Annotated in this window: 54 protein-coding genes (1 of these 54 running past the window's edge); 23 read left to right on the top strand and 31 right to left on the bottom strand. The window is 38.5% G+C overall.

Annotation, left to right across the window (positions count from 1 at the left end; translation table 11 throughout):
• A protein-coding gene (locus tag AACU98_RS00885; protein ID WP_161734682.1) for a fimbria/pilus outer membrane usher protein crosses the window boundary here: on the top strand, window positions 1-1,888 show its 3' portion. The gene continues 527 nt to the left of window position 1, outside the view; only the last 1,888 of its 2,415 coding nucleotides appear in the window; its start codon lies beyond the left edge, outside the window; its stop codon occupies window positions 1,886-1,888.
• Between the two features lie 41 nt (window positions 1,889-1,929).
• Window positions 1,930-2,514, top strand: a complete 585-nt coding sequence (locus AACU98_RS00880; RefSeq protein ID WP_161734679.1) for a fimbrial protein — start codon at window positions 1,930-1,932, stop codon at window positions 2,512-2,514.
• A gap of 78 nt (window positions 2,515-2,592) precedes the next feature.
• Here the strand turns inward: AACU98_RS00880 and AACU98_RS00875 are convergent, their stop codons facing one another.
• Genes AACU98_RS00875 through AACU98_RS00865 form a run of 3 tightly spaced genes read right to left on the bottom strand, consistent with a single transcriptional unit; the run spans window position 2,593 to window position 5,779 of the window.
• Window positions 2,593-2,925, bottom strand: a complete 333-nt coding sequence (locus tag AACU98_RS00875; RefSeq protein ID WP_004248000.1) for a YdbL family protein — start codon at window positions 2,923-2,925, stop codon at window positions 2,593-2,595.
• Between the two features lie 14 nt (window positions 2,926-2,939).
• A complete protein-coding gene (locus tag AACU98_RS00870; protein ID WP_004242803.1) occupies window positions 2,940-3,146 on the bottom strand; it encodes a YnbE family lipoprotein in 207 nt (68 codons plus the stop codon).
• Complete coding sequence (locus tag AACU98_RS00865; RefSeq protein WP_161734676.1) at window positions 3,143-5,779, bottom strand: YdbH family protein; 2,637 nt, start codon at window positions 5,777-5,779, stop codon at window positions 3,143-3,145. Before AACU98_RS00865 ends, AACU98_RS00870 begins: the two co-directional genes overlap by 4 nt.
• Before the next feature lie 158 nt (window positions 5,780-5,937).
• On the opposite strand from AACU98_RS00865, the gene AACU98_RS00860 reads away from it, so the two are divergent.
• Window positions 5,938-6,936, top strand: a complete 999-nt coding sequence (locus AACU98_RS00860; protein WP_012367888.1) for a 2-hydroxyacid dehydrogenase — start codon at window positions 5,938-5,940, stop codon at window positions 6,934-6,936.
• Window positions 6,937-7,064: 128 nt separating this feature from the next.
• Here AACU98_RS00860 and AACU98_RS00855 read toward each other — a convergent pair whose 3' ends face one another.
• Window positions 7,065-8,618 (bottom strand): methyl-accepting chemotaxis protein, encoded by a 1,554-nt coding sequence (locus tag AACU98_RS00855; RefSeq protein WP_012367887.1) that lies wholly within the window; start codon window positions 8,616-8,618, stop codon window positions 7,065-7,067.
• Window positions 8,619-9,297: 679 nt separating this feature from the next.
• Window positions 9,298-9,921: a TetR family transcriptional regulator gene (locus AACU98_RS00850; RefSeq protein WP_004247996.1), complete on the bottom strand. Its 624-nt coding sequence runs from the start codon at window positions 9,919-9,921 to the stop codon at window positions 9,298-9,300.
• Window positions 9,922-10,015: 94 nt separating this feature from the next.
• Between AACU98_RS00850 and AACU98_RS00845 the strand changes: the two genes are divergently transcribed.
• From AACU98_RS00845 to fetB, 4 genes are all read left to right on the top strand, one after another.
• The gene (locus AACU98_RS00845) at window positions 10,016-10,930 is read left to right on the top strand and encodes a helix-turn-helix domain-containing protein (protein WP_004242792.1); all 915 of its coding nucleotides are present in this window, start codon (window positions 10,016-10,018) and stop codon (window positions 10,928-10,930) included.
• A 118-nt stretch (window positions 10,931-11,048) separates the two neighbouring features.
• The gene (locus AACU98_RS00840; protein WP_161734673.1) at window positions 11,049-11,972 is read left to right on the top strand and encodes an alpha/beta hydrolase family protein; all 924 of its coding nucleotides are present in this window, start codon (window positions 11,049-11,051) and stop codon (window positions 11,970-11,972) included.
• Window positions 11,973-12,263: 291 nt separating this feature from the next.
• Complete coding sequence (gene fetA / locus AACU98_RS00835; protein ID WP_004242790.1) at window positions 12,264-12,914, top strand: iron efflux ABC transporter ATP-binding subunit FetA; 651 nt, start codon at window positions 12,264-12,266, stop codon at window positions 12,912-12,914.
• Window positions 12,915-12,979: 65 nt separating this feature from the next.
• Window positions 12,980-13,750, top strand: coding sequence for an iron efflux ABC transporter permease subunit FetB (fetB, locus tag AACU98_RS00830; protein WP_004242789.1), 771 nt, complete (start codon window positions 12,980-12,982; stop codon window positions 13,748-13,750).
• 44 nt (window positions 13,751-13,794) lie between these two features.
• On the opposite strand, the gene AACU98_RS00825 is transcribed toward fetB, so the two are convergent.
• From AACU98_RS00825 to AACU98_RS00810, 4 genes are read right to left on the bottom strand one after another with little or no spacing between them, the layout of a single operon-like run.
• Window positions 13,795-14,238 (bottom strand): YcgN family cysteine cluster protein, encoded by a 444-nt coding sequence (locus AACU98_RS00825; protein WP_004242788.1) that lies wholly within the window; start codon window positions 14,236-14,238, stop codon window positions 13,795-13,797.
• Window positions 14,239-14,271: 33 nt separating this feature from the next.
• Window positions 14,272-14,928 (bottom strand): fumarylacetoacetate hydrolase family protein, encoded by a 657-nt coding sequence (locus tag AACU98_RS00820; protein ID WP_004242786.1) that lies wholly within the window; start codon window positions 14,926-14,928, stop codon window positions 14,272-14,274.
• A gap of 53 nt (window positions 14,929-14,981) precedes the next feature.
• On the bottom strand, window positions 14,982-16,109 hold the full coding sequence (locus AACU98_RS00815) for a lytic murein transglycosylase (protein WP_004247994.1): 1,128 nt from the start codon (window positions 16,107-16,109) through the stop codon (window positions 14,982-14,984).
• A 24-nt stretch (window positions 16,110-16,133) separates the two neighbouring features.
• Window positions 16,134-16,421, bottom strand: a complete 288-nt coding sequence (locus AACU98_RS00810; protein ID WP_049199563.1) for a YcgL domain-containing protein — start codon at window positions 16,419-16,421, stop codon at window positions 16,134-16,136.
• Between the two features lie 133 nt (window positions 16,422-16,554).
• Between AACU98_RS00810 and minC the strand changes: the two genes are divergently transcribed.
• From minC to minE, 3 genes are read left to right on the top strand one after another with little or no spacing between them, the layout of a single operon-like run.
• The gene (minC, locus tag AACU98_RS00805) at window positions 16,555-17,256 is read left to right on the top strand and encodes a septum site-determining protein MinC (RefSeq protein WP_004242783.1); all 702 of its coding nucleotides are present in this window, start codon (window positions 16,555-16,557) and stop codon (window positions 17,254-17,256) included.
• Window positions 17,257-17,278: 22 nt separating this feature from the next.
• Window positions 17,279-18,091: a septum site-determining protein MinD gene (gene minD, locus AACU98_RS00800; protein ID WP_004242782.1), complete on the top strand. Its 813-nt coding sequence runs from the start codon at window positions 17,279-17,281 to the stop codon at window positions 18,089-18,091.
• A gap of 3 nt (window positions 18,092-18,094) precedes the next feature.
• The gene (gene minE / locus AACU98_RS00795) at window positions 18,095-18,364 is read left to right on the top strand and encodes a cell division topological specificity factor MinE (protein WP_004242781.1); all 270 of its coding nucleotides are present in this window, start codon (window positions 18,095-18,097) and stop codon (window positions 18,362-18,364) included.
• Window positions 18,365-18,637: 273 nt separating this feature from the next.
• Here the strand turns inward: minE and rnd are convergent, their stop codons facing one another.
• From rnd to AACU98_RS00770, 5 genes are all read right to left on the bottom strand, one after another.
• Window positions 18,638-19,756, bottom strand: a complete 1,119-nt coding sequence (gene rnd, locus AACU98_RS00790; protein WP_004247992.1) for a ribonuclease D — start codon at window positions 19,754-19,756, stop codon at window positions 18,638-18,640.
• Window positions 19,757-19,855: 99 nt separating this feature from the next.
• Complete coding sequence (fadD, locus tag AACU98_RS00785; RefSeq protein WP_004242778.1) at window positions 19,856-21,544, bottom strand: long-chain-fatty-acid--CoA ligase FadD; 1,689 nt, start codon at window positions 21,542-21,544, stop codon at window positions 19,856-19,858.
• Between the two features lie 302 nt (window positions 21,545-21,846).
• Window positions 21,847-22,440, bottom strand: a complete 594-nt coding sequence (locus AACU98_RS00780; RefSeq protein WP_004242776.1) for a Slp family lipoprotein — start codon at window positions 22,438-22,440, stop codon at window positions 21,847-21,849.
• A gap of 90 nt (window positions 22,441-22,530) precedes the next feature.
• Window positions 22,531-23,232 (bottom strand): tRNA (adenosine(37)-N6)-threonylcarbamoyltransferase complex dimerization subunit type 1 TsaB, encoded by a 702-nt coding sequence (gene tsaB / locus AACU98_RS00775; protein WP_017827470.1) that lies wholly within the window; start codon window positions 23,230-23,232, stop codon window positions 22,531-22,533.
• A 93-nt stretch (window positions 23,233-23,325) separates the two neighbouring features.
• Window positions 23,326-25,263, bottom strand: coding sequence for an ATP-dependent DNA helicase (locus AACU98_RS00770; protein WP_020945589.1), 1,938 nt, complete (start codon window positions 25,261-25,263; stop codon window positions 23,326-23,328).
• A gap of 85 nt (window positions 25,264-25,348) precedes the next feature.
• Here AACU98_RS00770 and AACU98_RS00765 point away from each other — a divergent pair, with 85 nt between their 5' ends.
• Complete coding sequence (locus AACU98_RS00765) at window positions 25,349-25,693, top strand: RidA family protein (protein ID WP_004242773.1); 345 nt, start codon at window positions 25,349-25,351, stop codon at window positions 25,691-25,693.
• A gap of 157 nt (window positions 25,694-25,850) precedes the next feature.
• Here the strand turns inward: AACU98_RS00765 and mdtI are convergent, their stop codons facing one another.
• The 3 genes from mdtI to zwf form a co-directional block, all read right to left on the bottom strand.
• The gene (mdtI, locus tag AACU98_RS00760; protein WP_004247986.1) at window positions 25,851-26,183 is read right to left on the bottom strand and encodes a multidrug/spermidine efflux SMR transporter subunit MdtI; all 333 of its coding nucleotides are present in this window, start codon (window positions 26,181-26,183) and stop codon (window positions 25,851-25,853) included.
• Window position 26,184: 1 nt separating this feature from the next.
• Complete coding sequence (gene mdtJ, locus AACU98_RS00755) at window positions 26,185-26,625, bottom strand: multidrug/spermidine efflux SMR transporter subunit MdtJ (RefSeq protein ID WP_036894852.1); 441 nt, start codon at window positions 26,623-26,625, stop codon at window positions 26,185-26,187.
• A 584-nt stretch (window positions 26,626-27,209) separates the two neighbouring features.
• Window positions 27,210-28,685 (bottom strand): glucose-6-phosphate dehydrogenase, encoded by a 1,476-nt coding sequence (gene zwf, locus AACU98_RS00750; protein WP_161734670.1) that lies wholly within the window; start codon window positions 28,683-28,685, stop codon window positions 27,210-27,212.
• 354 nt (window positions 28,686-29,039) lie between these two features.
• Here zwf and AACU98_RS00745 point away from each other — a divergent pair, with 354 nt between their 5' ends.
• Together AACU98_RS00745 and pyk are read left to right on the top strand one after the other, a co-directional pair.
• On the top strand, window positions 29,040-29,882 hold the full coding sequence (locus AACU98_RS00745; RefSeq protein ID WP_004242767.1) for a MurR/RpiR family transcriptional regulator: 843 nt from the start codon (window positions 29,040-29,042) through the stop codon (window positions 29,880-29,882).
• 230 nt (window positions 29,883-30,112) lie between these two features.
• Window positions 30,113-31,555 carry a pyruvate kinase gene (gene pyk, locus AACU98_RS00740; protein ID WP_004242765.1) on the top strand — a complete coding sequence of 481 codons (1,443 nt, stop codon included), beginning with the start codon at window positions 30,113-30,115 and terminating at the stop codon, window positions 31,553-31,555.
• Window positions 31,556-31,652: 97 nt separating this feature from the next.
• Here the strand turns inward: pyk and lpxM are convergent, their stop codons facing one another.
• From lpxM to znuA, 3 genes are all read right to left on the bottom strand, one after another.
• Window positions 31,653-32,627: a lauroyl-Kdo(2)-lipid IV(A) myristoyltransferase gene (lpxM, locus tag AACU98_RS00735; RefSeq protein ID WP_004242762.1), complete on the bottom strand. Its 975-nt coding sequence runs from the start codon at window positions 32,625-32,627 to the stop codon at window positions 31,653-31,655.
• A gap of 106 nt (window positions 32,628-32,733) precedes the next feature.
• A complete protein-coding gene (gene mepM / locus AACU98_RS00730) occupies window positions 32,734-34,062 on the bottom strand; it encodes a murein DD-endopeptidase MepM (protein ID WP_004242759.1) in 1,329 nt (442 codons plus the stop codon).
• Window positions 34,063-34,074: 12 nt separating this feature from the next.
• A complete protein-coding gene (gene znuA, locus AACU98_RS00725) occupies window positions 34,075-35,019 on the bottom strand; it encodes a zinc ABC transporter substrate-binding protein ZnuA (RefSeq protein ID WP_004251364.1) in 945 nt (314 codons plus the stop codon).
• Between the two features lie 74 nt (window positions 35,020-35,093).
• Between znuA and znuC the strand changes: the two genes are divergently transcribed.
• Complete coding sequence (gene znuC, locus AACU98_RS00720) at window positions 35,094-35,819, top strand: zinc ABC transporter ATP-binding protein ZnuC (protein ID WP_004242756.1); 726 nt, start codon at window positions 35,094-35,096, stop codon at window positions 35,817-35,819.
• Window positions 35,812-36,597, top strand: a complete 786-nt coding sequence (gene znuB, locus AACU98_RS00715; protein ID WP_004247983.1) for a zinc ABC transporter permease subunit ZnuB — start codon at window positions 35,812-35,814, stop codon at window positions 36,595-36,597. Before znuC ends, znuB begins: the two co-directional genes overlap by 8 nt.
• A gap of 92 nt (window positions 36,598-36,689) precedes the next feature.
• Here znuB and ruvB read toward each other — a convergent pair whose 3' ends face one another.
• The 6 genes from ruvB to aspS all read right to left on the bottom strand — a co-directional run bounded on the left by ruvB (window position 36,690) and on the right by aspS (window position 42,091).
• Window positions 36,690-37,700, bottom strand: coding sequence for a Holliday junction branch migration DNA helicase RuvB (gene ruvB, locus AACU98_RS00710; protein WP_004242732.1), 1,011 nt, complete (start codon window positions 37,698-37,700; stop codon window positions 36,690-36,692).
• A gap of 12 nt (window positions 37,701-37,712) precedes the next feature.
• The gene (gene ruvA, locus AACU98_RS00705; RefSeq protein ID WP_004242731.1) at window positions 37,713-38,336 is read right to left on the bottom strand and encodes a Holliday junction branch migration protein RuvA; all 624 of its coding nucleotides are present in this window, start codon (window positions 38,334-38,336) and stop codon (window positions 37,713-37,715) included.
• 102 nt (window positions 38,337-38,438) lie between these two features.
• Window positions 38,439-38,960, bottom strand: a complete 522-nt coding sequence (gene ruvC, locus AACU98_RS00700) for a crossover junction endodeoxyribonuclease RuvC (protein ID WP_004242730.1) — start codon at window positions 38,958-38,960, stop codon at window positions 38,439-38,441.
• Window positions 38,961-39,084: 124 nt separating this feature from the next.
• A complete protein-coding gene (locus tag AACU98_RS00695) occupies window positions 39,085-39,840 on the bottom strand; it encodes a YebC/PmpR family DNA-binding transcriptional regulator (RefSeq protein ID WP_004242729.1) in 756 nt (251 codons plus the stop codon).
• 28 nt (window positions 39,841-39,868) lie between these two features.
• Complete coding sequence (gene nudB / locus AACU98_RS00690; protein ID WP_004247981.1) at window positions 39,869-40,303, bottom strand: dihydroneopterin triphosphate diphosphatase; 435 nt, start codon at window positions 40,301-40,303, stop codon at window positions 39,869-39,871.
• Window positions 40,304-40,306: 3 nt separating this feature from the next.
• Complete coding sequence (gene aspS, locus AACU98_RS00685) at window positions 40,307-42,091, bottom strand: aspartate--tRNA ligase (protein ID WP_004247980.1); 1,785 nt, start codon at window positions 42,089-42,091, stop codon at window positions 40,307-40,309.
• A gap of 268 nt (window positions 42,092-42,359) precedes the next feature.
• Here aspS and AACU98_RS00680 point away from each other — a divergent pair, with 268 nt between their 5' ends.
• The 5 genes from AACU98_RS00680 to AACU98_RS00660 all read left to right on the top strand — a co-directional run bounded on the left by AACU98_RS00680 (window position 42,360) and on the right by AACU98_RS00660 (window position 48,513).
• Window positions 42,360-42,758 carry an MAPEG family protein gene (locus AACU98_RS00680; RefSeq protein WP_004242719.1) on the top strand — a complete coding sequence of 133 codons (399 nt, stop codon included), beginning with the start codon at window positions 42,360-42,362 and terminating at the stop codon, window positions 42,756-42,758.
• 184 nt (window positions 42,759-42,942) lie between these two features.
• Window positions 42,943-43,692 carry a carboxy-S-adenosyl-L-methionine synthase CmoA gene (gene cmoA / locus AACU98_RS00675; RefSeq protein ID WP_004242718.1) on the top strand — a complete coding sequence of 250 codons (750 nt, stop codon included), beginning with the start codon at window positions 42,943-42,945 and terminating at the stop codon, window positions 43,690-43,692.
• A gap of 2 nt (window positions 43,693-43,694) precedes the next feature.
• Window positions 43,695-44,669, top strand: a complete 975-nt coding sequence (gene cmoB, locus AACU98_RS00670; protein ID WP_049218777.1) for a tRNA 5-methoxyuridine(34)/uridine 5-oxyacetic acid(34) synthase CmoB — start codon at window positions 43,695-43,697, stop codon at window positions 44,667-44,669.
• A 337-nt stretch (window positions 44,670-45,006) separates the two neighbouring features.
• Window positions 45,007-46,569 (top strand): ATP-binding cassette domain-containing protein, encoded by a 1,563-nt coding sequence (locus AACU98_RS00665; RefSeq protein ID WP_161734667.1) that lies wholly within the window; start codon window positions 45,007-45,009, stop codon window positions 46,567-46,569.
• Window positions 46,570-46,923: 354 nt separating this feature from the next.
• Window positions 46,924-48,513: a phosphodiester glycosidase family protein gene (locus tag AACU98_RS00660; RefSeq protein ID WP_004242712.1), complete on the top strand. Its 1,590-nt coding sequence runs from the start codon at window positions 46,924-46,926 to the stop codon at window positions 48,511-48,513.
• A 55-nt stretch (window positions 48,514-48,568) separates the two neighbouring features.
• On the opposite strand, the gene cutC is transcribed toward AACU98_RS00660, so the two are convergent.
• Together cutC and AACU98_RS00650 are read right to left on the bottom strand one after the other, a co-directional pair.
• Window positions 48,569-49,321: a copper homeostasis protein CutC gene (gene cutC / locus AACU98_RS00655; RefSeq protein WP_004242710.1), complete on the bottom strand. Its 753-nt coding sequence runs from the start codon at window positions 49,319-49,321 to the stop codon at window positions 48,569-48,571.
• 166 nt (window positions 49,322-49,487) lie between these two features.
• Complete coding sequence (locus AACU98_RS00650; protein ID WP_004242708.1) at window positions 49,488-50,042, bottom strand: VOC family protein; 555 nt, start codon at window positions 50,040-50,042, stop codon at window positions 49,488-49,490.
• A 172-nt stretch (window positions 50,043-50,214) separates the two neighbouring features.
• On the opposite strand from AACU98_RS00650, the gene argS reads away from it, so the two are divergent.
• Complete coding sequence (gene argS, locus AACU98_RS00645; RefSeq protein ID WP_012367856.1) at window positions 50,215-51,945, top strand: arginine--tRNA ligase; 1,731 nt, start codon at window positions 50,215-50,217, stop codon at window positions 51,943-51,945.
• 148 nt (window positions 51,946-52,093) lie between these two features.
• Here the strand turns inward: argS and AACU98_RS00640 are convergent, their stop codons facing one another.
• The 3 genes from AACU98_RS00640 to rimJ all read right to left on the bottom strand — a co-directional run bounded on the left by AACU98_RS00640 (window position 52,094) and on the right by rimJ (window position 55,693).
• Entirely contained in the window at window positions 52,094-52,366 is a 273-nt protein-coding gene (locus tag AACU98_RS00640; protein ID WP_004247976.1) for a hypothetical protein, read from the bottom strand.
• 1,039 nt (window positions 52,367-53,405) lie between these two features.
• Window positions 53,406-54,941 (bottom strand): murein biosynthesis integral membrane protein MurJ, encoded by a 1,536-nt coding sequence (murJ, locus tag AACU98_RS00635; RefSeq protein WP_004242702.1) that lies wholly within the window; start codon window positions 54,939-54,941, stop codon window positions 53,406-53,408.
• Between the two features lie 170 nt (window positions 54,942-55,111).
• Window positions 55,112-55,693 (bottom strand): ribosomal protein S5-alanine N-acetyltransferase, encoded by a 582-nt coding sequence (gene rimJ / locus AACU98_RS00630; protein WP_004251376.1) that lies wholly within the window; start codon window positions 55,691-55,693, stop codon window positions 55,112-55,114.
• Between the two features lie 194 nt (window positions 55,694-55,887).
• On the opposite strand from rimJ, the gene mdtH reads away from it, so the two are divergent.
• Together mdtH and AACU98_RS00620 are read left to right on the top strand one after the other, a co-directional pair.
• Window positions 55,888-57,090, top strand: coding sequence for a multidrug efflux MFS transporter MdtH (gene mdtH, locus AACU98_RS00625; RefSeq protein WP_004242700.1), 1,203 nt, complete (start codon window positions 55,888-55,890; stop codon window positions 57,088-57,090).
• Between the two features lie 41 nt (window positions 57,091-57,131).
• Window positions 57,132-57,671 (top strand): lipoprotein (locus AACU98_RS00620; protein WP_161734664.1); only part of this gene is annotated, 540 nt, incomplete at its 3' end.

Genomic DNA, 57,671 nt, shown 5'->3' with positions numbered 1-57,671 from the left:
ACACAAAATCAGTTTTAATTCAGGTGCTAACTTAGGTGCTTGGCGAGTACGTAGTAAAAGTTATTATCATCATACGGATAAGCAACAGCAATTTAAGCTATACTCATTATATGCTTATCATCAATTAAATACGCTGTTGGCAACGCTTAATGTGGGGGAATTTCGACCAACCAGTAGAATGTTATCAACAGATAAATTAATTGGATTTCAACTTATATCTAGTGATTTGCTCTCTGGTAATGATCTCTATATGAATAGTCCTATTATAGAAGAGATTGCAGAATCTCATGCTGAAATTAAAGTGAAACAACAAGGAAGAACCATTTATGAAACTATTGTTCCTCCTGGGCCTTTTATTTTAAACGATCTACCTGTTATAGGTAGCAATGAATTGGTATTAGAAATAAAAGAAGCAGATGGACGTATAAGAAAAAGTACGCATTACTTTACTACAATGCCAAACCAATTAAAAAAAGGTCGTTATCAATATAATTTTATTTCTGGATATTCTTATGATAGATATAACCAGTTTAATAATCAAAATAATAACCCTATTTTTTTACTGGGTGAGTTCTCCTATGGTATTAATCAAAAAATAACCGCTTATGGTGCAATTAGAAAGAAGCTGAATAGCAATACTTTCTTTTCAGGATTATCATTAGATTTAGGACGCTGGGGGGGAGTAGCCAGTGATATTAGTTATTTTGAACACAATAATCTATTAAAATACCAATTGCGCTATAATAAACGATGGAGCAATATTGGTACTTCTTTAAATATATCTTCTAGCCATTATCAATCAATAAAATCTGATAGTGTTAGCATTAGAAAAAGTCAAACAGACAACATAAAAAATAGCTATACAATTTCTCTCTTTCAACCGATTAAATCTTTCGGGACATTTTCTATTGGTTATCATCAAAATTCTTATGCCAAAAGAAAAAATGACTTTACAATCAATACTTCTCTATCATCTTCTATAAAAAAAATGAATTATAGTATAAAATATCAATATAAAAATGAAAGATATTATAATGACAATCATTTTTCTTTAAATTTTAATATTCCACTAACAAATAGCTCTCAATCCTATCATTGGGTAAGCAATCAATTTGATTATCATCCAAACAATAAAGGTTATATAAATAGTACGACTATAGGTGGAAGTTTATTAGAACACTATCGCTTAGGCTATTCTATTAATTACCGACGGGATTTTAGCCACCCAAATGCTGGCTATCATACTTCAGTAAATACTCAGTATAAGGGGAGATATCAATCTTATTCTATTAATGCAAATAAATCATCTAATAATAAAACCAATTTAAGATTGGGGATTGATGGTGCGATAGTGTTACATCAAAGTGGAATAACTTTGGCACCTGATTTAGGTAATACTTTTGCTATTGTAAATACTAATGGCATTGCCGGAATTAAAACTAATCGTTCTTCACAAACCACTACAGACAATAACGGTAATTTAATATTACCGCACATCATGCCATATCGTAAAAATACTATTGGACTAAACATAAATTCGTTACCTGAATTTAGTAATACTAAAACTCAAAGTAAAATCATCGTACCCACTTTAGGTGCGGTAGCAAAAATCAATTTCCCTATAAATATCGGCTATAATGTTTTATTTACCTCAAATACACCAATTCCTTTTGCTGCCAATGTAATGGCATTTGATGATAATAATAATCTCATTTCTAGTGATTCTGTCTATGACCACAATAGAATATTCCTCTCCGGAATAAAAGAAAGCGGAACGGTACAAGTAAAATGGGGAGATACAGAGGAGCAACAATGTTTCTTCCATTATAACGTAAAAAATGAAAGTAAAAATAATTCAATTATTAAGAAACAAATTTATTGCCAATAATGAATAATTTTTATTCTTGAATATTTATGTAAGGTGTTTCTATGAAATCAATAAATATAACATTTTTAATTCCTCTATTATTACTATACTTCCCTTTTATTGCTTTATCTGATAATAGAAGAGGTAGTTTACCAGCGCCAATAAGTTGTAGCTTTGACATACCTAATAGCACTAAAGTTAGAAGTATACGTCCTGATTCTTTCCCTAGCAATTATGCAGGAACCTTAGCTAATGACAGATATTCTAAAAGAATTGCTATAGTTTTTAGTCTTTGTTCAGAAAAGAATACTAAAATAACTTTACGTATTGATAATACAAATATTGATTTTAATAATGATTACCTTATCAACGATGTAACAGGCTCTGAAGCAAGTGATAATGTGACATTCCAATTAATTGATGATGAAAATAATCCTATTGATTTAAATCAGAAAAATACATTCACTAAAATTATTGATGAAAGTGGTACTGCTTATTTTAATTTCTTTATAAATTATGTCAAAAAAGATAATCTTCGCGCAAAGCCAGGGTATATATCTTCTCGTATTACGTTCATTGTGGAAGCAAAAGATCAGATTGTTGAAAATGATAATGAATTTGCGGGTGTAGAAAACAGAGTACTGTAGTGATAATAAGTATTATCACTATATCAACGCTATGAGAATAATTTAGTCTCTCTTTTATCGCTACTTGGGTAGTGGATATTATTTCTTAACCCACTGCCCATTAATTCCTTTAACAAACTCACCTGAATTGGCTCTTGCCACTAATTTTTCACCCGCTAAACGGGCAACAGATTCAGGAGTCACTTGATTGGTTTTAGCAATTTCAGCATATTTGGCTTTTCTGGCTTGATTGATTTCATTCACCAATATTTGAGCTTGCTTATGGTTTGGTTGTACTAACTCAACATAACCACTAAAAGTTTCCCCTACTAAGCCTTGCGCGCGCGCCTCATCAAGTGTTAAAGCAACGGCATTTGAACTAATCAATGCTGTGATTAATGCAAAACTAAAGAGATATTTTTTATAATTCATTATTCACCCCAGCGTTAGAATATAGCACTATTGTTTTTCAGCAAGTCTTCAACTTGGCGATCTATTTTGACATTAATTTCATGTTCAATCTTAACGTTCATATTAATGTTTATCGGTTTTTCCGGGGTAGCAACCTCTAATCGAATACATCCAGTGAGTGCTGATATGCCGATAGTGAAAATAACAAATAAAAATAGTCTTTTTAAAAATAATAACATCATTCTGACTCACTCCCTAAATCGGATAGGCTCTTTTCTAACCACTCTTCCAATTGCGAACCAAATCGCAAGCTGCGCCATAACTGAAAAATATTTTCTTGATGGCGATAATTAAGATTTACTTGTCGCCGTTTGTCTTCCAATGGATTTTTCCCTTGGATTTCCGCTTCAAGCACTAATTCACCTAGGTTGCTTAAATTAACCCGCGTCCAAGAGCGGCTAATCTCTAAATATCGTAACCATGCCATAGCGACACCGGCTGTCATATTGCTATCATCAATAGAGTCAACAAAATCTTTATCAAGCCTGAGGGTTAAGTACGATGAATTAGCCAGCCACCCATCTTTCACTATCCACTGATTATTATTGATAAAGAAAGGCAATTCGCCACTGACTTTACCTGATGCGGCAAATTGGGTCACCTTCAATAAAGTGAAAAGCCGACTTAACTCTAGATTGTCTAATGAGATAATCGCCGCTTCATGCTGTGGTAATGCTAATTTAGCCATAGAAATAGTGCCATCAAGCATAGCAACCTTGACATTAGATAAGACTAAAGGTTTTGCTTCTGTAATAGGGTAAAATCCTTGCAGATCGGCGGTAATGTCTGTCATTTCAAATAAATTATTGACGCGCTTAATCCGTAATTGCACTGGCTGCTTCACACCTAGTTGCCATTCATCACCGTTTAAACGCCAAGGTAAAATAAAATCGAGTCCTTCTAATACGCCATCTTTTAGCCACATGCTGCCTTGCTTAACTACTAAATGTCCACCAGCAACTAAACCTTGTTGAGGGGCAATAGAAAAGTCAGCTTGTGTATAAAATTCGCCATTATCTAATGTGATGCCTAATTTTTCTGGCAATAAAGATTGAAAGGCATTGATTGGTTGTGCAGGCCAACGCATCTGCCCTCTTAGCCTTTCACCATCCCAACGTGTATTAATCGTTATCGGTCCAATAGTTGGCTTGGCATTGAGCTCGCCTTTCATATTAAAACGAAAAGGAGATTGGCCTTTTACACTAGCAATAAAGTGAGCTCTATCTAAGAATCCCCCCGCAGGAAAATCGATTCGTTGACTGGTTAACTTCAATTTTCCTTCAAATAATGGGTTTTTATCGTCTCTTAACCAACGAAATGGCGTTAAGAGCGTCAATCTGGGGGCTAACATACTGGTATGCTGGTAAGTTAAAACATCAAATCCGGTATTTAATGTCTCAAAACTCACCATGTTATCTACCCAAGAGCCAGTTCCAGCGATATCCCAACGCGCTTTTAATGGCAATAAATTGCCCTCTCCCCAATAACGCCATTGCCAATTGCCCTGATCAGGTAAGAAATCGGTCGAACGTCCAGCAAAATGGACCCGATAATCTCCCCAAATAGTATCTTCAGCTAACACAATCGCATTTAGGTGACCATTAAATCCTTTGGAAGATAATGTTGAGCCAGCCAGTGGTAAACGAGCATCTTTTACCGTCAGCGTTTCTGTTAGTTGCCCTTTAAAGCGTAATAGTGAACCGGGCTGAAATTCGATAGTAGGATCTGTCAACATACCAGTCACTTTAACGGGAAGTTGTGCACTGGCTTGCATGAGATCTTTATTTACAATGCCTGTCAATTGAATAGGTATATCAGCATCTAACCAGTTAATCGCCGTTTCAGGTATCGTCATCACTAAATTCCCTTTTCCTGCATGCCCTTGCGTCATAACATTTAAGCGCGCAGTTAAGCGTAATCCCGTTAATCCTTGCTGCCACTGGGCAATGTTGATATTCACACCACCACGTAAGGGTTGATCAAACCCAAACCATTCCCAACGCCCTTTTTCTATCGTGATATTTTCTGCAGTTACATTCCAAGGCAACACAGCTAACGCTTGCCCTCCACCTTGTTCAGCAATAGAAATAGTACCGCTATTCCCTTGCCATTGAGCAATAAAGACTAATGGGTAAGCATAATAGGATGTTAACAATGTTGTGCTGATAGAACCATTTTCTGGTAATGAATCAACATTAAGGGGTAACGCTATTTCAGCCGCCAGCTCTATCTGATTATCGTCAGGTAAATTAATCTTTAATTGTTTAATATCTAACCATTGATTATCACGGATCAGCGCTTGTATCTGCGTATTATCTCCCTGATAGCTGATTAATCGCCCATTTGTATCACTTTTAAGCTGAAAATGGCCGTTATAGCGCTGATTATCCATTAAAGAAACATGATTAATATCAACCGATAAGCGAGGAATAGTAGCTAATAACGCATGAATATCGAGAGGAACTGTTGCGGTCTCTTTTTTATCTGCAAAAGATAATTGTGAAAAACACCCTTCGTTAATAGCAAGTTGTTGACTATTAAATGATAGGCTATCAATTTGCTGTTTTTGATAGTTAAACGTAAATTGCTGCACATTAGCCAAGGTACAGCTATCACTTTTTAATGCGATATCATCAATAAAAACACCCCATTGTTGTAACCTAGGTTGTGTTAAAGAGAGTGAAACACCTTCAGGTAAATAGCTTTTAGCCACAACAGGTAACCAACGTGGAATGGTGAGCCACAAGGTCGTGCTAACTGCGCCGACACCCAGTAGTATCATCCCTGTCCATTTGATTGTTTTCTTTAACAACACCTCATTTTCCTTTTGATCACATTAACCACATTCCGAACATCCACTTTACCCATTAAATTGTTTATAATAATAGTATTAAATGTTTCTCTATTGGGGTTAGATAATTCTTGTTTTCTCACTCTCAAAATAAATTTTAATCGATAATAAGCGAGTACAGGATGAAAATTGTTTCCTATAGTACTAAACATTATGACCGCAAACACATGGAATGGGTCAATCAGCATAATGGATATCATTATGATATCGAATATTTTGACTTTAATTTGACTGAACAAACAGCAAAAAATGCCGTCGGCGCAGATGCAGTCTGTATCTTTGTTAATGATGATGCTAATCGTGCGGTATTACAAGAGCTTGCCAGTCTCAACATCCGTATCCTTGCACTGCGTTGTGCGGGGTTTAATAATGTTGACCTTAAGGCAGCAGCCGAATTAGGGATCACCGTAGTGCGTGTGCCGGCTTATTCCCCAGAAGCGATTGCTGAGCATACTGTTGGGATGATGCTCTCGTTAAATCGTCGTATTCACAGAGCCTACCAGCGTACCCGTGATGCAAACTTTTCCTTAGAAGGCTTAACTGGCTTTAATATGCATAATCGCACTGCAGGGATTATCGGTACGGGGAAAATTGGTCTAGCGACTTTACGCATACTAAAAGGCTTTGGTATGAAGCTATTGGCCTATGATCCTTATCCAAACCAAGCTGTATTAGATTTGGGTGCGGAATATGTTGACTTAGCGACTCTTTACGCAAATTCACATGTTATTTCGTTGCATTGCCCATTAACCGCAGAAAATCATCATTTATTAAATGAAAGTGCTTTTTCGCAAATGAAAGATGGCGTAATGATCATCAACACTAGCCGTGGGGCCTTAATTGATTCTGCAGCTGCCATTAATGCCTTAAAACAAGGTAAAATTGGCGCATTAGGCATGGATGTCTACGAAAATGAGCGCGATTTATTTTTTGAAGATAAATCAAATGATGTTATTCAAGATGACGTGTTCCGTCGCCTTTCCTCTTGCCATAACGTATTGTTTACCGGGCACCAAGCATTCTTAACTGAAGAAGCATTAATTAGTATTAGTGAAACGACATTGCACAATATTAAAGAGGTTGCTGCAGGTATAACATCACCTAACGAAGTGAAAGCCTAAGTCTCTAAAAAACCCCTGTTAGTCACCTTTGAGTGGCTAAAGGGGTTTTATCTTATTCGTCTTGGTTAATGAATTAACAACATATTTATCTTCTTAGGTACATTTTTATCAAGCGTAAACTATCCCTTTTATGCATGCCTAGTATTTTCTTTCTCATCCACTTTAAATTGAGAGACTAAGTTGGCAAGCTGATGAGCTTCGTCATCCATATTGGCAGTAATAGTGGCAGACTCTTCCACAAGTGCCGCATTTTGTTGAGTCACGGTATCCATCTCACTTACGGCCATAGCAATTTGATTAATCCCCATACTTTGTTCATTAGAGGCTAAGGCAATCTGTTGCATAAAATCATTAACTTGACTAATGGTGGTCACAATTTCCGACATGGAGCGCCCTGCTTCGCTCACTTGTTGTGATCCAACCTGTACTTTATTTACCGAATGGGTAATAAGTTCATTGATCTCTTTGGCTGCCTCTGCACTACGACTAGCTAAGTTACGCACTTCGGCTGCAACAACGGTAAATCCGCGACCTTGTTCACCCGCTCTAGCCGCTTCAACCGCTGCATTCAATGAGAGAATATTGGTTTGATTGGCAATACTGTTAATGATGTCATTAATATCTGAGATCTTTTTTGCACTTTCAGAAATCGATGACATGGTTTCGATAACATTATCCATCACCTTTTCGCCGTTTTGTGCTGACGTTGTCGCTCTTAATGCCAACTGGCTAGCTTGGCGTGAGTTATCGGCATTTTTTTCAACCGTCGTTTTGATTTGCTCCATGCTTGCAACAGTTTGTTGTAGCGCACTAGCCTGCTCTTCAGTACGTGAGGAGAGGTCAGTATTACCTGTTGCTATTTCACTTGCACTGACGCTAATGGTGTTTACTGCATTTTTTACCGAAGCAATCATTTGACTTAATGAAACTTTCATTTTATTCATTTCATTAAATAGCTTACCAAATTCATTGTTACCGTGATTTTCTACTCGCATACTTAAATCGCCTTGGCTCATTTTACTAAAAATATTAATAAGCACTTTAATATTGCCGATAAAGCTATGGGAGAACCAACGTAAGATAATGATAAAGAGCATAATGACAATAATCGCTGTGACTAACGCCATTAGCATAATGCGCTGTTGTGAGGTTTTCGCAATATCAATATAATTATTCTCAATACCATTGGCGACGGCATAATATGTCATGGTGATCTCGTTGAGTTCATCCATTTTTTGACTAGCAGAGTGCGTAGTCAATTGTCCTTTACGTAATTTAGCTAAGGCATCGGTAAATATATCTAAAAGCTCATCAAAGCGTTTCGTCATATCATCAGCAACCTGACGCCCTTCCATGGTTAACTTTTCAGCATCCGCCCAACGGTGTATCTCTTCACGGGTGATTTTTATATATTCTTGAGTTTGATGAAGGTATTTAGCAGAAGGTTTTTCATTCACTCTTAACTGCCCATCCAAGCCATTAATATTCGCTCTGATCACCGCCATTTGATAACGCGCTTTTCCCATCAGCAACATTTGCTGACTTAAGTTATTTGATGAAACAAAGTTATGATAAGAGCGTGTTGAAGCATCATAACTAAAGTAAATAATGCTCATAATAAGTACAAATAAAATAGCCAGCATAACTTTAACGGTTTTTTCTATACTGATGTTTTTAAACATAATCATATTCCAGCAAAATATACAGCTTTGATTTTTCTGTATATTTGTAAGATATCAGAATGCACTCTTTAGTAAAAAAGAGTGCATTCCCTAGTGTTAACAAAATAAATTAAAGATTATTTTTTAGATTATAGAGACAGGTAAGAGACTGCTCACATTGATAATGTCGGTCATTTTTATCAAAAACTTTAGAGCATAGTGAAATCTATTTTTTATTTTTGAAATAAACATTTCATTTCACTGTCCACTAAGCAATTCGTTACATAATATTCCATTAGCATTATGATTTGATTGATAAAAAATTAAATGATTAATTATCTTTTAGAATGAACAGGATAAATTTTAAAGCATGACCAATTTATCATACAATATCAGTATTTATTTTATAAATTAAACTAATCATACTTTTTTATTTAAACAGAAAGAATTGTTGTTACTTTCTTAAAAAATAATGCTATTGCTTAATACTGTGGACATTAGGTTATTTAACTCAAATAGATTAACGATATTAAGAAAGATTACTTATTCTATTTTTAATTATTTTTTAGTTAGTTCAATTAAACTTATCTCTTTATTGAATCGCTATGTTTTGCTATTCAATAATACAGTGATAATTGAACAGAATTATTTGTTGATTGTTAATCTTTTGCACAATGCTTAGAGGTATTTTAATACCTCTTTATACCCTATGTTGATGACGCTGTGGTGATGCTTGTTTTACCCCGATTAAAAAATCAGCAAAAATAGCTTTAAAATCACTACATGCCTCTTTCGGCAATGACGCTTCATTTTTTAGATTGATAGCAATATGAGTAATAAAACCATAAATTAAATTCACCACAATAGCCGGTGAATAAGCACAGATCTGTTTTTCAGCAAAGAGAATATCAACACAGTGTTGGATACGAGGAATAAGAATGTTGGCGTCAATCTCTTCCCACTCTTTCCAACCTAATACCGAGATAACTTCTTGTAAGGGAATTAACTCGTTTTTACACTGATAAATATGGTCAACACAAAGAGAGAAGAGCGCCGTTAGCTCTTGCCATTTATCATCATAAGTAGGCACTTCATCTAATTTTTGAACAGCATGCTTAACTTGCAGTAAATAACACTCTCTCAAAAGGGCTTTTTTATTACTGAAGTGATGATAAAACGCCCCTTTAGTGACCCTTGCATAACGTGATATTTCATCAATGGAAACATCATAATAGCATTGATTTACAAAGAGATATTGCCCGGCTTCAAGTAAAGCTAAGCGTGTTTGTTCTGAATTCTCTTGTTGCCGTGATTTTAATTTCATGATAAAAAACCCATAAAACATACCATAAGTATGTAATAATATATGGGTATCAGTTTTGTGTAAACTGAACAAAATATCTTTTCAGGAAATCATCATGTCATCTCAGTTCAATGGACTTATCCCTTCCAATTCTTTATCTTCGTTTAATATAGAAGTGATTAAAGAACTTCTGCTCTGGATCGAGGTAAATCTAGAAAAGCCGTTATTACTTGATGATGTTGCGATAAAATCAGGTTATACAAAATGGCATTTGCAACGGGTGTTTAAGCAAGCAACGGGCTTAACATTAGCCTCTTATATTCGTGGTAGACGACTGACCAAAGCCGCCACTGAATTGCGCTTAACTAAACTTCCGGTATTAACTATCGCACTACGCTATCAATTTGATTCGCAGCAATCTTTTACACGCCGCTTTAAAGCTGTTTTTGGCGTCACTCCTTCGGAATACCGTAAAGTTGATGTGTTGTGTAGCGACAATTTTCAGCCCCCCATCAATTTTGAAGTTACCGACCTCCCTATTCCAAATATTATCGAGCTACCTGAAAGTTTTCTTTATGTTATTCAATACCAATACTTTTGCTCTATCGAGGATATTGGCAAACTACATGAAGATATTCGTCATCAGTTTTGGAATGATTTTTTGTTGTACACAGATAAAAACTTTACGGAAAGTAGTGTGTTAATTTCTTATCAGCCAAATACATTACGTAAAGATAAGATCCAGATTGATTATGAAATTGGCCTAAACAATTTAGATCACTTTACCAGACCCCGTGGTTTTAGAAAAAAAGCGATTGCAGGCGGGCGTTATGTTCGTTTCCAATTTAAAGGCACGTTAGAAGAATATAAACAATTTGCCATCAAGATCTACTTTTATACTTTACCGGCTTTGGGGTTATGTCGTCGTTTAGGGCCAGATATTGAAAACTACATTTGTATAGAAACAGATAGCGACATTATGGAACTACCAAAAACACTGGAAATTGATTATTACGTTCCAATTCATTAATCAGTAATAAGTACTTAACGACTTGACTTTCAGTTTATTGATATGGCTAATTAACCGTCTTAATGGGTTATTTAGCCATTCTTCTCTCTCACCCTCCCTTGGTTAATAAGGTTGTTCTATGCGTATTTGTTCTTTGTTGCTATACACCACTTTCTTAGTATCATCAATAACATCAAGCTACGCAGAAATAAGCACACATAAACTGATTCGCCAAGATAATAGCGAACTGATTTATTATCTAGATAAACAAGCTGAACATAACAAAACACTGTTAGTTTTAATGCAAGGTTCTGACTGTAATAGCATAAAAAATAATACTTTTATTCAAGAAACCTTTGGTAGATGGCTACCGAGTAGTGATGTTTTAATGGTTGAAAAGTATGGTATTACAGCACAATTGACTTATTCCGACGATAATGGTGAAAGAGAAGATTGCCCTAAAAACTATAAACTACATGATAATCCTAACCAAAGACTTGCTGATTATTTAGCAGTGCTAGATAAATTATCCCCTAATTACACCAATATTGTATTACTTGGAGGAAGTGAAGGCGCAACAATGGTTCATTTAGTTGTTGCTGAACGTCATGATATTAGCGCTGCAATCGCATTAAATGGCGGTGGTCGTTTTTTCCTTGATGATGTACTGTACAATATACGCAATACAACACCTAAAGAGCATGTGGAAGAAGCAATAAATAGCTTTCAACAACTCGCTAATGCAATAATAACGAATCAAATTGGTGATGAGCAATTTGTTAGTGAACATAGCAAATTATGGTGGCAACAATATCTTGCTATTGATCTACTTGAGGTGGTTAAGCGCAACACGCAAACTCCGGTATTAATTGTTCAAACATTAGATGATATCAATGTAGATGTGGCTGCATTCCATCAATTATCTCAAGAGATAACGCAACCTAATGTGACATTTATTAAATATGATAAATTAAATCATGGTTTTTATAATCAACAAGGTGAGCGATTAACCGGAAAAGTCGTTCAAGATATACAGCAATGGTATGCGCAATATAATAAATAACATTCATCCTATCTTGACTTATTATATTAAGATAATTTTACGAGCTGATGATTAGGCCTATTTTATCATGCTTAATCTTTTATGCTGCGTTATCTTTCTGTTTCCCCTATTGGCTATTTAATATTGATTGACTGATAGTAGTGATAGAGAAAAGCAATTTATCATCACACCTTTATGCTCTTATACTTAAGTTAAATCTTGTTATCAGATCACTGATATGGAACAGGATCATTATACAATTAACCTTGTATAATAGTGATAACTTCTCTCTTCTAGATGTATAGGATCAGAATGAACAATAATCGCGCACTACTATGTCTGGAAAAAATTGGCTTTCAACTCGATAGCAAAATTATTCTAGATAATGTGACTTTCTCACTACAACCTTCTGAATTTAAATTGATTACAGGCCCTTCTGGCTGTGGAAAAAGTACGTTATTAAAAATCATTGCCTCTTTATTATCACCGACAAGTGGCACACTTTTCTTTGACGGAAAAGACTACTTAACCCTTTCTCCTGAACAATACCGACAACAAGTTTCGTATTGTACTCAAACCCCGATGTTATTTGGTGAAACGGTTTATGACAATCTTAAATTTCCTTATTTACTACGCAAAATCGCCGTTGATGAGAAGAAATTAGCGAAAGATTTAGATTACTTTAATTTGCCCAATGAGATTTTAAATAAAGGTATTAATGAACTTTCTGGTGGTGAAAAACAGCGTATCTCACTTATCCGTAACCTACAGTTTTTGCCTAAAGTGTTATTGCTTGATGAAATTACTAGTGCTCTTGATGAAGACAATAAAATAAAAGTCAATGAGCTTATCCATCATTATGTCAAAGAGCAAAAAATCGCTGCATTATGGGTAACTCACGATCAAAATGAAATCAAACATGCCGATGATGTGATCCACTTACCGAGTCATATGAACAATTAAGGTTAGGTTTACTTCCATTACCCCCTTAGTTTTAACTTTATTGAGCAGTGAGCAAATAAATTATTATGAACGAACATACAATCAGTAATGAATCTCTTATTTTTTCTCTATTACTGGTCTTAGTGGCTATATTTATTAGCCGAAAAGAGAAACTTTCATTAGAGAAAGATATTATTTGGAGTACCGCCCGAGCGATAATTCAACTCTTTATTGTTGGCTACGTATTAACTTATATTTTCGACGTCGACCATATTATCCTTACATTTCTAATGGTCTTATTTATCTGTTATAACGCTGCCTATAATGCTAAAAAACGCAGTAAATACGTTAAAGATATTTTTATTATCTCGTTTGTCGCTATTACCACAGGGGCATTGCTCACCTTAAGTATTTTACTTTTTACTCATGCTATTGCCTTTACCCCTATCCAAATTATTCCTATTACCGGTATGATCGCGGGGAATGCAATGATTGCGACCGGACTTTGTTATAATCAGCTTGGGCAACGTTTTGAAAATCATCAACAACAGATCCAAGAAATGTTAAGTTTAGGGGCAACCCCTAAAATTGCTTCAATGGCTATTATTCGAGATAGTATTAAATCGTCGTTAATTCCGACCGTTGACGCAGCCAAGACCGTGGGGATTGTAAGCTTACCTGGAATGATGTCTGGATTAATTTTTGCCGGTGTTGATCCACTACAAGCGGTTAAATACCAAATTATGGTCACCTTTATGTTGATGGCAACCGCCAGTATTTCAACAATTATTGCTTGCTATTTAACCTATAAGAAATTCTTTAATCAACGCCATCAATTAATGACGTTTAATCAATAAGATAATGACTCTCCCTCTGTGTAACACAAAGGGAGAGCGCAATATTAACCGCGTCCTTTGGGGCGATTAAGAATATGATCTTCCCAGTCCTCAACTTCCACTTCAGGAACAGCAATATATCTTACTGAAATATTACCTTGATGCATTTTTGCTTTATTACCTGCAATAAGGGGATGCCAATCCGCTAAAGGCTTCCCTTCTGCTAATAAGCGATAAGCACAAGTCATCGGTAACCATTCAAACGTCGGCAAATTATATCGCGTGAGTTTGATACAATCAGGTTCATAACGAAAACGATCTTCATAGTTACTGCATTGGCAGGTTTTAATATTTAACTGATTACAAGCGACGTTAGTAAAATAGATCTCATCAGTATCATCATCCATTAACTTGTGTAAACAGCACTGCCCACACCCGTCACATAACGATTCCCACTCATCATCACTCATTTCATCCAAAGTTTTTGTCTGCCAAAAAGCCTGTGTCATCTCTACGTTATTACCTTATTGCTCATCATATTATTAAATAACCCGTGTGGTCAGCTGATGTTCATTGACACTTAATACCAACATATCACCCGATGCTAAGGGACCGACACCTTCTGGTGTTCCCGTTAAAATGACATCACCTGGGCGAAGGGTAAAAAAGCGCGACATATAACTGATAAGGGGTAAAACAGGCGTTAGCATATCACGACTGTTCCCTTGCTGACGAATTTCACCATTAACTTTCAACATTAAGTCAACATTTTGGGGATCACCAAAAGAGTTCACCGGAATAAATCCCGACAAAGGCGCTGAACCATCAAACGCTTTACTTTTCTCCCAAGGTTGTCCCGCTTTTTTTAATTGACTTTGTAAATCACGTAAAGTGAGATCTAAACCAACACCAAAACCAGCAATAGCACGATCAACCCTATCTTCATTGGCTTGTTTCAGTGGCTGACCAATTAATACCGCTAACTCTATTTCATGATGCACTGCCCCCATTTCTTTGGGGATCGCAATAGGTTGGCGAATATCACACATCGCCGTTTCTGGTTTAATAAAGATAACCGGCTCTTCAGAGCGCACCGAGCCCATCTCTTTTATGTGGTTTGCATAATTACTGCCCACACAAATCACTTTATTGACAGGAAAATCAAGCAACGAACCTTCCCAATCTCTATGTTGATACATAATATTTTCCTTATTAGGTAAATCGCTGTGTTTTATGTCACTGCTAACGTGATTTAGTGTTGAGTTGGCAGTGTATTTATTTTATTGGCAACGCCATCAGCCATCGTCACAATACTCAAAGCAAAAAAGTAAGAGCTATTCCAATGCATGATAGTACGGAAATTTGGGGTGACTAAATAACTTCTATGCAAATCATCATCAGGAATTATCAGCCATACCTTCATATCATCACTTAATTGGCTATTAGCGGGTAATTTCACCCCTAGCGCCTTCCATTGTGCGACCGTTTTTTGTTGCTCTGTTTTTATACCTTCCAACTGTTGATTAAAATTAGCAGGTAAACTGACTTGTTCCCCCCAAGGGAGATCGCGTTGCCATCCCTCGGTTGCTAAATAATTAGCGGCTGAAGCAAACGCATCTTCACGGCTATTCCATATATCAATATTGCCATCACCATTGCCATCAGCAGCGTAAGTCAAAAATGAAGATGGCATAAACTGTGTCTGCCCCATTGCGCCTGCCCAAGAGCCTTTTAAACGCTGCCCTACAGGTAAATGTCCATTTTCGATTATCTCAAGTGCGGCCATTAATTGGCGACTAAACAAAGCCTCACGGCGACCTTCAAAAGCTAATGTGGCCAGTGCTGAGATAACATCTTCTTTCCCTTGTACTCGACCAAAACCACTTTCTAATCCCCATAAGGCAACAATATAATTTGCAGGCACACCATATTGATTGCTGATCTGCGCTAGGGTTTGTTGGTTAGCTTGATAAAGTTTCGCCCCTTCTGCGATACGTCCTTTCGTCACCACTCGAGGTAAATACACATCTAAAGTAATTTTCTTTTCTGGCTGATTACGGTCTGACTTCACCACTCTGTCAATAAAGTGAATTTCCGAAAAGGCAAAATTGATAGTTTCAGGTTTATAACCCAATTCAGCCGCTTTTTGTTTTAAAGCATCTACATAAGCAGGAAATTGTGCAGGTGTCCGTGACTGTTTTGGAAAAGCCTGTTCAAGTGAGGCAACATCAATCTGTTTCCAGCGAGCCGGTGCTGATGTCGCAATATTGGCAATTTCACTTGTTACAGGTTTTTTTTCTGCGCTCTTCTGATGGCTATCTGCACAAGCAGATAGCAAAACAGTAGAAACAATCACCGCGATGAACGAATATTTGAACATTTATGCTCCTTTTATCTCGATGATTTATTCAGTTTTTTCTGAATTTTTTAACTCATCTAAATAAGCATTTAACAGACTTTCGACGGGAGGTGGCACTTGTAGATAAAAACCTTGGTCAGTCAACGCTTGTTTGACTTTTTCTATGTCAGCATTCGCTAAACGCTGTCTTTGCGCCAGATCTAGCAACATTGCAAACTGTGGTTCACCAAAACTTTGTAATAATTCCTCAGGAATTCGAGAGAAATCATCTTTTTTTTCGATGTATAAATAAGTTTGATCACGCTTGGTACTACGGTAAATTGCACAAATCATTTTCATTAAACTCTAATTATTAAAATAAGCGACTTGCCTGAATATTTTAGTAAATATAACATGCTTATATAATTTCGTAATATCGTCTCTGGTTTTTTGTGCCAGATTATAGAAAATTTACTGAGTCAGATAGATGTCAAACACGCCCATTGAGTTAAAAGGCAGTAATTTTACCCTCTCGGTACTTCATTTAAATGATGGATCACCGAAGGTTATTCGTCAGGCTATTTCAGATAAAATTGCCCAAGCGCCTCAATTTCTGAAAAATGCGCCTGTTGTTATCAATGTCTCTGCTATCGCAGATCAAACGATTGATTTTAAAAAACTGAGGCGAATAGTAGAAGATGCTGGCTTACGTGTTGTGGGAATTAGTGGTAGTCATGACGCTCAACAAAAAGAAGCGATAATTGCCGCACAGTTACCTATTCTAAATGAAGGTAAAATAACTAAGCCAGCAGCTCAGGCAAATAACGATAAAACGAATGAAGTACCGATAAATGTACGACAAAAAACCAAAATCATTCATACACCAGTGCGTTCCGGGCAACGTATTTACGCACCAAATAGCGATTTAGTCGTGTTAAGCAATGTCAGTGCTGGCGCTGAATTAATCGCAGACGGTAATGTACATATTTATGGTGTATTGCGTGGACGGGTTCTTGCCGGAGCATCAGGCGACCAAGAGAGCCATATTTTTTGTACACATTTATCTGCAGAACTAGTTTCCATTGCTGGTCAATATTGGCTAAGCGACCAAATTCCTACAGATTTTGTTGGCAAATCAGTCCAACTTAGTTTGCAAGAGAATGAATTAACAATCGAGAACTTAATTTAGAGCATCGACAAGGAATCACTCCATGGCACGCATTATTGTTGTTACGTCAGGTAAAGGTGGGGTTGGTAAAACAACTTCCAGCGCGGCCATTTCTACCGGCCTCGCTCAAAAAGGGCATAAAACGGTTGTTATCGACTTTGATATCGGATTACGTAATCTTGACCTAATTATGGGTTGTGAGCGTAGAGTCGTTTATGACTTTGTTAATGTTATTCAAGGTGATGCTACTTTAAATCAAGCCCTGATTAAAGATAAACGTACAGAAAACCTTTATATCCTCCCTGCTTCACAAACAAGAGATAAAGACGCTTTAACCCGTGATGGTGTAGAGCAAGTGTTAGATGAACTGGATGAAATGGGTTTTGATTTTATTATTTGTGATTCACCTGCAGGGATTGAAAGTGGCGCACTTATGGCACTCTATTTTGCAGATGAAGCCATTATCACCACCAACCCAGAAGTCTCCTCTGTACGTGACTCAGACCGTATTTTAGGTATTTTAGCCTCTAAATCGCGTCGCGCTGAACGAGGCGAAGATCCTATTAAAGAACATCTTCTATTAACACGCTATAATCCAGGCCGAGTAAGCCGTGGTGATATGTTAAGTATGGAAGATGTGCTAGAAATTTTATGTATTCCACTGCTGGGTGTTATTCCAGAAGATCAATCCGTTTTACGTTCATCAAACCAAGGTGAGCCTGTTATTCTTGATAGTGAATCTGATGCAGGTAAAGCTTATTTAGATACTGTAAATCGTTTATTAGGTGAAGAACATCCATTCCGTTTTATTGAAGAAGAGAAAAAAGGCTTCCTAAAACGCCTTTTTGGGGGGTAAAAGATGGCTTTATTAGATTTTTTTCTGTCGCGTAAAAAGTCGACAGCAAATATTGCCAAGGAGCGCCTACAAATTATCGTAGCAGAGCGTCGACGTGGCGATACTGAGCCAGCTTATTTACCTGATATGAAAAGAGATTTATTAGGTGTTATCTGTAAGTATGTGCAGATAGATCCCGATATGCTATCTGTTCAGTTTGAGCAGAAAGGCGATGATATCTCCGTACTAGAATTAAATGTGACATTACCTGAAAATGAAGAATCACCTAAGTGATCATATTTAATTCGCTGATATAAGCTAATGATCCACAGAGCCAGCTATAAACTATCACATATTTGCTTGGCTCTGTGTTTTTAATTATATATAAACTGGCTGAATACAAATGTGCAAATAGCGCTATATATTGTTGCTATTTTAAACATTCATTAATAATAAGTTGGAGTTGCTATTTATTGGATGATAGAAGGATGATAGAAACTCATATTGGGTTTGAGAAAATTTCAGGCTAAATAATTACTCTTTAGCCTGAATTAATATAACGTGATATTAAGGATATTGCGCCAAAATTGCAGTAATTTTTTCTGCTAATAATGCTTTACGCCAGCGTGAAAGCAATTCAGGCTCCCCTGTTTTAATTTTCCAGTGAATATTAAGCAATTGGTTTATTTGTCTTCTTGAGGCTAATAACTCGGGGTTATAACGCTGTCCTTCACTTACCTCTTGGATCACCGTTTTTATTGCTTTAAAGGCTTTTTTATAGTTAGGTTGTTCAATTAAATTGCCAATAGGCTCAGGACAATCTTCATCTTTGATCTGTTTGGCTTTAGCAACAAAATCCAACAAGCGGCGGCCATGACAACGAATTTCTTGCCCCGATAGAGAAAGCGCATCTAATTCAGCAAGAGAGGTCGGTAAATAGCGTGCTACTGACCATAAATGCTCTTCCCTTACAACAAAGTTTAATGCCATATCACGGGCTCTAGCTTGATTTAAACGCCATTCTGCCAACATTTTTAAGCATGCTAATTGTTGACCTCGTAATTGCCATGCATTACCAATATCGCGATAGGCAAGCTCTGGTGATACGGTCTCTTGGCGACGCTCGGCTATCATTTCACACTCATCAACAATCGCGTCCATATAACCGGCTTCTTGTGCCTGTGCGATTAATTTCTTAGCTAGAGGTAACAAATAAAACACATCACCACTCGCATATTGGCACTGTTTTTCGGTTAATGGGCGCGCCAGCCAATCTGTCCGTGATTCACTTTTATCGAGAGCAATATGTTCATATTTCTCGACTAAGGTGGCAAAACCACAAGAAATGGGATAGCCCAGAAAAGCGGCCACGACTTGGGTGTCTATCATGGGTGTCGGAACACAACCAAATTGATGAGAAAACACTTCAAGATCTTCACTTCCAGCATGCAAATATTTAAGGACTGCGGGATTAGTTAATAATTCAACAAAAGGAGTCCACTCAGTAATGGTCAGGGGATCAATAAGAGAGATCTGTTTCCCATCGTACATTTGGATAAGCCCCAAATGTGGGTAATAGGTGCGTATACGGACAAACTCTGTATCTAATGCAATTTGTGATACCTCAGACGCTGCTTTACAGACATCTTCTAGTGCTGTGTTTGTCGTGATAAATTGATAATTCAAAACAGGTTTCTCTTGTGTTTTTATGTCTAATGACTTTTTCGTAAAGACAAAAACGCCGGTATAAACCGGCGAATTTATCAAAGGTTATACTTTGTTGTATCAAGATCCAGTTGATGTTTTCAACTGTTTTTCTTCATTTCTTAATTCTCTGCGTAAAATTTTACCAACATTTGACTTAGGCAACTCTTCTCGAAACTCAATAATCTTAGGTACTTTATAACCCGTTAAGTAACGGCGACAATGAGTTTTAAGTTCATCTTCTGTCAATGAGGGATCTTTTTTGACAACAAAGATTTTCACAGTCTCACCCGAGCTTTTACTCGGTACACCAATAGCTGCTGATTCTAAAACTTTCGGGTGCGCAGTAACCACTTCTTCAACTTCATTAGGATAGACATTAAATCCTGAAACCAAGATCATATCTTTTTTACGGTCAATGATGCGGATAAAGCCTTCATCATCCATTGTGGCAATATCACCTGTGGCAACCCATCCATCATGTAGTACTTCTGCTGTCGCATCAGGACGATTCCAGTAGCCTTTCATGACCTGAGGGCCACGAACCCACATTTCACCGCCTTCTGTGCGAGACACTTCATTACCTTCATCATCCATAAATTTTACTTCCGTTGAAGGTACAGGAAGCCCAATACTACCACTGTATTTTTTTAGGTTATAAGGGTTACCTGTTACTAAAGGCGAACACTCAGTTAAACCATAACCTTCTAATAGATGCTTACCGGTTAATTCTTCCCACTCTTTCGCAACACTACTTTGTACGGGCATTCCGCCACCAACAGAAAGGTTGAGCTTAGAAAAATCAAGTTGACGAAACTCAGGATTATGTAACCAAGCATTAAATAGTGTATTTACCCCGGTAATCGCCGTGACAGGATAACGCGATAACTCTTTAATAGTGCCTTTAACATCTCGTGGGTTCGTTATCAGTAGGTTTTTCCCGCCAACTTCAATAAATAACAAGCAGTTCACGGTTAATGCAAAGACGTGATACAAGGGTAAAGCGGTTACCACCAGCTCTTTCCCTACATTAAGTGCAGGAACATAAGCGGCTTTAGCTTGTTCTAGATTAGCCAACATATTACGATGAGTTAACATCGCGCCTTTCGCAATTCCTGTGGTACCACCAGTATATTGTAAGAAGGCTAAATCATCTCCAGTAATTTCTGGCTTAATATATTGCATTCGGTAGCCTAAATGCATCGCTCGACGAAATGATATCGCGTCAGGCAAATTATATTTTGGGACTAATCGCTTGATATATTTAACCACAAAATCAACCAGTGTCGCTTTAGGACGAGATAGCTGATCTCCCATACGTGTTAAAATAACGTGTTTAATGCTGGTGTTAAAGACGATTTTTTCCAGCGTATGGGCAAAGTTAGAAACAATGACAATAGCTGTGGCGCCACTATCATTAAGCTGATGTTCAAGCTCTCTTGGTGTGTAGAGTGGGTTTACATTGACCACTACCATACCGGCACGAAGAATGCCGAAAAGCGCTATAGGATATTGCAGTAAGTTAGGCATCATTAAGGCGACACGATCACCTTTTTTCAATCCTAAGCCATTTTGCAAATAAGCGGCAAAAGCACGGCTACGCTCTTCTAGTTTGCGGTAAGTCATGACCTCGCCCATATTGATAAAGGCGGGTTGATCTGCGTAATTTGCGACAGCGTTTTCAAGCATCTCTGCAAGAGATGCAAAACGGTCCGGGTCAATTTCAGCCGGAACATCTGCCGGATAACGTTTAAGCCAGACTTTTTCCAAAGTAGTACTCCTGATTAATCGCACTTCTTGGTTAATATTATGTTTCTTTTTAACAAAGTATTAACTCATCCTACCAGCACAAACAATTTTCTGTTGTGAAGATGCGAAGTGTATCACTAAATTTTTTCTTTTTATGTTTAACAAAAAAGAAGGCGGTCAAAACCGCCCTCTCTTTTGTTGTCTTCATCTTTAATAATTATATTAGATAATTGCCATCTAATATATTACAGGCATTGATTATACACCGTTTCAAACTCATAAAGGTAAAATATTATATCGTCATTAACAATTATTCTAGTTTATTACTCCAAGACGGGGACAACTTGGCCAGTGCCATATGGATATGCCCCATAGCCGCCATAGCCATAATTATACCAGTAAGGGGCATTACCATAGTATCCCCATGTCATAACAGGCGCAGGCATAATAACTTGTTGCGTTAATGTCCAGCGTTTCATTCCTGTAACATCGATACGTAAAAATGGATAAACGGCTTCACCCACTTTGCCTGTTTTTACACCTTTGATCGTACCCACTACCGTGACATACTGATTTTTATAATCTGTTGGATCTAAAAAATGGGTAACATTCGCATAAAGACGACCAACAGAAGGTTGCTGTAACTCAGGAGCCGCATCATAGTGAGAAAGTGGCATCACAGCAATTTCTAACTGGGTTGATGAAGGTAGATTCTTAACCTCAATCACTCGCCCACCAAAACGACCTTCTTGACCGACATAAAGCTCCGGTGCCGCTAGAACTACATTTAAGTCAGTAACAGGAGTTGCTGTTGTCCCTTTAATAGATTCAGGTATAGAGACGCAGCCCGTTAGTAATAGAGCGCCAGATAAAAATAGCGCTTTACTTACCAAACGGTAGTTTAATTGTCTGTTCATAAACCACCTCTTTGTACGTCATTAAGTACGTTACACTCTAAGATAAGTATAGCGTCACTCTGTCACTTCTAACAGAAAATCGCTAACAATCTATTCCCGTCCTGGTAATTTTTTCCAAGTGACTTCATTACGTAAATAAACAGGCTCGGCCTCTTCTACTTTAGTTGCTTTCCCTTCATGCCATGCTGTAACGGCAAGTGGCAACATATCTTGTGCCGCAGGCAAAGTAATTTGCGTTTCAACCACGGTAAAAGGCAATGATAAAGCTAAATCAGGATAAGCTTGCCACCCCGTACCCGCAATTGCCCAGCGACCGGTGATAGTTTGTAGCGTTTCGGCAAATTGTTCTGGTTTCATTACCGCTTCTGTTTCTTCACCAGACCAAATGCCAGCGTCATTACGCTGATATTGGGCACAGTAGATTTCCCCCATACGGGCATCAATGGCGACTAAAACTTGCTTAATGCCTGTTGTTCTAAAAACGCCTTCTGCCATGGTGGCAAGAGAAGAAATACCAATCAGTGGCAAATTAGCCCCTAGTGCGATACCTTGCGCAACACCGACACCAATGCGAACACCGGTAAAACTGCCCGGACCACGACCAAAAGCGAGGGCATCTAAGGATTGCAGTGATAAATTGGCTTCTTCTAAAGCACTTTTCACCATTGGTAAAATTTTTTGTGTATGTTCACGCGGTGAAATTTCAAAACGTGAAGCAACGACACCTTCATTCCAAACCGCAACAGTACAAGACTCAGTTGCGGTATCAATTGCTAAAATTCGCAGTGACACGCCATAACTCCGGCAGATTCAATAAGTAAAAAGAGAAAGAATAATATCATAATAGTATTCAACAGAATAAATACACATCATATGTAATCACTATTATGACTCCGACACTATTTTATTTCGTTGTGCCCGTTGGCTTAAAAAATAACTGGTTTTTTCTAATGAACGGGTTCGTGGTGATGGGGGCAAACTACTTAAAAACACTTCCCCATAAGGCCTTGAAACTAATCTATCATCACAAACAATAATGGCACCATAGTCATGTATATCGCGGATCAAACGCCCGACGCCTTGCTTTAGAGTGATCACCGCATCAGGGATTTGTACATCCCGAAATGCATCACCACCACGTAATTGACAATCTTCAATACGTGCTCTTAATAATGGATCGTCAGGTGCGGTAAAGGGTAATTTATCAATGATCACACAAGAAAGTGTATCTCCCCTAACATCCACCCCTTCCCAAAAACTTTGGGTCGCGACAAGTAACGCATTGCCTGAGGAAACAAATTTTTTCAATAATTGCGATTTCCCCATTTCGCCTTGCATTAACACGGGAAGTGGTAAGCTGGCTTTAAACTCTTCGGCTAATCCACGCATCATAGCGTGAGAGGTACAAAGAAAAAAACAACGCCCCTGATTTTTTAAGATCACAGGAGCCAACATAGCGGCTAAACGCTTCGCGGTATATGGTTGATTTAACGGAGGTAAATAACGTGGTACACAGAGCAACGTTTGATGTTGATAATCAAATGGACTATTTAAAATTAATGTCGTGGCATTTTCCAGTCCTAATCTATCTGTGTAATAAGACATTTTTTCATCTACAGAGAGTGTTGCAGAAGTAAATATCCAACTACTTTTATGGGATTTAATTAGCTCACGAAATTTATCAGCAACCGAAAGTGGCGTGATCGCCAGTAAAAAATGGCGACCATAGCTTTCAAACCAATAACTGTATCCGGCAATCGTCGTATCAATTAGGCGTTTTAAACGATTACGATAAAGTGTTGCCCGTTCAAACGCACTATCCAGTAATTGGCTACGCCCTAAAGAGAGCTTCATTACATCATAACTTAGCTCTAACGCATCATCTAATAAGGTTAAATAGCGTTTGGTTTCCTTATTTTGTAATAGTTCCCTTAAGTTACCCCGAAAACCCGTATCACCTAAGCTAAGACGAAAATCTTGTACCATTTGAGTTAAACGGTCAGCACTTTTTTGCAGTTGCACTTGATCACGCACCTCAGTGCGATACGCCACAATCATATCTCGCGCTAGATCGAATAATTGACGACTAGTGAGCTGTTGACCGAAATAGTGGCTTGCTATATCAGGAATTTGATGCGCCTCATCGAAGATCATTATCTCCGCATCGGGGATCAGCTCACCAAAGCCAGTATCTTTTACTACCGTATCTGCCATAAAAAGGTGATGATTAACAATCACCACATCAGCGGCTAACGCATTTTTACGGGCACTTAATACATAACACTCTTTGTAGCGAGGACAATCACTGCCCAGACAATTATCATTAGTGCTAGTCACCAGTGGCCATACTTTGCTATCTTCCGCCACACTATGACAGCGACTAATATCACCATCTTCTGTTTGCGTCGACCATTGGCGTACATGCATAACATCAGCAAGTACTTCTGCTTCTAAATCACCGCCACTGAGCATTTGCTGATCTAAACGTTCTAAACACAAATAATTAGAGCGACCTTTTAATAAAGCCGTTGTACCATCGTAGTCTAGCGCTTCTATTATGGTGGGGAGATCACGACTATACAGTTGATCTTGTAATGCCTTAGATCCGGTAGAGATGATAGTTTTTTTCCCAGAACGTAATGCAGGCACAAGATAGGCATAGGTTTTCCCTGTCCCGGTACCCGCTTCTGCAATAAGCACACCTTGTTTATCAATAACCTCTGTTACTGATATCGCCATTTGTCGTTGAGCTTCACGGGGATGAAATCCAGGAACGCGTCGGGTTAAAATCCCGTTTTCTGCAAAATCGTCTGACACAGGCATACTCTTTTTATAAAATAAGACGTAAATTATGCCAGTGGATAGCTAAAAGTACCACCCACGTTGTTAATACAAAGGAGAATTTATCGTGACTATAAAACGTATCGATCCAGAGGACCGTTGGTCTGAAGCGGTTATTTATAATGATACTGTCTATTACACTGCAGTTCCTGAAAACTTATCAGGGGATATAATCGAACAAACTGCAGATACATTAGCAGCTATTGATGTGTTATTACAAAGAGTGGGATCAGATAAAAGTAAGATCCTTGATGCAACACTATTTTTAGCAGATAAAGCCGATTTTGCAGGTATGAATCAAGCATGGGATGCATGGGTTGCTAAAGGGAGCGCGCCAGTACGTTGTACCGTTCAGGCTCAACTCATGCATCCTGAATATAAAGTAGAAATTAAAATCATCGCTGCTCTCTAATTTTTTATTAGCACCCGCACATGCGGGTACTATTTTTTGCATGGCTTAGTTTGAGCGCAAAAAAACTGAGTTCAACCGAACTCAGCCTTTTGTTTGAGTAAATATTCCGCTGTGAAACCTAATAGTTGTTATCCGTCTATTATTACATTAATTAGAGTTAAGCGAATTTAATCATTATCATACCGACTAATAATAATATAATTCCACTCCATCCTTTATAATTTAGGCGTTGATTAAATAAGATCCACCCAGCGGCGATAGTGGCAATAATACCAAAAGCTCCCCATAGTGCGTAAGCAACAGAAAGCTCTATCCCCTTTACGGCCATTGCCAATGAACTAAATGCGCCTAACACACAAAGCAATGACAATATTCCCAACCCCCAACGACTAAAACCGTTAGACATTTTTAAGAATATATTGGCCACGATTTCAAGCACAACAGCAAGAAGAAGAAAAGCACCATGCCACCATTCAAATTGAGCTAACATATTAGGCCTCTTTAACATTAGAAGAAATTGGCTTATTAGCTCCCTTTACCACAGTAGCAACTTGTTTGGCTTTTCCGGCAATATTTTTTACCGAATCGGTTGTTTTTTTAGCAACCGCCGATTTTTTAGTGCCTGACTTAATTAAAGTGATCCCCGCAATTAACATTGCTAAACCACCTAATTTTAATGCTGACAGTGATTCACCAAACCAAAGCACGCTAAATGTTGTAATAATGACAATTCCAATACCTTCCCACAGTGCATAAGCTACACCTAATGCCACTTTTTTTACGGCTATGGCTAAAAAGATATAGGAAGTGGCAATCATTAACCACATAACGATCATACCAGTGTAACCACCGCTGACACTGGCATACTTCATTGATAAAGTGCCGATCACTTCACAGATAATAGCTAAAACTAAAAATATCCAATAAATCATTTTTCATCTCTCATACACGTTTAAAGCACGCCCAAACGTTTCTTGCGCAGAGAAGATAGAGAATATGTAGATAGTCTTTCTGGCGGTATAAAACCGAACGTTAAGGCAACGTTATTTCCTGATATATCAGGAAGTAGGATGAGAAATTTCTATAATGCGCCACACCAGTAGTGTTCGCTGGATAAAATAGCAGAAAGGAATAACTTATAAGTAGAACGTTTAACTTTTACGCTTTTGGCGCTAGTCATGATTATTTATTCTTTCATCGCGCAGCCCATCCGCACGATATACTCCGAACCCTCATATAATATGGATAAATGTTACATGATATTTCTATCATGCCGAATTATTTAAAGCAAGGATCTTCTGCAAAAAATTTTTAGGTAATTGATTGGTTTTATTTAGGTTTTAAGTTGAAGATTGCAATACACTGCATAGTTAATCAATTCTTAGCTGAACTTGTTATTAATTTATTCATTTATATCGCAGTAATTATGCTTAATAAAAAAACACCGCAAAACTCGACCTCTTATTTTACGGTGTTATTTATATTAGTTAGGGACTATATCTGACGATGAAATTCCCTACTCAATTTCATTCCAAGAGCGGCCATCACGAGTGATCATTGCAACAGATGCAACCGGCCCCCATGTTCCTGCTTGGTATGGCTTAGGTAATTCATTATCGCATTCCCATGCATTAATAATTGAATCGACCCATTTCCATGCTTCTTCTACTTCATCACGACGGACAAATAGCGCTTGAATACCCCGCATTGCCTCAAGCAACAACCGCTCATAAGCATCAGCTAAATGAGTTTGATTAAAAGTTTCGGAGAAACTTAAGTCTAATTTAGTGGTTTGTAAGCGGTGTTTATGATCAAGACCTGGTGCTTTATTTAGCACTTCAATATCAATACCTTCATCAGGCTGTAAACGGATAGTGAGTTTATTTTGTGGTAACTCTTGATAGGTTTCACTGAAAATATTCAGAGCTGGTTTTTTAAAATAGACCACCACTTCCGAGCATTTACTTGGCATACGCTTACCGGTTCTTAAATAGAAGGGTACACCCGCCCAACGCCAGTTATCAATATCAGCACGAATTGCAACAAAGGTCTCTGTATTACTGGCTTTATTTGCACCCTCTTCGTCTAGATAGCCCGGTACTTTTTTACCTTGTACAAAACCTGCCGTATATTGCCCACGAACCGTTTTTTCACGGACATTAGTCATATCAATACGACGTAATGAGCGCAGTACTTTCACTTTCTCTTGGCGGATACTATCAGCCGTTAAATCAGCAGGTGGTGACATGGCGATCATCGTCAAAATTTGTAATAGGTGATTTTGCACCATATCACGCATTTGACCCGCTTGATCGAAATACCCCCAACGTCCTTCAATACCAACTTCTTCTGCCACCGTGATTTGGACATGATCTATCGTTTTGTTATCCCAATTATTAACAAATAAGGAGTTAGCAAAACGTAAGGCCAATAAGTTTAAAACGGTTTCTTTCCCCAAGTAGTGGTCGATACGATAAATTTGACTCTCTTTAAAGTATTTCGCCACACTATCATTAATAGAAACTGAAGACGCTAAATCTGTTCCTAGTGGTTTTTCCATAACCACACGGTTTGGCTCTTTATTTAATTTAGCATGTCCCAAACCTTTACACATCGCACTGAAAGTACTTGGTGGCATTGCAAAATAGTAAATCGCCGGTAATTTGTCTTGTTTTAGATGTTTTGCTAACTCAATAAAGTGGTCAGTTTCATTGACATCAAGATTACAAAAATCGAGACGAGCACTTAAACGTTGCCAAATTTCAGGGTTAATCTCTTCTTTTAAAAAAGTTTGTAATGCTTCATGGGCAACATTTGTATAAGCAGCTACATCCCAATCAGCACGACCAACACCGATGATACGTGTATCAGGGTGAATATATCCTGCCTTTTCCAGTTGATAAAGTGATGAAATTAACTTACGACGGGCAAGATCCCCTTTAGTACCGAAGATAACCAGATCACAGGCCTGAGCAGTCGATATCGCTGCCATAGTACGTCTCCTCATGATGAGATTTTGTAATTTTGTTACATAATTTCGTATTAATGTACTCTTTTGGGTGTACGCAGTAAATACGCTTGCGTGTTTTAGTCTTTAACGCCCCTTACATCTTATTAACCACCGGTTTTTTATGTCTAGCTTTTTCTATTTCTATGTAAATTTACAACAGTTTTGTTAATTGTTTTCAGCTTTGAAAGTTAGACACAGGTCATACTTTGATGAAAAAAGCCCTTTTAAGGGGCTGTCAGCGATGTAAGTGCTGTTATATGCGTAGTATATTTTCATAAAACCGTTATAGATTTCTCCTTTTATTGAAATTGGCAAAGCCAAGGATCTGTATATTTAATGAATATATTGGAAAGGGTTCAGTCTAGTCTGGACATCTTGAGTAAATCAGAAAAAAAAGTGGCTGAGGTTGTTTTAACAACACCACAAACCGTGATCCATTCAAGTATCGCTCTTATGGCGAAAACAGCTGATGTTAGTGAGCCCACTGTAAATCGTTTTTGTCGACGCATGGCAACAAAAGGATTTCCAGATTTTAAGTTACAATTAGCACAAAGCATTGCCAATGGTACACCTTATGTCAATCGTAACATTGATGACTCCGATTCTGTCTCTGCTTATACCAATAAAATATTTGAATCCGCGATGGCGGGTTTAGAGACTGTCAAAAATAATCTCGATATTGCGGTTATTAATCGAGCTGTCGATATTCTTACTCAAGCAAGAAAAATCTCGTTTTTTGGTCTAGGTGCTTCTGCCGCCGTCGCACATGATGCCATGAATAAATTCTCACGTTTCAACATTCCCGTGACCTATTTTGATGATGTTATCATGCAACGAATGAGCTGTATAAATAGTATCGACGGTGATGTTGTGGTGATTGTGTCTCACACAGGTCGTACTAAAAATTTAGTCGAAATTGCTAAAATTGCACGTGAAAATGATGCATCAGTAATAGCGATTACCACTTCTGGCTCTTTATTAGCCGCCGAAGCAACGTTACCCATCTTACTTGATGTACCGGAAGATACCGATATCTACATGCCGATGATTTCTCGCCTTGCACAACTTACAGTTATTGATGTTCTGGCTACAGGGTTTATTTTACGCCGAGGGCCAAAATTTAGAGATAACTTGAAGCGTGTCAAAGAAGCATTACGCGATTCGCGCTTTGATAAGTAACCGTTTTAAATGAATTTGTTAGTATAGTCACATTTAGCAGTGTGCCCTTGACTAGATAACTTTTTGAAAAATGGTAGCATAACTGCGAGCTAACTCTCACATATGATGAAAACACCTAAGTATGTTACAATTAGCTTGAAGCGTTTCACTTAACATATTGGATAGAATGTTACTTACCTCCGTTTTATCCAATAGCCAATACCTTTCGTTCAAGGTCAACGGAGTAATGCATGTCCAGACGGCTCAGAAGAACAAAAATTGTTACCACCTTAGGCCCAGCAACAGATCGTGATAATAACCTAGAAAAAATCATTACTGCTGGTGCAAATGTTGTTCGATTAAATTTCTCTCATGGCTCTGCAGAAGATCATCTTGCTCGTGCTAATCGCACCCGTGAAATAGCAGCTAGACTTGGTCGCCATGTTGCTATTTTAGGCGATTTGCAGGGTCCGAAAATCCGTGTTTCGACATTTAAAGAAGGCAAAGTATTTCTTAATGTGGGAGACAAATTTCTCCTTGATGCCAATTTAGAAAAAGGCGAAGGCGACCAAACTAAAGTCGGTATTGACTATAAAGGGTTACCTGCCGATGTTGTTCCTGGCGATATCTTGCTACTTGATGATGGACGTGTTCAATTAAAAGTCCTTAAAGTCGAAGGCCTGAAAGTTTTCACTGAAGTGACTGTCGGTGGCCCATTATCTAATAATAAAGGGATCAATAAACTCGGTGGTGGTCTTTCTGCTGAAGCATTAACTGAAAAAGATAAACAAGATATTATTACTGCTGCCAAAATTGGTGTTGATTATCTTGCTGTCTCCTTCCCAAGAACAGGCGAAGATCTTAATTATGCACGTCGCTTAGCACGTGATGCAGGCTGCGAGTGCCAAATTGTCGCGAAAGTTGAACGTGCCGAAGCCGTTGCCAATGATGAAATTATCGATGAGATCATTCTCGCTTCTGATGTTGTCATGGTTGCCCGTGGTGATTTAGGCGTAGAAATTGGTGATCCTGAATTAGTCGGGGTACAGAAAAAACTCATCCGTCGTGCTCGTCAGCTAAATCGTGTTGTTATCACAGCCACTCAAATGATGGAATCGATGATAACTAACCCAATGCCAACTCGTGCAGAAGTCATGGACGTCGCCAATGCGGTATTAGATGGTACAGATGCCGTTATGTTATCGGCTGAAACAGCAGCAGGACAATATCCCGCTGAAACTGTAGCCGCAATGGCACAAGTCTGTTTAGGCGCGGAAAAAATGCCTGCGGCCAATGTATCAAAACACCGTTTAGATATGGTATTTGATAATGCTGAAGAAGCGATAGCCATGTCAACCATGTATGCAGCTAACCATATGAAAGGCGTTAATGCGATTATCGCTATGACTGAGTCCGGTCGTACTGCCCGTATGATGTCACGAATTAGCACCGGTTTACCTATTTTCTCTATGTCACGCCATGAGAAAACATTAAACCAAACTGCACTTTATCGAGGTGTTACGCCTGTTTATTGCAGTACTCATACTGACGGTATTGCTGCCGCTAATGAAGCTATTATGCGTTTATGTGAAAAAGGCTTTTTAGTTTCAGGTGATTTAGTCTTAGTCACACAAGGTGACCAGATGGGCACGATCGGAAGTACCAATACTTGTCGTATCCTTACCGTAGAATAATCGTTCTTATTCTTTTATAGCAAAATAGCAAAATAGCAAACGGGCACTTTAAATAGTGCCCGTTTTTTTATCTTCCTATTCGTTCACCAGCAATGGACTAGTCTAGGATATTCTCACGCGCATAAGGTTCTATTTCCCCCTCTTTACGCGTTTTTAATAGTTTTAAGATCCAAGTATATTGCTCTGGTGTTGGTGAGACTAACGCTTCTAGCTCTTCATTCATCCGACGCGCAATATAACGATCATCTTGCCCTTCTATATCATCCATCGGCTCACGGATAATAATCTTTAGTTGATGCGTTTTATGACAGTAAACAGGAAACAGTGGCACAATGGCCGCTCTGCATACTTTCATTAATCGGCCAATCGCCGGTAATGTGGCTTTATAGGTACCAAAAAAATCCACAAATTGACTATGCTCGGCACCATGATCTTGGTCAGGTAAATAATACCCCCAAAACCCTTGGCGCACCGTTGAAATAAAAGGTTTTATCCCCGCTTCGCGCGAGTGTAAACGTCCGCCGAAATGGTAACGTGCTTTATTCCATAAATAATCAGTCACCGGATCTTTTTGGTGGTGAAACATTGCTGCCATTTTTTGCCCTTTAGCAGCCAATAACATGGCAGGTACATCAACAGCCCATCCATGCGGTACCATAAAAATAACATTACGCCCTTGTGCTTTTAAGCGCTCTATAATCTCTATCCCTTCCCAAGAGGTACGCTGTAATGTGTGTTTAGCCCCTCTTAAACAAAGATCTGCAAGCATCACGAAAGACTGTGGCGCTGTTTCAAACATTTTATCAAGCACATCTTCTCGTTGTGCTTTATCCCAGTGAGGAAAACAATATCTTAAATTGATATCTGCACGACGTCTGGCACTTTTCGCTTTACGCCCAACAAAACGACCTATAGAAGCAAGGAGCGGATCACGCCATTTTACCGGCATATACGCTAATGCACACAATACGCCTGCACCAAACCAGGTTCCCCAATGACGAGGATGCAAATAGGCGCGGTGAAAAGTCGGTACATAACCCGCTTTACTATCTGTATCTTTTTCTTTATTCATCAGATAACTCGCTGAACTGACACCTCTAAATAGGCGTAAAAATCATTAAAACAAAAACGGATGATATCAATCATCCGCTTTTATGTCTTTAACTTCTTGTTTAATGTCAATTATCTAACGTTAATTGAGGCATGATCTCTTTTACTTTAGCTAAGTATTCACGCTTCTCTTTGCCTGTTAGGCCATCTGCACGAGGTAATTTAGCTGTTAATGGATTAACCGCTTGTTGGTTGATCCATAATTCATAATGTAAGTGTGGCCCTGTGGAGCGCCCTGTATTTCCGGATAGTGCAATGCGATCACCTCGTTTTACACGTTGTCCCGGTTTGACTAACAGTTGGCGTAAGTGCATATAACGAGTGGTATATTGGCTACCATGACGGATAGCAATAAAATTACCTGCTGCACCACTGTATTTAGAGACAATGACTTCACCATCTCCTGTAGCTAAAACAGGCGTACCAACAGGCATAGCAAAATCAACCCCTTTATGCGGTGCAACACGGCCTGTGACAGGATTGATACGGCGAGGATTAAATTGAGAAGAGACTCTAAACTGTTTTACCGTTGGAAAACGCATAAAACCACGTTCTAAACCACCTGCTTGGCTATCATAGTAGCGGCCATCTTCAGCAAGAAAAGCATAGTAATCTTTACCACCACTTCGTAACCGCACACCAATAAGTTCGCTCTGTTCGGTACGACCATCTAAGACTTCACGAGAAAAAAGGGCTGAGAATTTATCACCACTTTGTAATTTTCTAAAGTCTAATTGCCATTGCAAAGCTTTAGTCACTGCGCGAGCTTCTGCGTTAGTTAAGCCAGCATTTGTTGCACTTGCAGAGAAACTACCACGGATAACCCCTGTGGTCACACTATTTTTCCATTCGCCTTTTTGGAACTCTTTCGCTTCAGTAAAACCTGTTTCCGTACGCGTATAAACACGAGTTTCTCGGCGAGAAACGCCCCAACTTAACTCTTGCAATAAACCATCATCATCAAGTTTCCAACTTATTGGTTGGCCTATTTTAAGGTTTCTGAGATCTTTATTTTGATTGGAGAGCGTTGCAATATCGGCTGAGTCGATACCAAATTGCGTTAATATCGAACTTAATGAATCTCCACTGGAGACAATATAAGTATGAGGAACCTGTGCCACTGCGGTGCTAGTATCGACACCATCATCAGCACCTACAAGTCCTTCATCTGTTAGCTGATCACTACTGTCGGTGATAATATCGTCGGTGTTTTCCCCTTGGGTTGTTAGGGGAGTCTGAATACTGATAGGAACTTCTCTGCTTTGTTCGGTGTGAAGCACAACTGGCCGCCATATTGCGACAGCCAGTGTTGCTGCAGTTAACGAACCAAGCATAATTTTATGTGGTAAGGGTAAATTTAAATATACCTGTGCAATGGATCTCGTCTTCTGCTGCACGTTCTTAATTCCTTATTGTGTTTCATTCAGGCAGCTCGCATATTGGTTAGCTAATTGGGTAAGGAATTTCACATAACTATCTTGAGTTAATGCAATCCCACTTCCTAGGGGATCTAATACCCCCATTTTAACTCCAGTGCCTTTCGCCACTGTCTCAATTACTGTCGGCCTAAATTGTGGCTCAGCAAAAATACATGTGGCTTTTTGCTCAACCAACTGTGTTCGTATTTGATGTAATTTCTGTGCACCTGGTTGTATTTCAGGGTTGATCGTAAAATGACCTAATGGCTTTAAATTATAATGTTTTTCGAAGTAGCCATAAGCATCATGAAAGACAAAATAACCCTTGTTTTTAACAGGCGACAGAATATTAACAAGATTTTTATCTGTTTGCTTGAGTTGTTCGCTGAATTTACTTAGGTTTACGTCCAGAAGTTCTTTTTTATCTGGATAGAGCATCACTAACCTATCGTGGATCTGTTTTGCAGACGACAACGCAATCTCTGGTGATAACCAGATGTGCATATTATAATCACCATGAGAATGATGTTCGTGATTTTCCTCATGTTTATGCACATTGTCATTATCATCTTTCAATAAAAGCGACTTTATTTTGTCAGTTTCCGCTAAAGCCAGCTTATTTTTGTCACTAAGTCTATTTAATGGTCTATCTAAAAAGACTTCCATATCCGGCCCAACCCATACCATTAAATCTGCTGAGGTGATTTTGCGTAAATCCGAAGGCTTTAATGCATAATCATGTGGCGATGCCCCATCAGGTAATAAAACTTCTGTTGGCGTTACACCATCAGCAATTGCTGCCGCAATAAACCCTATCGGCCTAATTGAAGCAACAACATCTGCCTGAACAGATGAACTAAATGAGGCTATCATAGCAGTCACTAAACATGATTTAATTAAAAAACCATGCGCAAATTTGTTGTTTTTATGTAACATAGGCAAAATTCTCGTGAAACGTCATTGGAAATGTTATATTATAACGTTTCAATGATTCTGCAAGTGCTAATTTTATGTCTGACTTAATTCGTTTAAAATCGGTTGGTGTCTCTTTTGGTGAAAGCGTTATTCTAAAAGATATCTCTTTTAATCTAAAAGCAGGCCGTATTCTTACCTTACTTGGCCCTAATGGTGCGGGTAAGTCAACGATTATTCGTTTGGTTTTAGGGTTGTTGGCTCCCTCTTCTGGAAAGATTGAACGTCAACATAGTTTACGTATTGGCTATGTACCTCAAAAACTCTATCTCGATCCAACTATGCCATTGACAGTCAAGCGGTTTATGACCTTAAAACCGGGTGTTAAAGATAAAGATATTTTACCTGCTTTAGAACGAGTCAATGCAGCAAAATTAATAAACGCCCCTATGCAAAAATTATCAGGGGGTGAATCACAACGTGTTTTACTCGCCCGAGCTTTACTTAATCAACCACAACTGTTAGTGCTAGATGAACCCACTCAAGGGGTTGATGTAAATGGTCAATTAGCCCTCTATGATTTAATTAATCAGCTTCGCAATGAATTAGGCTGCGCAATTTTAATGGTGTCACATGACTTACATCTGGTTATGGCTAAAACAGATGAAGTGCTCTGTTTAAATGGTCATATCTGCTGCTCAGGTACACCAGATGTGGTTTCTTCTCACCCTGAATTTATAGCTATGTTTGGTAGTCGTGGTGCTGAACAACTGGGTATTTATCGTCATCATCACCAACATAATAAGGAGTGTCATCATGATTGAGTTGCTGTTACCGGGCTGGATCGCCGGTATGCTCTTAGCGATGGCCGCAGGTCCATTAGGCTCCTTTGTTGTTTGGCGCAGAATGTCCTATTTTGGCGATACCCTCGCCCACGCCTCTTTATTGGGGGTCGCTTTTGGCCTGCTGTTTAATATAGAGCCTTTTTATGCCGTTATTGCCGTAACTTTGCTGTTAGCTATTTTATTAGTTTGGTTAGAACTAAAGCCTCAACTTTCTGTTGATACCTTGTTAGGTATCATGGCTCATAGCGCCCTTTCTTTAGGGCTTGTTGTCGTCAGTTTAATGGCCAATGTTCGTGTTGATTTAATGGCGTATCTCTTTGGTGATTTACTCTCCGTTAATTACCAAGATGTGATCAGTATTTTTATTGGTGTCGTTATTGTTTTATTAGTGATTATCCGTTCATGGCGTCCACTTCTTTCAATGACTATTAATCAAGATATGGCTTTTGTCGATGGTGTGAATATTCAACGCGAACGTTTAAAATTGATGATGATCACCGCATTAACAATTGGGTTGGCAATGAAATTTGTTGGTGCACTTATCATTACGTCACTATTGATTATTCCCGCAGCAACAGCGCGCCGTTTTTCACGTTCACCAGAACAGATGGCAGTGATTGCCGTCGCTGTAGGTATGTTTGCTATCACTGGGGGATTAACTTTCTCTGCATTCTATGACACCCCTGCAGGCCCATCAGTAGTATTAGCCGCCAGTAGTTTATTTGTATTGAGCTTGCTTGTACCAGCAAAGCAGTAGTTGTTTAGCGTTTATCTTATAAACAAAAAAATAGCCTTTGCTAATTTATAGCAAGGGCTATTTTTTTAATAGAAAATGCGCGAATATGTTTATTAAGGTGCTTCCATAATGCGATTAAAGTGACGATAAGCATGATTTGTGGCTACCCGACCACGGGGGGTGCGTTGAATAAAACCTTGCTGAATTAAATAAGGCTCTAATACATCTTCGATAGTTTCACGCTCTTCACCAATAGCTGCCGCAAGATTATCAAGCCCTACGGGGCCACCCATAAATTTATCAATAATGGCAAAGAGTAGTTTTCGGTCAAGATAGTCAAAACCGGCAGCATCAACATTAAGCATATCGAGTGCTTTAGACGCGATATCTTCATCAATTTCGCCATTACCTTTGACTTGAGCAAAGTCTCTTACTCGGCGTAATAAGCGGTTAGTAATACGCGGTGTACCTCGTGAACGCATAGCAATTTGTCGCGCCCCTTCTGCGGTTATTTCTAACCCCATAAAGCTGGCACTACGTGCAACAATATGCTGTAAGTCATCGACATTATAGAATTCAAGGCGTTGTACAATACCAAAACGATCACGTAATGGAGAGGTTAACGATCCCGCTCGGGTCGTCGCCCCAACTAAAGTAAATGGCGGTAAGTCGATTTTAATGGAGCGTGCTGCCGGCCCTTCACCAATCATAATATCAAGTTGATAATCTTCCATTGCCGGATAGAGTATTTCTTCAACAACGGGAGAAAGTCGATGAATTTCATCAATAAACAGTACATCATGAGGCTCAAGATTGGTTAGCATAGCGGCAAGATCGCCGGCTTTCTCTAATACAGGCCCTGAGGTTGTACGTAAATTAACACCCATCTCATTGGCAATAATATTAGCCAGCGTGGTTTTACCAAGCCCCGGCGGACCAAAGATAAGTAAGTGATCTAAGGCATCATGACGTAGTTTAGCCGCCTGAATAAAGATTTCCATCTGTTCACGAACTTGTGGTTGTCCCACATATTCAGCAAGCAGCTTAGGACGAATAGCCCTATCGATAATTTCTTCTTCAGGTTGTTGTATATCTGCTGAAATCAGGCGATCTGCTTCAATCACAATCAATTACTCCTAAATCGCTGCGCGTAATGCTTCTTTGATAAGTGTTTCACTATCAGCACCCGCCGTTGCTACCCGACTAATCATCTTGGCAGCTTCTTGTGGTTTATAACCTAAGGCAATTAAGGCAGCGGAAGCTTCTGCTTCAATATCTGCAGCAGATGGCGCTTTCGATGATGCACTGGCAGGTAGCTCAATATCGCCGTTTTGTTCAAATAGATCGCCATTAAGCCCTTTGAAGCGATCTTTCATTTCAACCACTAATCGTTCTGCGGTTTTTTTACCGACTCCCGGTAATTTAACTAATGAGGAGATGGATTCATTTTCAATTGCGGTGACAAATTGGCGTGCAGACATTCCTGATAAAATAGCCAGTGCTAGCTTAGGCCCTACACCATTGACTTTTATCAATTCACGAAACAATGCCCGTTCTTGTTTTTGATTAAAACCATATAGTAATTGCGCATCTTCACGAACAATAAATTGTGTGTAGATAATCGCCTCTTGACCAATATCAGGTAACTCATAAAAACAGGTCATAGGCATATTTATTTCATAACCCACCCCATTACCCGCTTCGATCAGCACCACTGGTGGCTGTTTTTCAAGAATAACGCCTCTAATACGTCCTATCACCCTAACGCCTCCGCAAAAATATTGACGCCAAATTTATAACATAAAAAAAGCTGGACGTATATCCAGCCTGCGAAAAACTAATCTGTTTTACCAACAGATAGCCTATCTTAACCTTCCTCGCGTTAAAACAAGACGCGGATCACCTACACGCAATAAATTTTGATTAAAGTGACAGTGTGTAATCGCAATCGCTAGCGCATCGGCAGCATCTGCCTGTGGCGCTGCAGATAGTTTTAAGATTGAGCGTACCATATGTTGTACTTGGCTTTTATCGGCTCCCCCTGTTCCTACCACACTCTGTTTTACTTGACGTGCCGCATATTCAAATACGGGAAGATCATTATTGACTGCTGCTAAAATCGCCACACCTCTTGCTTGGCCTAATTTTAATGCCGAGTCTGCATTTTTTGCCATAAAGACTTGTTCAACAGAAAATACATCGGGTGAAAATTGAGTGATGATTTCACTGACTCCCGCATAAATGCGTTTCAGTCGGCTTGGTAGATCAGGAACCTGTGTACGAATACATCCGCTTCCTAAATAGATAAGTTGTCGCCCTTGTTGGCGAATTACGCCATATCCCGTGACACGAGAGCCAGGGTCAATACCTAAAATAATAGCCATAACAATTCCTATGGCGGATAAGGTCGATGGCGAGAGAAAAGAGCAAATACGCTTGCTCTGCTCTTCTCTTCGCACTATTCAACGCAGTGTAAAACACCACTATTGGCCGTTATCGTGATACCAATTACAGAATATCTTCCAGTTGTTTTGCAACTTCATCAGAGATATCACCGTTGTGATACACTTCTTGCACATCGTCGCTATCTTCTAGCATATCGATAAGGCGCATTAATTTTGGTGCGGTATCAATATCAAGCTCTGCTTTTGTTGATGGGATCATGGAAACTTCCGCTGATTCAGCGACAAAACCCGCAGCATCCATGGCATCTTTTACTTCACCGAAAGCTTCAGGGGTTGTGTAAACGTCAATAGCACCATCATCATAAGTTTCAACGTCTTCTGCACCCGCTTCTAGTGCGGCTTCCATGACGGCATCTTCGTCAACACCCGGTGCATAAGAGATAACACCTTTTTTGGTAAAGAGATAAGATACCGAACCGTCCGTTCCTAAGTTACCACCTGTTTTGGTGAAGGCATGGCGAACATCGGAAACAGTACGGTTACGATTATCACTTAAACATTCAACCATAACAGCAGTACCACCAGGGCCGTAGCCTTCATAAATGATGGTTTCCATATTATCGTTTTCATCATTTCCCGCACCGCGAGCAATTGCGCGGTTTAGTGTGTCACGAGTCATGTTGTTAGATAATGCTTTATCAACTGCCGCACGTAAACGTGGGTTAGTTGCAGGATCACCACCACCTAAACGTGCTGCTGTAACTAATTCACGAATAATTTTAGTGAAAATCTTACCGCGTTTCGCATCTTGCGCTGCTTTACGGTGTTTAGTATTGGCCCATTTACTATGACCTGCCATGAAAATATCTCCAAACGTGGTCTAATAATTAAATAACAAATTCTTCAATCGCTTGCTGATTGCTGGCTGACTTAGTTAATTTTGCCGCCAGTGGCGCATCTAACCATTGGTATTGCGTATGCTCAGTCAGTTCAATTTCCCGTTCAGAGGGAAGTGCTAACATAAACCAATGTTCCTGACAATGTGTCACATTAGGCGCATAACGATGGCGAAAGTGTGCGAATATCTCAAAAATAATTGAACGATGGCAATCCACCAGCTCAAGATTTTCTTTTATGATATCAATTCCTACTTCTTCCTGCACTTCTCGTAATGCGGCCTGATAAGGTGTTTCGCCCTCTTCAAGGCTCCCTGTCACAGATTGCCAGAAATCAGGATCATCTCGACGCTTCAGCATAAGCACCCGCTTAGTCTGTTTGGCATAGATAACAACTAAAACACATACTGGGTGCTTATATTTCATCATTTACTCGTTATCTGTGCTAACTTCTTTTTCTGTCACTTGAATAGCCAGCTCTTTTAACGCGTCTTCATTTGCAAAACTTGGTGCATTGGTCATTAAGCAAGCCGCTGCCGTGGTTTTCGGGAACGCGATAACATCACGGATATTATCTGTTCCTGTTAATAACATCACTAAGCGGTCTAAACCAAATGCTAACCCGGCATGCGGTGGTGTACCAAATTTTAGCGCATCTAATAAGAAACCGAATTTCTCACGTTGCTCATCCGGAGTAATACCTAAAATGCTAAATACCGCTTGTTGCATTTCATTACGATGGATACGCACTGAGCCGCCACCAACTTCATAACCGTTAATGACCATATCATAGGCATTAGCTACAGCGCCTACAGGATGTGCGGTTAGTTCTGCCGGCGTGAGATCTTTTGGTGAAGTAAATGGATGGTGCATTGCACTTAGGCTGCCGGTATCTTCATCTTCTTCAAACATTGGGAAATCAATAACCCACAGTGGTTTCCATGCGTTAAGATCGGTTAGTTCCAGATCACGACCGACTTTCAGGCGCAACGCTCCCATAGCATCACTCATGGTACCTTGACGACCCGCACCAAAGAAAATTAAGTCGCCATCTGTTGCATTTGTTGCCGCTAAGATGCTGTTAACCACATCATTAGTCAGGAATTTAGCAATAGGGCTTTGTACCCCTTCGATACCTTTTGCCTTTTCATTGACTTTCATCCACGCTAGGCCTTTGGCACCATAAATACTGACAAATTGAGTATATTCGTCGATATTTTTACGAGTTAACGATGCACCACCCGGTACACGTAACGCGATAACACGACATTTTTCATCATTAGCCGCTTGTGCAAAGACGCTAAACTCAACATTTTTCACTAAATCAGCGATATCGATGAGTTCCATTGGGTTACGTAGGTCTGGTTTATCAGAGCCGTAACGACGCATAGCCTCAGCAAAGGTCATGACAGGGAATGCCCCTAAATCAACATTCAGGATATCTAGCCACAATGCGTGGATCATCCGCTCCATCACTTCACGCACTTGTTCTGCGGTCATGAAAGAGGTTTCAACATCGATTTGGGTAAATTCAGGTTGGCGATCAGCACGTAAATCTTCATCACGGAAACATTTTACGATTTGATAATAGCGATCAAAACCAGACATCATTAACAGCTGTTTGAAAAGCTGTGGTGATTGAGGTAATGCGTAGAATTTACCTTTATGAACACGACTTGGTACTAAATAGTCACGCGCACCTTCTGGCGTTGCTTTAGTTAGCATTGGCGTTTCTACATCAAGGAACCCTTCACCATCCATAAAGCGACGAACAAAACTTGTGATTTTCGCACGAGTTTTTAGGCGTTGTGACATTTCAGGGCGACGTAAATCTAAATAACGATAAGTTAAACGACGCTCTTCTGTATTCGTTTGGTTGCTATCTAAAGGTAGCGCTTCAGAACGGTTAAAAATAGACAGCGATTCTGCCGCTAGTTCAATTTCACCTGTTGCCATATTTTTATTAACTTGGCTATCAGGGCGAGCACGTACTGTTCCTGTGACTTGAATACAAAATTCATTACGCAGTTCTGAAGCCTGTGAAAATGCCTCTTTCTGCTCTGGGTCAAAAAAGACCTGAACGATACCTTCACGATCTCGCATATCAATAAAGATAAGTCCACCTAAGTCACGGCGGCGGTTAACCCAACCACAAAGAGTCACTTTTTGGCCCACATGGGCGCTATTCAACTGCCCACAATAATTAGTACGCATACAATATCCTTTTACTCAGCTTGTTGTGCTTTCTGCTGCGGAAATTTTGGCAATAGTCTTTTTCGAGTAGTGTCAAAAAAAAAGGCAGACATTATAACGAAAATTCTTCCCGACGATAAGAGTATAGACCTAGATTATATGATACATCTTTTCAAGGATTTGCTAATCCCCAAATAATTAATTAATAATAATTATTTATAGCGACATAAATCGCTTTGAGGTTTATCATTAAATTCGCCGTTTTTTTAGTTTTGGCAATGGAGAAAAGATGGTTAGCTCGCTTTATATCGTATTGGGCGCACTATTATTGATTAAATTGTCCCTAAATGTTGTAAAACTTAGAACACAATATCGAGTTGCATACGGTGATGGTGGTTTTTATGAGTTACAAACCGCTATTCGCGTCCATGGTAATGCAGTGGAATACATCCCTATTTCTATGATTTTATTACTTATCATGGAAATGAATGGCGCCTTTGTTTGGATGGTACATATTTGTGGCTCCATTTTAATAGCCGGTCGTCTTCTTCACTCTTACGGGTTGAAACACCGCGAGATACGCTGGCGTCGCTCTGGTATGGCCGCAACCTATTTATCAATGGTCTTAATGATCCTTGCTAATATTTACTTCCTTCCTTGGATACAAATTTTTTCCTTCTACTATTAATACCACAAGGAAAATATGATCATCCATGATCACAATAGACATCCTTGCTGTTGAGTCTAATAACGGCAAGGTATCGAAAAGGTTTACCTGTTTTTCTAATTTATTTCTAAATAATGCAACTTTGTGAGCAACGTCGCTTCTGGTAGAATACCCGCTTCTTTTATTCTTTAAGTCTATTTTAGTTATGTCTAATTCAAAATCAGCACCACAAGACAACTTATTTGCGACACCTATTGCTAATCTTGGTGACTGGCGCTTTGATGAAAAAGTCGCTGAAGTGTTTCCTGATATGATCAAACGCTCAGTGCCCGGTTACTCCAATATTATTTCCATGATAGGCATGTTAGCGGGTCGTTTTGTCACCCCTCATAGCCAAGTTTATGACTTAGGATGTTCGTTAGGTGCTGCTACCCTTTCTATGCGTCGTAATATCGATGTAGCGGGATGTAAAATTATTGGTGTTGATAATTCACCTGCGATGGTTGAGCGTTGTCAACGTCATATTGATGCTTATAAAGCAGCAACACCCGTTGAAATTATTGAAGGCGATATCCTTGATATTGACATTAATAATGCCTCAATGGTTGTCCTTAATTTCACCTTACAATTTTTAGCCCCTGATAATCGCCAAAGATTATTAAATCGAATTTACCAAGGGTTAAATCCTGGTGGGGTTTTAGTGTTATCAGAAAAATTCAGTTTTCAAGATAAACAAATTGGTGAATTACTGTTTAATATGCACCACGACTTTAAACGTGCTAATGGCTACAGTGAATTAGAGATTAGTCAAAAACGTAGTATGTTAGAAAATGTGATGCTCACTGATCCTGTTGAAACACATAAATCACGCTTACATCAAGCAGGTTTTCCTCATGCTGAAGTTTGGTTCCAATGTTTTAATTTTGGCTCTCTGTTAGCCATCAAAGGCGAATAATCATGATAAATTTTAGCTCATTTTATCAACATATTGCGCAAGATGAACGGTTATTTCATTGGCTTGATACGCTGCCGGCACAATTATCAGAATGGCGCGCCCATGCTTTACATGGCCATTTTGCTTCATGGGAAAGAATGCTGGAAAACTTACCTGAGATTACGCCCTCTGAACTTAATTTAAAGCAAGGCGTTATCGCCAATAAAACCCCAGCATTAAGTACCGGTGAACAACTTGGTTTAACGAATATTCTAAAAGCGTTAATGCCATGGCGCAAAGGCCCTTTTTCTCTTTATGGTGTCAATATTGATACTGAATGGCGTTCAGATTGGAAATGGGATCGCGTATTGCCCCATCTTTCGCCTCTTAAAGGCCGATTAGTTTTAGATGTTGGTTGTGGCAGTGGTTATCATATGTGGCGAATGCTTGGTGAAGGGGCTGATTTTGTTGTCGGTATCGATCCCACTCAGCTCTTTTTATGCCAATTTGAAGCAGTCAGAAAATTATTAGGTAACGATCAGCGTGCCCATTTAATTCCTGTCGGCATTGAACAAATGCCAGAACTAAATGCTTTTGATACGGTATTTTCAATGGGGGTTCTTTACCACCGTCGTTCACCACTTGATCATCTTTGGCAATTGAAAAATCAGCTCGTTTCTGGTGGTGAATTAGTATTAGAGAGTCTTGTGATTGATGGTGATGAATTCCAATGTTTAATTCCTGGTGAGCGTTATGCACAGATGCGTAATGTGTACTTTATACCGTCAGCCAAAATGCTCAAAGTATGGTTAGAAAAATGCGGTTTTAAAGATGTACGCATTGTTGATGAAAATGTCACATCACTCGAAGAGCAACGTAAAACGGATTGGATGGTGACTGATTCATTAGAAGCATTCTTAGATCCTCTCGATCACACCAAAACCGTTGAAGGCTATCCAGCGCCTAAACGGGCAATTTTAATTGCGACTAAACCTTAATTAACCACGAGTCATTTCTATAAGAAGGGTATTTATCAATAATACCCTTTTTATAACCTGTTGGTTTTATTTTCTGTTTATATAAAATCCCCGTGTCTATAAACAATAAATTTTATTTGAGTATTGATTAAGGTTTTTTTGTCATTATAATTCTTCATGATTTTATCTTTTTTTCTCTCCAAGAGGTACTTCCCTACAATGAACTAAATTCTGCCAGAAAATTCTCTCAATACCGTTTTGGTATCCATTTTCTGTTACTGGCAGACACTCGTTTATTGCTCTATAAACTCAATTAAGATCATTGCTGTCTGCCACCTATTTTTTAGGAGGCTTAATTATGACGATCGCCTGTCAATTTTCTCAGCTTAATATTGAATTCAATCAAGAAGCGCTTTTCCCACCGCTGACTCATTCACTGGCTTGCCAAAGAAATGCTTTAATTGGTCAGAACGGTAAAGGAAAATCGGTGCTGTTAAAATTGTTAGCACAAAAACTATTGCCTTCATCAGGCCATATCATGTGGCGTATGCCTTTTATTCATGTCGATCAGCTTACTCGCCTAACAGGTAACACCATTGCTGATGCTTTAGGTATAGATACTTTTTTTCAAGCATTTAAACGGGTTGATAACGGCAGTGCTTCATTAGAAGATTTTGAGTTACTTGAAGATAAGTGGCATTTGCCCATGACTTGGCAAAATTTACTTCATTCAGCACAACTGCCGGTTTCACTTGATACACCTATTCCCCACTTAAGTGGTGGTGAGCAAACTCGTTTAGCATTATGTCAGGCTTTTTTACATGACGATCATTTTCTATTATTAGATGAACCAGATAACCATCTCGATCATCAAGGTCAGCAATGGCTCGTTGAACAATTAATGCAGCATAAATCGGGTGTATTATTTATTAGCCATAATCGACATTTATTATCTTATGCTGAAAATATATTTGAACTGAGTGAAAAAGGCTTACAAGAATATGGCGGTAATTATTCGCTTTATGAAACACAAAAAAATGCGCAAATAGCCTCAATCGAAGCTGCAAATGAGCGTATCAATAGTCAAATAAAACAGGAAAAACGCCAACAACATGTAACATTACAAAAAGCATTACAGCGACGTAAACAAGGTGAAAAGATAAGAAACAGCGGCTCTCAATCACTGTTACTTCTTGATATGCAAACCAATCGATCTGAGAAAAAACAGTCATCAATAGTTAAACGACATCAGCGCGTTATGGATGATATGCAGTCACAAAAACAACAGTTAGAACAAGAGTTAACTCATATTCATCAGCAAAAATTAATATTAAACTATCAAGGCGATGGCCATCGGTTAAATGTATTTGCCACAGAGCTTGTTTTACCTTTTGGCAAGCAAACTCCCTACTCCTTTTCCGCTTATGGTGGTGAACATTGGCATATACAAGGTAAAAATGGCAGCGGTAAGTCAACCTTATTAAAATGTTTAATGGGCAAGCTATCCCCGTTATCCGGCGAATATCGTCTCAACCCAAATTATTGCTATCTTGATCAACATTTAACTTTATTAGATAAATCATTACCCGTTGCTGAAGCGTTATATCAATATCAGCCATTAATGACCATTGAGCAGTGGCGCACAAAACTGGGTATGTTACGTATTCGAGGTAACAAGTCTTTATTTCCTTTAGGAACACTCAGTGGCGGTGAGCAATTAAAAGCAACACTATTAGCATTAATTTATAGTCCTCAACCCCCTGCCGTTTTATTATTAGATGAACCAGATAATTATTTAGATTTAGACTCTAAACAATTATTGGAAAATTTATTATTTCAATATCAAGGAACATTATTATTAATCTCTCACGATGAAGATTTTGTTAAACAATGTGGTATAACAAATACATTATTACTCTAATAGCAACATACCAAACTAATTAACCCCCACGTTAAAACAGTATAGACGCTAGAAGCAATAAAAAATTTTAGCGTCTTTACTACTAATAATCTTTTTATTTTTACTCTTAACGATAAATATTATTAGCAGTTTCTATTGTTTTATTTTATTTTTTGGATATTTATTTTTAACAGTCTGTTAATTATAAAACTTAACTCAATAAACACTATTTCAATATTATTCTCCACTGTGAGGAATTTTATAATATAAAAAGCAGTAAAACATTTGCTAACTTTAATCTTTAACTTATTCATTATTAATGAGGATCTATTTTAATTTTTATCAAATTATTGTTAGCCAAATGGAGAAAACTTTATGTTAAAACATTATTTATTAGCCATTATTATAGGGTGCAGTATATTTCCTGCCTTCTCTGCCACTGTACCATCAAAGCAAGATAATAGTCCCGCGCCAGCAGCAAAATGGAATTGCTGGGGAAGAAAAGAAGTGAATATGTCTAATCGAAATATCAATAATAAATCGGTCAGTTTAAAGTTAAGTACTGATATTTGTGATAGAAAAGATCTAAGACCATTATTTATCGATGTTTATCTACACAAGATATCCTTTAAAGGGGCGAAATACGATGGGATAACTATTGATATTATCGCCAATGCCACTCATAAATTAACAGGGAAAACACAAGAAATAAGATCAACAGAAAATATTAATAACATAGATGAACATGTGCAGAGATTGCAGTTTAGCGCAGTGCGCTCGGGGGATTATAACGTAGATATAAAACAGATATGGCTTATTTTTAGGGAGCATGGTAAAGCAGTAGGTTCATTTCAGATAACAGGGGATAATGCTCGTAATGGCGAGGCTTATATCGAATCTCATATCACCTATAATGCAATGCTTTCTCTCATTGAGAACGCAAAATCAGAAACGTTAACAACAGGAAAACCAAGTCATATCGTTTTTGGTGGTCATTATGAAATACCAATGAATGCAGGCTCAGGAACCTATACATTAGCCAATAACGGCAATCTACTGATTATTCCTAGGATCCATGAAAAAGAAAAATACCTTATTCCTCATCTATTAGGTGATACTCATCAAGGCGAGGCAGCCCGCTGCGAAGGTAATACAAATGCTAAAACACAGGATGGCACTTCACAGACAGCGGAGCTTTATACCCCAGAACAGGCATGGAACAAACTAGATAAACCGTTAGTGGCTTTAAATGCAAACTATTTTGATGTTCGTCCCCAACTCAATAACACCACTTGGCAGAGTAATCTTTGCTCAGTGCCATTAGGGATATATTACGATAATATCGCGCAAGGGCCCACTCATGGTACTCATAACGAGCCCAATCAGTTTTTTGCAGGGCCTAATTACTTTATCAATAACAATAATGAGCAAATCGCATTAGATGCACTGTTTTGGGTGTTAGATCAAACATCTAGGATAGATATCTACTATAGCAAAAAAGTATCTGATCCTGCGATTGAACTGTATGCTAATGAACTCTCTTTATCAGGATATCACTTTATTGCTATATCAGGATCCGGTTTACCTGTTCGCGGATTAACACCGCTTCCTACCCCTGATTCTGGCGATTCAGAGACAACCCGACTCGCAATGGGTGCCGATGATAACAATAGCCTTATTTATATTTTCCAAGGTGGCAGTTATAGAGAGGGAATAAGCCGCAATGATCTGCATCATTTATATTATGGCCTTAGCATTGCGCAATCTATGGAGTTAGATGGCGGTGGCTCAGCTGCGCTGGCTTTAAAGGCAGATGAATTCACAGTAAGAGGTGATACAAGGCCTGATTCATCTTGTAACGAAGCAGGTTTGTGGTGCTCTTTGATAACACAACCTGACGGAAAACATCGCCCCGTTCCATCTTGGATTGGTCTGGCTATTAATAATCTAGCTATTGGTCAATAAATTTAATAAAGGGAGTGAAACACTATCACTCCCTTTCGATTTATAAAAGATTATATTAATTAACAGATGTTGTATAAATACTCATAATATCCTTCATTGCCCCCACCACATCTTCATCCACACAATAATGGGTAAATTCATCCACTTCGCTGTCTGAACTCATGGTGACCCCCGCTTTACGATAATTCATTGTCGAGGGTGCTTGTTTGCCCGCTGAGCTATGGATCTCTTGTAATCCCGAGTCTAAAAATTTCTGAATATTACTTAAACGAACTCCCGCCCCCGCCATGATAATCGGCCCTTGGGTTTTTTCATTCAGTGTTCTTAATAGAGGTAAGCCTAATTCAGCATTAGCTTGCTGACCTGAAGTTAAAATACGAGCAACACCTAATTGAGTCAGCTGATCTAACGCTAGCAATGGATTAATACACATATCAAAAGCGCGATGAAACGTAATGGCTAAAGGCCCTGCTAATTCCATCAAAATCGCCATTTTAGGTAAATCAATGTGACCTTCTTCATTTAATATACCAACCACAGCACCGGAAAAACCCATATCACGGATCATACTGATATCGTTTTTCATCGCAGCAAAATCGGCTTGGCTATAACAAAAATCACCACCACGCGGACGAATAATAGGATGAACGGGGATACGAACGAGATCTATGACTTGTTTTAATATTCCATAACTCGGTGTTACACCCCCTTCTGACGGGCTTGTACACAGCTCAATTCTATCAGCCCCCGAACGTTCTGCGATCAGTGCGCATTCTGCACCAAAGCAGCAAATCTCCAGTTTTGCCATACCACCCCTCTCTATCCTTAATACAGAAAGCAATTAGAAAATAACGATATTTCTCAGCAACTACTATCAGTAATTGTTAATAATAGTTGTCGAATATCGTTACTCATTCAATTCCAATATCAGAATTTTGTGCTGATACAAGCAATTTATTTTCTAAAAATGTTGTTCAACACTCACTTTCTACAATTTTCAGTAAGGAATATGGGTGATACTTTATGGTAACGATACCATCGGTTATGGCAACGGTTGGATTAGGTAAACGTTCTTTTTCAGCTTTAGGTTCACTTATTTTAATTTTAATCCCTTCAGGTAAAGGATGGGGTAATAATGTCATCACCTTTTCAACTAATTTTTCAGGAGCAACATTTATTACCTGTTCAATATGTTCCCAACCTTGATATTGGTATTTTTTATCTGTTGGATAAGGTAACTCAACAATAGATATTTGCTGGCCTAACAGTGTTAAAGGTGAGGCTAGCTTAAAGAGATAAATAGGTCGCCCATTAATCATATTATCTGAAATACACTCGCCACATTGACTTAAGCCATTACGCCACTGTTCTGCTAACGCCAAATCGTGACAACGTAACGATATATGATCGGTTTGATAAGCATCAAGGTCGAGGGATAGTTTATTCGCCAGTAGAGTTAAATTTTTTGCAAATAGAGGAAGCTCTTGCGTTAAGTTATTTAAGAAAGGAATTGCGGAAAAAAGCACCATGATAAGTAACCTAAGAGAAAAAACAGAGAAAAACCCTTAAAGATAAGGCGCAGATAGTAGCATGTTCTAGCTAGAATATGTTATAAATTCAAGGTTAAATTCATATTCTTTATAAAAACCTGTCTGGCTAATGTCGTCAGGTTTTATTTTCTCAATAATTTAAGGTAACCCGGTGAATATTCAGGCTTTTCTTTCAGAAAAAATCAGTATGGCGATGAGCGCTGCTGGCGCCCCTGCTGATAGCGAACCACTTGTCCGTCAGTCAGCTAAAGTGCAATTTGGTGACTATCAGGCGAATGGTGTCATGGGAGCGGCAAAAAAAATGGGTATCCCACCCCGACAACTCGCAGAAAAAATTCTGGAACACCTTGATATCACAGATATTGCAGATAAAGTTGAAATAGCAGGCCCTGGTTTTATCAATATCTTCTTATCACCCGTTTGGGTTGCACAACAAGCCGAATTCGCATTAGCGGATGAGCACCTTAATATTACCAAGGTAACCCCTGAAACGATTGTGATTGACTACTCATCACCTAACGTTGCAAAGCAAATGCATGTGGGTCACTTGCGTTCAACCATTATTGGTGATGCCAGCGCACGTACTCTCTCTTTTTTAGGTCATAATGTTATTCGCGCTAATCACCTTGGTGATTGGGGTACGCAATTCGGTATGCTGATTGCTTATTTAGAGAAAAAGCAAAATGAAAATGCCGCAGATATGGCATTAGCGGATCTCGAAGAGTTTTACCGTGAAGCTAAAAAATGTTATGACGAAGATGAAGTATTCGCTGAACGTGCCCGTAATTATGTCGTTAGACTACAAGGTGGTGATGAATACTGCCGTACTATGTGGCGCAAGCTTGTCGATATCACAATGCAACAAAATCAGCTAACTTATCAACGCCTTAATGTCACTTTAACCGAAGATGATATTATGGGTGAAAGTCTTTATAACCCAATGCTGCCGGGTATTGTTGCTGATCTTAAAGCAAAAGGTCTTGCTGTTGAAAGTGAAGGCGCTACTGTTGTTTTCCTTGATGAATATAAAAACAAGGAAGGCGAACCAATGGGAGTCATTATCCAGAAAAAAGATGGTGGTTACCTTTATACAACAACGGATATTGCCTGTGCTAAATATCGCCATGAACAATTACATGCAAACCGCGTATTATATTACATCGACTCACGTCAACATCAGCATTTAATGCAAGCTTGGACTATTGTCCGTAAAGCAGGCTATATTCCTGATAGTATGTCACTCGAACACCATATGTTTGGCATGATGTTAGGTAAAGATGGGCGTCCATTTAAAACGCGCTCGGGTGGCACAGTACGTTTAACTGACTTACTCGATGAGGCTCATGAAAGAGCATTAACATTAATTCGCGAAAAAAATCCTGATATGGATGAAGAGGAATTAAATAATATTGCTCGTGTAGTGGGCATTGGTGCTGTTAAATACGCAGATTTATCAAAGAACAGAACCACCGATTATATTTTCGATTGGGATCTGATGTTAAGTTTTGAAGGTAATACTGCACCTTATATGCAATATGCCTATACTCGTGTTGCCTCTATCTTTAAACGTGCAGATATAGATGAAAGCGCATTAACCCAGCCTATCTCATTAACACAGCCTCATGAAAAACAACTGGCACTACGTTTAGTACAGTTTGATGAGACTATCACGCAGGTTGCACGTGAAGGTACACCTCATGTGATGTGTGCATACTTATATGATTTAGCGCAGTCCTTCTCAGGTTTTTACGAGAACTGCCCTATTCTATCGGCCGAAGATGACAATGTACGCCAAAGCCGTCTTAAGCTAGCACGTTTAACAGCAAGAACCTTAAAGCAAGGCTTAGAGACTTTAGGTATTGAAACTGTCGATAGAATGTAATTAAGCCATTATATTTATCTAAAAAAACCGATGGTGAAATCACCATCGGTTTTTCATTATAGAAACTTAATAGATAGAAACTTAATAGCGAGTTGATTAACCGTTACTATCTTAACTAACAATAAACCATGCCTTGATGCTAATATCACTAGTCTTCATTAGCCGTGATCACATCCTCACAGAGAAGACCAGAAACATCTTTAACATCAATCCAGCCATCAACACTGTCTATTGGCTTATCTGGGCTGTATAAGCGCTGATCAACATCTTTTGCCGTAAAGCTGACTTGTTCATTAGTTTTATTAAATACGCCGACACAGTTAACGGGTGTCAGTTGAGAGGTTTTGATTTTTCCATCTGCAGTGCAACCAGCAAGAAATAATGTGGCTAATGATACCGAAAGGATAATGGCCTTTTTCATAATCGCTCCTAAAACACACTTTATTTTTTAGTGTGATAAAATACTCGTTAAATGATTATTTAGTAGTTTTTATTCTACATATTCAACGGTTATAACGCTTGATAGCTTAGTTAATTATAATAAATTAGATAGAAAATAATTTGCGTTATAGAGCTATTAATAGAAAAAATAAAGAAAGGTATTCAAGAATAAGAAAAGAGAGGGAAAAACAGAAAACAAAGACGGGAGAAATGAAAAAACCACTATCAGGTTTTAGACCTAAAATGAGTAGTTATAACTACTTACCAATCACAGATCCAAAATAAATTTCATTATTAACACAATCTACTGTTCACTGCTTATCCCTAGCAATCGCATTATCTATCCGAAGCGCAGACAAAATAGATATGATTGCTTTCAGTAGTACTGAACGATAACAAGCAAATAACTTTACAGTCACTGTTAATCTACCTGAATGAAAAAATAATAATATGTCTCAAATCAAAGAATTCAAATGTTTTAAAATATAGCTCAACATTTTGAAATATTCGTAATATCTCATCATTTAGTAAGAAATATTTAACAGATGTGTCAATTTTTAAACCTAAACAACACAAGAGAGTTTATCTAAAAAAAGATAATTTGTCAAAGCGTAAGTTGCTAGAAAATAGCGTCTATTTTTTTACTTTATGTAAAATATTACTTAAAGTACACAATTTGTCTAAACCCATCACCTTTAAAATATGTTAAGTTTTTCTTATTAATTAACGGTTAAATATGGGCTAATATAGGCAAAAAATGGAGAATTTATTTATTTGACAGAAAAAAAATTAATAAAAAAATAAATATTTATCTCTTGTTTTCCTTCACGACTATTCGCTAGAAAATTTAATCATGTATTTTATTGCGTAAATTACATGGTATAAATGTGATCTAGATAACAATATTTTTTGTCTAAAATAAGAGAAAAACACTAACTATAGGTGATGTTAAATAGTGGTAATAAATAGACAACGCCCCACTTTGTTACACTCAGTGAGGCGCCAGTTTGACAATAAAATTATAATGCGCGTAGAGAAAAATGCTTCGGTCTAAATCCAACAGCATATAAAGTGACAAAATAACTTGCGGCACCAGCTACAACAACAAGTAATAAACGTAAAATACGCATTAGCATATTCCCTTGTTGCCAATCAGGCATCACCCATAGCATGCCGACTAATACAGCACTCATCACAGCTAACGCAATAGCAAGTTTTAATAAAAAGATAGGCCAACCCGCTAATGGTTGATAAATATCTTGTTTACGGATTTGCCAAAATAGCATTCCTGCATTAAAACAAGCGGCTAATCCAATCGAAAGAGCCAGTCCCACATGCTTTAAACTCCCAACAAAAGCAAGGTTCATTAATTGAGTCAAAATAAGCGTTGCAATGGCAATTTTAACCGGGGTTTTAATATCTTGGCGAGAATAAAAGCCCGGTGCTAATATTTTTATAATAATTAACCCCATTAACCCAATGCAATACGCCACTAATGCTTGTTGAGTCATTAGAGCATCATGCCCATTAAAATTACCATATTGAAATAACGAAATGGTTAAAGGGCCTGATAATAAAGCCAAACCCAAGGTACAAGGTAAAGCCAATAAAAAACAAAGCCTTAATCCCCAATCCATTAATTTCTGATATTCTTGTGTGTTGCCGCTGGCAAAACTTTTAGATAATGAAGGTAATAGAATTGTTCCTAATGCCACCCCTAACACACCAGTAGGAAGTTCCATTAGGCGATCGGCGTAATACATCCAAGAGACTGAGCCAGACACCAAGAATGAGGCAAAAATAGTATTGATGATCAGCGAAATTTGGCTGACAGAAACCCCTAAAATAGCGGGTCCCATCAATTTAATAACACGCCACACTCCGCTATTTTTAAACGAGATCCGCGGTAATACCAACATCCCTATTTTTTTCAGATGCGGAAGTTGATACCCCAACTGTAAAATTCCTCCTGCTAAAACAGCCCAAGCAAGCGCCATAATAGGTGGATCACAATAAGGAGCAACAACGAGAGCAAAAAAGATCATACTCACGTTTAACAACGTAGGTGCAAAAGCTGGAACAGAAAAGCGATTCCAAGTATTTAAAATAGACCCTGTTAATGATGCTAATGAAATTAATAAAATATAGGGAAAGGTGATTTTCAATAGATCCGTTGTGAGTTGGAATTTATCCGCTGAATCAGCAAAACCGGGTGCCGTAATATAAATAACCCACGGTGCGGCAACTATCCCTATTACTGTGACAATCGCTAAGATCAACGTCAGCATTCCCGATACATAAGCAATAAAGGTACGAGTTGCCTCTTCTCCCTGTTGACTTTTATACTCAGCTAAAATAGGAACAAATGCCTGTGAAAATGCGCCTTCGGCAAAAATGCGTCGCAATAGATTAGGTAGTTTAAAAGCAACAAAAAAAGCATCGGTTGCCATACCTGCGCCAAAAATACGCGCAATAATCGCATCACGAATAAAGCCCAGTACTCGTGAAAACATCGTCATCGAACTCACTGCAGCCAGTGATTTAAGTAAATTCATAGTTCATTCTAGTGTTTGTTGTGGTAAGGAATAAAAAGAAAGAGACTATACTCCGTCTCTCACACTGAAAAATCAATCATCAACTTGCTAGGAATACACTTAACTGTTTTTTTGATCAAAAAATAGTTCACCTTAGTCAAAAAACTCAATATGTTAATGTATATTCGCCATTATCCTTTGGGAAAAGGACGAGTTGTTAATGCGGTAAGTACATGATCACGCCATTCTTGATTTATCTGCAGATAATTTTTAGCGTAACCTTCTCGTTCAAAGCCATGTTTAGCCAATAAATTACCACTGCGTAAATTATGAGGCATATAATTTGCCATAATACGATGCATTCCTTGTTGACGTTGCATAAAGCGTAATGTTTCATGCAATGCTTCTGACATATAGCCTTGCCCTTGCCACTTCTCACCGACTGAATAACCTAAAAAGCAGGCATTAAAAGCACCACGCATGACATTGCTGTAATTAGCGACCCCAATGACTTCATCTTCTTTTGGCGTCAATAATAGAAAATGAAAAGCACTCTCTTGGCGATGCAATTCATTTATATAAAGTAAGCGGTGCTCCCACCCTGAAGGTAAATAGTGCGATTTATCTCTTACTGGCTCCCAAGGGATCAAGAAATGGCGGTTTAGTGTATAGTAATTAGCTAACTTCTCTGCATCTCTTTCATAAGCTAAGCGAACGATCATTCTTTTCGTTTCAAAACGAACTTTAGGGATCCCACTACGATAACCAAACATATCAGTCCTGTTGTATTTTTGATTAATCTTATTCTGAAGTAATCCTACTATTTCTAGCATTATCATCAATAAAAAAATATCATCTATAATAAGCTATCAATTAATAAAATTAACAGACAGAATAGATAAACAAAGCTCTGTCTTTGCCCTCCCTTTTATTTATTTTAAATCATTTGTTTAACTTATGGTGAATAATGGCACTGGTAACACAAGCTCGCACCTTAGGGAAATACTTTCTCCTCCTTGACAATATGCTGGTTGTTTTAGGATTTTTTGTCGTATTCCCTTTAATATCAATTCGGTTTGTTGAGCAACTAGGCTGGGCGGGTGTGATTGTCGGCTTTGCCCTTGGGTTAAGACAACTTGTACAGCAAGGCTTAGGCATTTTTGGCGGTGCCATCGCAGACCGATTTGGTGCTAAGCCGATGATTATTACCGGTATGCTATTACGTGCTCTTGGCTTTGCATTAATGGCTTTAGCGGATGAACCTTGGATCCTTTGGTTATCTTGTATTTTATCTGCACTCGGTGGCACTTTATTTGATCCGCCAAGAACTGCCCTCGTGATAAAATTAACTCGCCCTTATGAACGGGGTCGGTTTTATTCTTTATTATTAATGCAAGATAGTGCGGGTGCCGTTATTGGGGCTTTAATTGGCAGTTGGTTACTCCTTTATGATTTCCATTTAGTTTGTTGGGTTGGCGCTGGCGTATTCGTTCTTGCGGCTATTTTTAATGCTTGGTTACTACCTGCCTATCGTATATCAACCACGAGAACACCGATAAAAGAAGGGCTAAAACGCGTTATTCTTGATAAACGTTTTGTTCAGTATGTTCTTACTCTTACGGGATACTTTGTACTGTCGGTACAAGTTATGCTGATGTTTCCGATTGTTGTTAATGAAATTGCCGGCACCCCTAGCGCAGTAAAATGGATGTATGCGATTGAAGCTTTATTATCATTAACACTGCTTTACCCTATTGCCCGTTGGAGTGAAAAACATTTTCGCCTAGAACAACGCTTAATGGCAGGTTTATTTCTGATGAGTATCAGTATGTTTCCTGTGGGGATCACCCACTCATTACATGCCATATTTCTTATTATCACCCTATTTTACCTAGGTACTATTACCGCAGAGCCTGCTCGAGAAACATTAAGTGCCTCTTTAGCAGATCCTCGTGCTCGAGGCAGTTATATGGGTTTTAGTCGATTAGGGTTAGCTTTTGGTGGCGCGATTGGCTATACCGGAGGGGGATGGATGTATGATATTGGCAAACAACTTGAACTGCCTGAACTACCTTGGTTTTTATTAGGCTCAATAGGATTTATCACCCTTTACGCACTACATCGACAATTTAATCGTAAAAAAATTGAAACAGCCATGCTTACCCCATAGAGATCAGGTACACTTAGCGTGTTTACCATCAAGGAGTGTGTATGAAAGCTATTTTTTTGACTGCTTTATTTGTATTAACTAGTTTAGTGACTGGCTGTGATCAAATCAGACAATTTGATGTCAGTGAAAAAGTAATTAATGACTATCTGAGTCAAAAATCGGGATTACAAAAACACATTGGGGAAGACGGTGTTGTTTCTGCCGATATCACATTAAGTGATTTAGCGATCCAAATTGGTCGTACTGAGCCTGGAAAAGTGAGCTTTTCTGGTAGTGCTTCTCTTAAAATTGATTCTTTGTTTGGCAAAACTGGCGCGAATGTGAATTTAACTTTATCAGGCCAGCCCTTTTATCAAGCAGAGCTTGGGGCGATATATATCAAGTCAATGAAAATTGATAGCTATAAAGTGTCTCCTGAAAAAATGGAGCCAGTTGTAATGGCATTAAAACCTTACTTAGATACGACTATTGCGACTTATTTTGATAATCAGCCTGTTTATGTGCTCAACCCTGAAAAAAATAGTGCAGAAGCGGCTGCCTTTAAATTAGCAAAAGGGATTGAAGTTAAACCGGGTAAGTTT

Origin of the sequence: Proteus sp. G4380 (genome assembly GCF_963885725.1) — a bacterium.
Taxonomy (GTDB): domain Bacteria; phylum Pseudomonadota; class Gammaproteobacteria; order Enterobacterales; family Enterobacteriaceae; genus Proteus; species Proteus mirabilis.
Note: the sequence above shows the minus strand (reverse complement) of the source record. Positions and strands in the feature narration are given on the sequence as shown.

What these genes read in the sequence shown, in the direction of transcription:
- AACU98_RS00880 (WP_161734679.1), top strand. Translation starts at nt 1,930, where the DNA reads ATGAAATCAATAAATATAACATTTTTAATTCCTCTATTATTACTATAC.
- AACU98_RS00875 (WP_004248000.1), bottom strand. Translation starts at nt 2,925, where the DNA reads ATGAATTATAAAAAATATCTCTTTAGTTTTGCATTAATCACAGCATTG.
- AACU98_RS00870 (WP_004242803.1), bottom strand. Translation starts at nt 3,146, where the DNA reads ATGATGTTATTATTTTTAAAAAGACTATTTTTATTTGTTATTTTCACT.
- AACU98_RS00860 (WP_012367888.1), top strand. Translation starts at nt 5,938, where the DNA reads ATGAAAATTGTTTCCTATAGTACTAAACATTATGACCGCAAACACATG.
- AACU98_RS00855 (WP_012367887.1), bottom strand. Translation starts at nt 8,618, where the DNA reads ATGTTTAAAAACATCAGTATAGAAAAAACCGTTAAAGTTATGCTGGCT.
- AACU98_RS00850 (WP_004247996.1), bottom strand. Translation starts at nt 9,921, where the DNA reads ATGAAATTAAAATCACGGCAACAAGAGAATTCAGAACAAACACGCTTA.
- AACU98_RS00845 (WP_004242792.1), top strand. Translation starts at nt 10,016, where the DNA reads ATGTCATCTCAGTTCAATGGACTTATCCCTTCCAATTCTTTATCTTCG.
- AACU98_RS00840 (WP_161734673.1), top strand. Translation starts at nt 11,049, where the DNA reads ATGCGTATTTGTTCTTTGTTGCTATACACCACTTTCTTAGTATCATCA.
- fetA (WP_004242790.1), top strand. Translation starts at nt 12,264, where the DNA reads ATGAACAATAATCGCGCACTACTATGTCTGGAAAAAATTGGCTTTCAA.
- fetB (WP_004242789.1), top strand. Translation starts at nt 12,980, where the DNA reads ATGAACGAACATACAATCAGTAATGAATCTCTTATTTTTTCTCTATTA.
- AACU98_RS00825 (WP_004242788.1), bottom strand. Translation starts at nt 14,238, where the DNA reads ATGACACAGGCTTTTTGGCAGACAAAAACTTTGGATGAAATGAGTGAT.
- AACU98_RS00820 (WP_004242786.1), bottom strand. Translation starts at nt 14,928, where the DNA reads ATGTATCAACATAGAGATTGGGAAGGTTCGTTGCTTGATTTTCCTGTC.
- AACU98_RS00815 (WP_004247994.1), bottom strand. Translation starts at nt 16,109, where the DNA reads ATGTTCAAATATTCGTTCATCGCGGTGATTGTTTCTACTGTTTTGCTA.
- AACU98_RS00810 (WP_049199563.1), bottom strand. Translation starts at nt 16,421, where the DNA reads ATGATTTGTGCAATTTACCGTAGTACCAAGCGTGATCAAACTTATTTA.
- minC (WP_004242783.1), top strand. Translation starts at nt 16,555, where the DNA reads ATGTCAAACACGCCCATTGAGTTAAAAGGCAGTAATTTTACCCTCTCG.
- minD (WP_004242782.1), top strand. Translation starts at nt 17,279, where the DNA reads ATGGCACGCATTATTGTTGTTACGTCAGGTAAAGGTGGGGTTGGTAAA.
- minE (WP_004242781.1), top strand. Translation starts at nt 18,095, where the DNA reads ATGGCTTTATTAGATTTTTTTCTGTCGCGTAAAAAGTCGACAGCAAAT.
- AACU98_RS00780 (WP_004242776.1), bottom strand. Translation starts at nt 22,440, where the DNA reads ATGAACAGACAATTAAACTACCGTTTGGTAAGTAAAGCGCTATTTTTA.
- AACU98_RS00770 (WP_020945589.1), bottom strand. Translation starts at nt 25,263, where the DNA reads ATGCCTGTGTCAGACGATTTTGCAGAAAACGGGATTTTAACCCGACGC.
- mdtI (WP_004247986.1), bottom strand. Translation starts at nt 26,183, where the DNA reads ATGTTAGCTCAATTTGAATGGTGGCATGGTGCTTTTCTTCTTCTTGCT.
- mdtJ (WP_036894852.1), bottom strand. Translation starts at nt 26,625, where the DNA reads ATGATTTATTGGATATTTTTAGTTTTAGCTATTATCTGTGAAGTGATC.
- zwf (WP_161734670.1), bottom strand. Translation starts at nt 28,685, where the DNA reads ATGGCAGCGATATCGACTGCTCAGGCCTGTGATCTGGTTATCTTCGGT.
- AACU98_RS00745 (WP_004242767.1), top strand. Translation starts at nt 29,040, where the DNA reads ATGAATATATTGGAAAGGGTTCAGTCTAGTCTGGACATCTTGAGTAAA.
- pyk (WP_004242765.1), top strand. Translation starts at nt 30,113, where the DNA reads ATGTCCAGACGGCTCAGAAGAACAAAAATTGTTACCACCTTAGGCCCA.
- lpxM (WP_004242762.1), bottom strand. Translation starts at nt 32,627, where the DNA reads ATGAATAAAGAAAAAGATACAGATAGTAAAGCGGGTTATGTACCGACT.
- znuA (WP_004251364.1), bottom strand. Translation starts at nt 35,019, where the DNA reads ATGTTACATAAAAACAACAAATTTGCGCATGGTTTTTTAATTAAATCA.
- znuC (WP_004242756.1), top strand. Translation starts at nt 35,094, where the DNA reads ATGTCTGACTTAATTCGTTTAAAATCGGTTGGTGTCTCTTTTGGTGAA.
- znuB (WP_004247983.1), top strand. Translation starts at nt 35,812, where the DNA reads ATGATTGAGTTGCTGTTACCGGGCTGGATCGCCGGTATGCTCTTAGCG.
- ruvC (WP_004242730.1), bottom strand. Translation starts at nt 38,960, where the DNA reads ATGGCTATTATTTTAGGTATTGACCCTGGCTCTCGTGTCACGGGATAT.
- AACU98_RS00695 (WP_004242729.1), bottom strand. Translation starts at nt 39,840, where the DNA reads ATGGCAGGTCATAGTAAATGGGCCAATACTAAACACCGTAAAGCAGCG.
- nudB (WP_004247981.1), bottom strand. Translation starts at nt 40,303, where the DNA reads ATGAAATATAAGCACCCAGTATGTGTTTTAGTTGTTATCTATGCCAAA.
- aspS (WP_004247980.1), bottom strand. Translation starts at nt 42,091, where the DNA reads ATGCGTACTAATTATTGTGGGCAGTTGAATAGCGCCCATGTGGGCCAA.
- AACU98_RS00680 (WP_004242719.1), top strand. Translation starts at nt 42,360, where the DNA reads ATGGTTAGCTCGCTTTATATCGTATTGGGCGCACTATTATTGATTAAA.
- cmoA (WP_004242718.1), top strand. Translation starts at nt 42,943, where the DNA reads ATGTCTAATTCAAAATCAGCACCACAAGACAACTTATTTGCGACACCT.
- cmoB (WP_049218777.1), top strand. Translation starts at nt 43,695, where the DNA reads ATGATAAATTTTAGCTCATTTTATCAACATATTGCGCAAGATGAACGG.
- AACU98_RS00665 (WP_161734667.1), top strand. Translation starts at nt 45,007, where the DNA reads ATGACGATCGCCTGTCAATTTTCTCAGCTTAATATTGAATTCAATCAA.
- AACU98_RS00660 (WP_004242712.1), top strand. Translation starts at nt 46,924, where the DNA reads ATGTTAAAACATTATTTATTAGCCATTATTATAGGGTGCAGTATATTT.
- cutC (WP_004242710.1), bottom strand. Translation starts at nt 49,321, where the DNA reads ATGGCAAAACTGGAGATTTGCTGCTTTGGTGCAGAATGCGCACTGATC.
- AACU98_RS00650 (WP_004242708.1), bottom strand. Translation starts at nt 50,042, where the DNA reads ATGGTGCTTTTTTCCGCAATTCCTTTCTTAAATAACTTAACGCAAGAG.
- AACU98_RS00640 (WP_004247976.1), bottom strand. Translation starts at nt 52,366, where the DNA reads ATGAAAAAGGCCATTATCCTTTCGGTATCATTAGCCACATTATTTCTT.
- murJ (WP_004242702.1), bottom strand. Translation starts at nt 54,941, where the DNA reads ATGAATTTACTTAAATCACTGGCTGCAGTGAGTTCGATGACGATGTTT.
- rimJ (WP_004251376.1), bottom strand. Translation starts at nt 55,693, where the DNA reads ATGTTTGGTTATCGTAGTGGGATCCCTAAAGTTCGTTTTGAAACGAAA.
- mdtH (WP_004242700.1), top strand. Translation starts at nt 55,888, where the DNA reads ATGGCACTGGTAACACAAGCTCGCACCTTAGGGAAATACTTTCTCCTC.